Raw genomic sequence first — 57,671 nt, 5'->3', positions numbered from 1 at the left:
CCGCTACTTCGGGCTGTACGACGAGACCGACGGGGTCGTCGAGGCCGATGCGGCCGACGGGGAAGAGGAGGTCACCAAGTGAGCGGCAATGTCGAGTTGCTGAGTTCCACCCTCGCGCGGGCGAAGGCCGAGAACAGGGCGGCGCTCATCGCGTACCTCCCGGCGGGCTTCCCGACCGTCGACGGCGCGATCGCCGCGGTGAAGGAGGTCGTGGCGGGCGGCGCGGACATCGTCGAGGTGGGGTTGCCGCACAGCGACCCGGTCCTCGACGGCCCGGTCATCCAGACCGCCGACGACATCGCCCTGCGCGGCGGCGTCAGGATCGCGGACGTGATGCGCACGGTCCGCGAGGCGCACGAGGCGACCGGCGCCCCGATCCTCGTCATGACGTACTGGAACCCGATCGACCGGTACGGCGTCGAGCGCTTCACCGCCGAACTCGCCGAGGCGGGCGGCGCCGGGTGCATCCTGCCCGACCTGCCGGTCCAGGAGTCCGCGCTGTGGCGCGAGCATGCCGACAAGCGCGGTCTGGCGACCGTCTTCGTGGTTGCCCCCAGCAGCAAGGACGAGCGACTGGCCACCATCACGGCGGCCGGTTCCGGCTTCGTCTACGCGGCCTCGCTGATGGGCGTCACCGGCACCCGCGAGTCCGTCGGCGAGCAGGCCCAGGACCTGGTCGAGCGCACCCGCGCCACCACGTCCCTCCCGGTCTGCGTCGGCCTCGGAGTCTCGAACGCCCGGCAGGCCGCCGAGGTCGCGGGCTTCGCGGACGGGGTGATCGTCGGTTCCGCCTTCGTCAAGGGGATGCTCGACGCACCCGACGAGGAGGCCGGCCTGGCCGCGGTCCGCACTCTGGCGGGTGAACTCGCCGAGGGCGTCCGAAAGCGCTGAGACGATCCGGCCGCGAGATCTGAGGCCGGACAACCCACCCGGACGACCCGCATCGGGAGTCATCCGAACGGGTGGACCTGGACCGGGGAGGCTCGCGTGTGCCTCCCCGGTTCGTTGCTGCGAGTGTGAGCGAGAAGAACGAACAGGGAAAAAGGGCCGCGCGAGACCGGCTCGTCCAGCAGCGCGAGCGCGAGAAGGCCCGCGAGCGCCGCAGGCGGTCGATGATCGTCGGCGGCGCCGTGGCGGGGGTGCTGGGGCTGGCCGCCGTCGTCGGTGTGATCGCCGCGAACAGCGGCGGCAAGAAGGAGAAGGAGAAGGCGGCGGGTCCCCTCGTCGCACCGTCCGGCGCCACCGGCAAGGACGGCCTGGCCATCCGGTCCGGCCCGGACGACGCCCCGTCCACGCTCACCATCTGGGAGGACTTCCGCTGCCCGGTCTGCGCCCAGTTCGAGAACGCCTTCCGGGACACCTTCCACGAGCTGGAGCAGGCCGGCCGGATCAGGACCGAGTACCACCTGGCCACGATCATCGACGGCAACCTCGGCGGCTCGGGATCGCTGCGGTCGGCCAACGCGGCGGCCTGCGCGCAGGACGTCGGCAAGTTCTCCGCCTACCACGACATCCTCTACCGCAACCAGCCGCAGGAGTCCGTCGACGCCTTCGCCGACAACGACAAGCTGATCGATCTCGCGGGCAAGGTCCCGGGCCTCGACACCCCGGCCTTCCGCAGCTGTGTGAACGACGGGAAGCACGACAGCTGGGTCCAGAAGTCCAACGCGGCGTTCCAGAAAAGCGGATTCAACGGCACGCCGACCGTGCTGCTCGACGGCGAACCGATCTTCCCGAAGAAGGGGAACGAACCGATCACCGTGGCGAACCTGAAGAAGTGGGTCGCCGAGGCCGAGAAGGGCAGGAAGCCCGCCACGGGCACACCCACGCCCGCGTCCGGCGCCCCCGCCTCCGGCACGCCGGCCTCCGGCGCGTCCGAGTCCCGCACGTCCGCCCCCGCGTCCGTCGCACCGACGCCCGCCTCACCGACGCCCGCCGCGGGCGCGTCCGCCACGACCCGGCCGGCCGCGCCCCCGCCGGCCGTGGCACCGCCCGCTCCGTCGGGTTCCTGACCGCTGCGCGCCGACGGCCCGGGGAGCGCCTCGCCTTCCCGGGCCTGCGGAGAGCCGCCTCCCGGGCCGGGGAAACGGGTCGCGAGGACGTGAGCCGGGAGGGCGTGGGACGCGGGAAACGGGCGGGGGGAGGCGTGGGCCGCGAGGCGCGGGACGACGCGCCTGTTACGCAGACGTTGCCGATTGGCTTGCCCCGGGCCCCACCCGGCAAGGTAGCGTCGACCCTGCCATGGACCTTGCCTTCATTCCCAGCCCGTCGACCGGCGTGATCTATCTCGGCCCGATCCCGCTCCGCGGCTACGCGTTCTGCATCATCATCGGTGTCTTCCTCGCCGTCTGGCTCGGCAACAAGCGCTGGGTCGCCCGGGGCGGCAGACCCGGCACCGTTGCCGACATCGCCGTCTGGGCCGTGCCCTTCGGCCTCGTCGGCGGCCGGCTCTATCACGTCATCACCGACTACCAGCTGTACTTCGGCGAGGGCGAGAACTGGGTCGACGCCTTCAAGATCTGGGAGGGCGGCCTCGGCATCTGGGGCGCGATCGCGCTCGGTGCCGTCGGCGCCTGGATCGGCTGCCGCCGCCGCGGCATCCCGCTGCCGGCCCTGGCCGACGCGCTCGCTCCCGGCATCGTCCTGGCCCAGGCCTGCGGCCGCTGGGGCAACTGGTTCAACCAGGAGCTGTACGGCAAGCCGACCGATCTGCCGTGGGCGCTGGAGATCAGCGAGGGCCCCAACCGCGTCGCCGGCACGTACCACCCGACGTTCCTGTACGAGTCGTTGTGGTGCATCGGCGTCGCCCTGCTGGTGATCTGGGCGGACCGCCGGTTCCGGCTCGGACACGGCCGGGCGTTCGCGCTGTACGTCGCCGCGTACTGCGCGGGGCGCGCCTGGATCGAGTACATGCGGGTCGACGAGGCCCACCACATCCTGGGCCTGCGCCTGAACGTGTGGACCGCGCTGATCGTGTTCGTGCTGGCGGTGGTCTACATGGTGCTCTCGGCGAAGCTGCGACCGGGCCGCGAGGAGATCGTGGAGCCGGCGGTGGCCGAGGAGGCGGCGCAGGACGCCGACGCCGCGAAGGACGCGACGGACGGCAAGAACGTCAAGGACACCGAGGACGCCGAGGGCGTCGAGGACGGTGACGCCCCGGGCACGGCGGGCGGCTCGGACACCGTGGCCGCGTCCGACACGAAGCCGTCGGAGAAGAACGCCGCCGCGGAGGCGGCCGAGAAGGCCTGAGCCTTGTGCGCGGCAGCGGGGAGCGCGGGGCGGGGGTCGGGGGCCGCGCCGTGGCCGGGGAGGCCGGTGCCGCCGAGGCGGGTCGGCAGGGTGGGCAGTCGGCCGATGTCCTCCTTGCTCCACGGGGGCACGGCGAAGATCTCGGCGGCGACCTGTTCGGCTGCGGCGACCATCTCCGTCAGGCGCGCGCGGCCGGTGCCGGTCGGCGCGGCGTAGGCCACCCGGCCGTCCCGGGCGTCGGTCTCGCGCGTCACCAGCCCGATCCGCTCCAGCGGCGCCAGTCCCCGGGGCACCCCGGAGGTGGTCGGCCCCAGCGCCTCGGCCAGGTCCCCCCCGGCGCATCCGGTTGTTGGGGGACCTGGCCGAGGCGCAGCAGCATCGTGAAGTCGGCCAGGCTCACGCCGTGCAGCCCTCCCAGAGTCGCGTCGAACCGCTTCACCAGGGCCCTCCGGGCCCTCGCAAGACGCAGAGTCGCGTCCAGGGCATCACTCATCGACACCTCCTTGACTGCTCAAGCTCAGCGGGTTCTTGAGCAGTCAAGGATTTGTTTGGTCGATGGCCGCGGAGCCTTCGCATCATGAGCCCGGTACACCGGGGTCCCGGGAGCGGGGGCGTGGGCCTGGGCGCCGTCTGCCTGCTGCGATGCTCAGCGGGACGAGCGCCGGTGCCCCGGGGCGGCGTGGCCGGGAACGCTCGGCGCCGCGGTGGCGGGAGTGCGGCCGGAAGGGCCGGAATCAATCCGCCGACAAGGCAAGGAGCGCTTCAGTCGGCCCGACTGGCCGACTGAAGCGCTCATGGGAGGCGGCCGGGCGGGGCGGTCGCCGGAGGTGGCAGGTCAGCGGGTGGCGAGGAGTTCGAGCGTATCGATCACGCGGTTCGAGAAGCCCCATTCGTTGTCGTACCAGGCGACCACCTTGACGTGGCGTCCGTCTACCCGGGTGAGGGCTGAGTCGAAGATCGACGAAGCCGGGTTGCCCGTGATGTCGGACGACACGAGCGGGTCTTCCGAGTACTCCAGTACGCCGGCGAGAGGACCCTCGGCGGCGGCGCGGTACGCGGCCAGCACCTCGTCGCGCGTCACGTCGCGGGCGACGGTCGTGTTGAGTTCGACGATCGAGCCCACCGGGACCGGCACACGGATCGAGTCGCCCGACAGCTTGCCGTCGAGGCTCGGCAGCACGAGGCCGATCGCCTTGGCGGCGCCCGTGGTGGTCGGCACGATGTTGACCCCGGCGGCGCGGGCGCGGCGGGGGTCGCGGTGGGGGCCGTCCTGCAGGTTCTGCTCCTGCGTGTAGGCGTGCACCGTCGTCATGAAGCCGTGCTCGATGCCGGCGAGCTCGTCGAGCACCGCGGCCAGCGGCGCGAGCGCGTTGGTGGTGCAGGAGGCGTTCGAGACGATGGTGTGCACGTCAGGGTCGTACGCGTCGGTGTTGACGCCGTACGCGAGCGTCACGTCCGCACCGTCCGACGGGGCGCTGACCAGGACCTTCTTCGCACCCGCGTCGAGGTGGCCGCGGGCGGCCTTCGCCGAGGTGAAGCGGCCGGTGGCCTCCAGGACGATGTCCACGCCGAGCTCCGCCCACGGCAGCTGCGACGGCTCGCGCTCGGCCAGCACCTTGATGCGGCGGCCGTCCACGACGAGGACGTCCCCGTCGACGCTCACCGGGCGGCCGAGGCGGCCGGACGTCGAGTCGTAGGCCAGCAGCCGGGCGAGCGCGGTGGGCTCCGTGAGGTCGTTGACGGCGACGACCTCGAAGTCGCTGTCGCGCTCCAGCAGTGCGCGCAGCACGTTGCGTCCGATGCGGCCGAATCCGTTGATGGCGATGCGAGTCATGAATGGTGTCCCTTCGGTTCGCCATCAATGTCGCCTGCTTCGTCCGCCCGCGACAGCGGCATGATCGCCACGGTTCAAAAGCATCTCGCCAGGTGGCAGCGGGTTACTCCCCCTGTGTGAAGGTGCGCCGGTACTCGCTCGGCGTCGTGCCGAGGATCCGCTGGAAGTGCAACCGCAGGTTGGCACCGGTGCCGAGACCGACGTCGGTGGCGATCTGCTCGACGCTCCGCTCCGAACGTTCGAGCAGTTCGCGGGCCAGGTCGACGCGGGCCCGCATGACCCACTGCATCGGTGTGTATCCCGTGTCCTCGACGAAGCGCCGCGAGAACGTGCGCGGCGACACCGCCGCCTGCCGGGCGAGTGCTTCGAGGGTGAGGGGCTGGTCGAGCCGGTGCAGCGCCCACTCGCGGGTGGCGGCGAAGCGCTCGCCGAGTGGCTCGGGCACGCTGCGTGGCACGTACTGTGCCTGACCGCCGCTGCGGTAGGGGGCTGCGACGAGGCGTCGGGCCGCATGGTTCGACGCGGCCACTCCGAGGTCGCCGCGCAGGATGTGCAGGCACAGGTCGATGCCCGAGGCGGCGCCGGCCGACGTCAGGACGCTGCCCTCGTCGACGAACAGAACGTTCTCGTCGACCTGAACGAGCGGATGCCGTGTCACCAGTGCCCGCGTGTAGTGCCAGTGCGTCGTGGCGCGCCTGCCGTCGAGCAGGCCCGTGGCGGCGAGCGCGAAGGCGCCCGTCGAGATGGCGGCGAGCCGGGCGCCCCGGGCATGGGCGGCGACCAGTGCGTCGAGGACGGCCCGCGGGGGGGCGTCGCGGTCCGGGAACCGGTAGCCGGGGACGAAGACGATGTCGGCCCACGCAAGTGCGTCGAGGCCGTGGGCGACACCGTACGACAGGCCGTCGCCGCCGGTCACGGGACCGGGTGCCGCCCCGCACACCCGCACCTCGTACGGCATGCTCGCGCGGGTCGCGAAGACCTGCGCGGGAATTCCGACATCGAGCGGCTTCGCACCTTCGAGCACGAGGACGGCGACGCGATACAGGCGGGAGGCTGGCACGTAAGAGAGGTTACGTGGGGTGTGCACACCCACGGCGTGCACCAGGCTTGTCGGCACCGGTTCCGAAGCCCGGGCCCGCGGGGGAAGGCGGCTGCGATCACCGCCCCGGCCGGCTCGCCGGCGAGCCGGCCGGGGCGGTGATCGCAGCCGGCCTGCCCAGGGCATGGACGCGGCCCGTCAGCGCGCCCGGTGTGCCAGGGCGAGGGTGCGGCGGGCCGAGGCCACCACGGCCGCGTCGACGAACCGGCCGTCCGGCAGGGCGAGTGCGCCCTGCTCCGTCACCACCGCCGCCACGATCTCCTCCGCCGCCTCGACCTCCTGGGCCGTGGGCCGGAACGCCCGCTCGATGACGGGGAGCTGGCGGGGGTGGATCGCCGCCCGGCCCAGGAAGCCCAGGGACCGGCCGTGTGCGCAGGACGCGCGCAGCCCGTCCAGGTCGCGCACGTCGGGGAACACCGACTGGGTGGGGGGAGCGAGCCCGGCCGCGCGGGCGGCGACCACGACCCGGCTGCGCGACCAGTCGAGCCCGGAGTCGTCCCGTACCCCCAGATCGGCCCGGAGGTCGGCCTCGCCCAGGGCGACGGAGCGCACCTGGGGATGGGCGGTGGCGATCGTGTACGCGTGCTCGATGCCGAGGGCCGATTCCAGCAGCGGGCACAACGCCACCCCCGGGGCCACGGCCGCGAGGCGGTGGACGGTGGCCGCGTGCGTGATCTTGGGCAGCCGGAGCTCGGTGAGACCCGGCAGACCGGCCAGGGCGCGCACGTCCGCCTCGGCGTGGACCCGGACGTGGAGCGGCACGGCGGTGTCGTCGGACGCCTCGGACAGCAGTTCGGCGGTGGCCGACCGGGCGTACTCCTTGCGGTCGGGGGCGACCGCGTCCTCCAGGTCGACGATCACCACGTCCGCGCCCGCGCCGCGCGCCTTGCGCACCACCTCCGGCCGGTCGCCGGGGACGTAGAGCAGGGTGAGTGGGACCGCCGCCGTCACAGGACGTGCTCCGCCCGCAGCGCGGCGATCTCCGGGGCCGACAGGCCGAGCCCGGTGAGGATCTCGTCGGTGTCCGCGCCGTGCGGCCGTCCCGCCCAGCGGATCGCGCCGGGTGTCCCGGACAGGCGGAACAGGACGTTCTGCATCCGCAGCGGTCCCAGCTCCGGGTCGTCGACCTCGGCGATGGAGCCCAGTGCCCGGTACTGGGGGTCCTCCATCACGTCGCGGATGTCGTACACGGGCGCGATCGCCGCCTCCGCCTTCTCGAACGCGCGGAGCGCCTCGGCGCGGGTGTGCCGGGCGATCCAGTCGCCGACCGCCTCGTCGAGCTCGTCGGCGTGGTCGGCGCGGGTGGTGCCGGAGCCGAACCAGGGCTCGTCGATCAGCTCCGGCCGGCCGACCAGTCGCATGACCCGTTCCGCGACCGACTGCGCGGAGGTGGAGACCGCGACCCACTGGCCGTCCGTGGTGCGGTACGTGTTGCGCGGGGCGTTGTTGCGGGAGCGGTTGCCGGTGCGCGGCTGGACGTGGCCGAGCTGGTCGTACCAGAGGGGCTGCGGGCCGAGCACGGTCAGGATCGGCTCGATGATCGCCATGTCGACGACCTGCCCCTCGCCGGTCCGGTCGCGGCCGGCGAGCGCGGTCATCACGGCGTACGCGGTGGCGAGCGCCGCGATCGAGTCGGCGAGTCCGAACGGCGGCAGCGTGGGCGGGGAGTCCGGTTCCCCGGTGATCGCGGCGAACCCGCTCATCGCCTCCGCCAGGGTGCCGAAGCCGGGCCGGTGCGCGTACGGGCCGAACTGGCCGAAGCCGGTGACCCTGGTCAGTACCAGCCGGGGGTTGGCGGCGTGCAGCTCGGCCGGGCCCAGGCCCCAGCGCTCCAGCGTCCCGGGCCGGAAGTTCTCGATGATCACGTCGGTGCCTGCGGCCAGCCGGAGGAGGAGGTCGCGCCCGGCGGGGGCGGAGAGGTCGAGGGTCAGATTGCGCTTGTTGCGGCCGAGGATCTTCCACCACAGGCCGACACCGTTCTTCGAGAGGCCGTGCCCGCGCGAGGGGTCGGGCCTGCGCGGGTGCTCCACCTTGATCACCTCGGCGCCGAAGTCCCCGAGCATGGTGGCGGCGAGCGGACCCGCGAAGAGCGTGGCGAGGTCGACGACCCGCAGACCGGTCAGGGGTGCCTGCGCGGGCGCGTTCACGCGGCGTCGATCTCGCTGCGGTACGGCATGGAGGCCGACGCCCCCGGCCGCTGCACGCACAGCGCGGCGGCGGACGTCGCCCAGGCCAGTGCCTCGGACACGGGCCGTCGTTCGCCGAGCGCCACGGCCAGGGTGCCGACGAAGGTGTCCCCGGCACCCGTGGTGTCGACGACGGTGACCTCGGGGGCGGGGAGGAGGACGGGTTCGCCGTCCCGGGCCGCGTACAGACAGCCCTTCGCGCCCAGGGTGACGACGACCTCGGGGACCCGGCCGAGCAGGATCTGGGCCGCCGCGTGCGGGTCGGTGACGCCGGTCAGGGCGGACGCCTCGTGCTCGTTGGGGAGCAACAGGTCGACGCAGTCCAGGAGTTCGGAGGGGAGCGGCCTTACGGGGGAGGGGGTGAGCAGGGTGCGCACGCCGTGGGCGCGGGCGACCCGCGCCCCGTCCGTCACGACGGACAGCGGCAGCTCCAGCTGGATGAGCAGCAGCTCGGCGGCGGCGATCGCGGCTCTCTCACCGTGGCCGAGCTCGGTGATGGTGCCGTTGGCGCCGGGGATCACCACGATGGAGTTGCCGCCCAGGTCGTCGACGACGATGTGCGCGGTGCCGCTGGGTCCTTCGGCGGTGTGCAGCAGATCGGTGTCGACGCCCGCGTGCTCCAGTCCGCTGCGGAGCAGAGGGCCGTACGGGTCGTTGCCGACCGCGCCGATCATCGTCACGTCGCCGCCCGCGCGGGCGGCCGCGACGGCCTGGTTGGCGCCCTTGCCGCCGGGGATGGTGCGGAACTCCCGTCCCGTGACGGTCTCTCCACGCCGCGGGGCCCGTGCGACGTATGCGACAAGGTCCATGTTGGTGCTGCCGAGCACCGCGATGCCGGTCATGGGCGGTGTGCCTCCTCGGGGTCGGTCCGGTGGGCCGGTCCGGTGGCCGGCCCGGTGAGTGCGTCGTCGGAGGGCGTCCCGGTGCGGCGCTCAGCGGGAGCGGGTGCCGTGGCTCCCGCTCCGGACCCCGGTGCCGTCACGGCCTTCGTGGACGCCGGGAAGGTCATGGGCCTCGGGAACGCCGGGAACGTCATGTGCGAATTGTCCACCCGGGGGCCTCGGTTCCGTGTCTGCCAGCAGCCCGGCGAGTTCGACGAGATCGGTCCCCGCGAGCCGGGGCAGCGCGCATCCGGCGAGGGTGCGGCACGCCTCGCGCCATCCGTCCGGTACGGCGTCGATGCCGCCGAGCGCACCGGTCAGCGCACCGGCCAGGGCGGGCGCGGAGTCGGCCACCCGCGACAGGCACGCCGCCGCGGGGACGGCCTCGGCGATCCGGCCGCGCGCGGCGGTGGCCAGGGCGAGGGCGACCGGGACGGTCTCGGCGGCGGCGATCCCGTAGCTGTAGACGTGGTCGACGATCTGGTGCTCCAGCACCGGTACGAGGGAGAACACTCCCGCCTCCTCGCCGACGAAACCGCGCGCGATCCGGACGGCGTGGGCGGCGTTGCGGGCGATCTCCGTGCCGTCGGGGAGCTGCGCGAGCGCGGCGTCCACCGCCCCGTCCACGTCCGTGCCGCCCAGTGCCGAGGCGATCGCGGCGGCCATGGCGCGGGCACCGTGCACCCCGTCGCCGTCCTGGGTGTAGCGGGCGTCGAACTCGGCGAGGCCGGCCGCGGCGGCCGGGTCCCCCGGGTGGGCGGCGGCGAGGACGGCGGCCCGTACACAGGCCGCGTCGTCGAAGTAGTGCGGGTTGTCGTGGCCGGTGGCGGGCGGGCGCAGTCCGGCGGCGAGATTTCCGAGCCCGGCCCGCACCGAGATCCGGGCCCGCAGCGGGAGCACCGCCGACTCGACCTCGGGGGCGCGGGCGGCGGCCTCGGCGACCTCGGCGGCCAGCGCGTTCCAGGCGATGTCGACGGCGGCGCGCAGCCGTCGCCCCGGGGACAGCCCGTGCGGCGGGCCGGCCGCCGACGCGAGCACGGTCCCGGCGGCGAACGCCGCCCATTCGGCGTCGTCGGAGGGGCCGAGCCGCAGGGGTTCGGGCGGCTGATTGAGCGCGATGGGGACGGGCAGCGTGGTCGTGGCGTTCTGCTCGGCGAAGGTGTCGAGCTCACGGGTGAGGCGACGGGTCCACTCGGGCATCCGGGCCGCCCGGTGCCGCGCGGCCGGCCAGCCCGCGGCGTCCCCCGCGGCGAGCCCGAGCAGCAGCCCCTCGACCCGGGCGCGGTGCCCGGGAGCGCGCCCGGACCCGGTCCGGTACGGGGCGACCGGGGCGTCGTGCTCGGTCCGGGCGTCGTGCGGCGGCGGTGCCGGGGGCCGGGGCGGGGGTGGGGGCGTGTCCGGGCGGGTGGTGGCGAACGGGGCGGGTGCGGCGTCCGGCCGGTCCGTCCCGGGGGCCGCGCCCGCTTCCGCGTGGGTCGTGTCGGTGGTCGTGCGGGGCGTGTCTGCCGCCGTGCGGGGTGTGTCGGCTTCGGTGCGGGGTGTGTCGCCGGTCGCATGGGACCTCTCGGCGGTCGCGGGGGCCGTACCGACTCCGGTGCGGGTCGTGCCTGCCCTTGTGCGCGGCGTGCCGCCGGTCGCGGGGGGTGCGACCGGGCGGGGGGTGTGCGCCCCGTCCGGTGCGCGGGGCGCGTCCCGTCGGGCACCGCCCACTGCCTCGTTCTCCCGTACGGTGCCGGGCGGCTCCCCGGCGCCTTTCTCGTGCGCCGCGTCCGGCGGGGTGAGGAGTTCCGCGACCTCCAGGACGTGGTGGCCCCGCATCGACGGCAGACAGCTGCCCCGGACCGGGCCGATCGCCTCCGCCCAGGGCCGGGGGATCGCGGACGCCCCGTTCAGCGCACCGGCCAGGGCGCCCGCCACCGCGGCCGTGGTGTCCGCGTCCCGGCCCATGTTGACGGCGGTCAGCACCGCCGTACGGAAGTCGCCGCGCGCCGCCGCGAACGCGCCGAAGGCCAGGCCGACCGCCTCGGGCGCCAGGTCCGTCCACGGGTAGCCGCCGACGACCACCGCGGAACGCACCGCCCGCTCCATGGTCAGCCGGTCGGGGTACGCGTGCTGCGCGGCTGTCACCGCGCGCCGCAGCGAGCGCGCCGTCCACGAGTCCATGGGGACGACGGACAGCGCGGCGGCGATCACCGGGACGACCCCGGCGCCCGCCATCGCGGCTGCCACCCCCGCGGCCACCGCCTGGCCCCCATAAATGCCCTCCCCGTCATGGCTGACCTGCCCGTCCACCGCGACCAGCCGCGCCGCCTCGTCCGGCCGGCCCGCCGCGAAGACGCCGAAGGGCGCGGCCCGCATCGCCAGCCCGTCGCTCCAGGCGTGCCGGTGCTGGGCGGAGATCGGGGCGGCGAGGCCCCGGCGGAGGTTCTCCAGCGTGCCCCGTTCGCTGAACCCGGCGCCCTGGAACGGCCCCTCGTCGAGATCGGCGATCCACAGGTGCCAGGCCCGCTCCACATGGGTCACGGTCAGCGCCGAACCGTGCCGGGCGAGCAGCAGACCGGAGAAGATCGCGTACTCCGTGTCGTCCGTGCCCGCCGGGTCGTCCCGCACGAAGCCCTCGATACGGCCCCAGCGACGACGGATCTCGGACGGCCGGAGGTTCTCCGCGGGTGCGCCCAGAGCGTCACCGACCGCGAGACCGAGCAGACAGCCGCGGGCCCGGTCGGACCGGTCGACGCGGGGCCCCTCGCCGGGGATGCCCCGCGCCCGCGTCCGCGCCGGACCTCCTGAAGTCGAATCCATCGTGCGCCGACCCTTCGCTCGTACCGGACCGGTTCTGGTACTTGATCGATCTGTGCCACATCACGAACCGACAAAGGCTGACATCCAAGACAAAAGGTCCAGTCGGGTGAGGGGGTCCGGACAGCAAGGAAGGCCGTACTTACTCGGTCACTCAGGGTGGTAAGTACGGCCTTCCTTGCTGGCGGGAGCCATTTTTCGTGCGTATTTTCGATGGTGCTGGGCGGGGTGGAGCACATGAACCCCCTGCCGGAAGGGGAGAATCGTGGCCATCATCGAGACCGACGCCGTACTGCACGAGGCGCACCGCGACAACCACACCCACCGCGACGTGAACGGTGGCTGGCTGCGCCCGGCGGTCTTCGGCGCGATGGACGGCCTGGTCTCCAACCTCGCGCTGATGACCGGGGTCGCGGGGGGTGCCGTCTCCCAGCAGACGATCGTGATCACCGGTCTCGCGGGTCTCGCCGCGGGCGCGTTCTCCATGGCGGCCGGTGAGTACACCTCCGTCGCCTCGCAGCGCGAGCTGGTCGAGGCGGAGCTGGACGTCGAGCGGCGCGAGCTGCGCAAGCACCCCAAGGACGAGGAGCGGGAGCTCGCCGCGCTGTACGAGGCCCGGGGTGTCGAGCCGGGGCTCGCCCGCGAGGTGGCGCGGCAGTTGTCGCGCGACCCCGAGCAGGCCCTGGAGATCCACGCCCGCGAGGAGCTCGGCGTCGATCCCGGCGACCTGCCCTCACCGCTCGTCGCCGCCGTGTCGTCCTTCGGTTCGTTCGCGCTGGGCGCCCTGCTGCCGGTGCTGCCGTATCTGCTGGGGGCGAGCGCGCTGTGGCCGGCCGTGCTGCTGGCGCTGATCGGACTGTTCGCCTGTGGTGCGGTGGTGGCCAGGGTGACGGCGCGCAACTGGCTGTACAGCGGGCTGCGTCAGCTGGCGCTGGGCGGGGCCGCCGCGGCGGTCACCTACGGTCTGGGCACGCTGTTCGGGGTGGCCGTCGGCGGCTGACGGGTCCTCGGGCGTCAAGGAGACCGGGAACGGAAGGGGCGGGCGCTCATGCCCGCCCCTTCGGCGTGCGGCGTGCGGCGTGGGAACCGTTCGGCGTCGGGAGGTGCAGGCCCGGCGTCCGGCGTACGGGCCGTTCGTCGCCCGGTACGAGGCCGTCCGCCGCGGACCCGGTCGGCCGTCCTCCGTCCGTGCGACCGGCTTCGGCCGGTCGTGTGATGTACGTCCTGAGAGCCGACTCTGGGCGGGAAGGCTCCGCCCGGCGTAAAATCGTCCTCCACGACAGAGCTGCTCATCAGCAGCCGTTACCCGGCGGTTTCGTTTTCTCCGCCGCCGGGCAAGAGCCGTAGACACCGCGGGCAACGACGCCTCCTCTCTGCGGTCCCCCTTCCGGGTGCCGATCTCCGACTGCGACACAGCCCCCTCATCGCGTCATCCCATATCACCTGATGTCCGCATGTTGGAATGAGCTTTTCGCGTCTTGAGAAGCGCCCCATTATGTGACCTGCACGCACTTTCGCAGAGGGCCAACGTCGTCCCTCGGCACACCACATGCCACGACGACGACGGGAGAGCCCATGCGTACCGACGCCTGGTCGCCCATGGACGGTCGCCCCGCCCGGCAGGGGCTGTACGACCCCCGTGACGAACACGATGCCTGCGGTGTCGGGTTCGTGGCCACCCTCACCGGTGTGGCCGGCCATGAGCTGGTCGAACAGGCGCTGACCGTACTGCGCAACCTCGAACACCGCGGTGCCACCGGATCCGAGCCCGACTCCGGCGACGGCGCCGGGATCCTGCTCCAGGTGCCGGACACCTTCCTGCGCGAGGTGGTCGCCTTCGACCTCCCCGAGGCCGGTGCGTACGCCGTCGGCATCGCCTTCCTCCCGGCGGGGGAGTCCGCCGAGGCCCTCCGGAAGCTGGAGAAGATCGCCGCCGAGGAGGGCCTGACGGTCCTCGGCCAGCGCGAGGTCCCGGTCGCTCCCGGTATCCTCGGCAAGGGCGCCCGCGCGACCATGCCCGAGTTCTGCCAGTTCTTCGTCACGGACGGCGAGTCCACCGGCATCGCACTCGACCGCAAGGCGTTCGTGCTGCGCAAGCGCGCCGAGCGGGAGGCCGGGGTGTACTTCCCCTCTCTCTCCGCCCGGACCATCGTCTACAAGGGCATGCTCACCACCGGGCAGCTGGAGCCGTTCTTCCCCGACCTCTCCGACCGCCGCCTCGCCACCGCCGTCGCCCTGGTCCACTCGCGGTTCTCCACGAACACCTTCCCGAGCTGGCCGCTGGCCCACCCGTACCGCTTCGTCGCGCACAACGGCGAGATCAACACCGTCAAGGGCAACCGCAACTGGATGCGCGCCCGCGAGTCGCAGCTGGCCTCCGGCCTGTTCGGCTCTGCCGACCGTGGGCACAGTGGCTCCGCCGACCGTGGGCACAGTGGCTCCGCCGACCGTGGGCACGGTGACTCCGCGCGGCTCGACCGGATCTTCCCCGTCTGCACCCCCGACGCCTCCGACTCCGCCTCCTTCGACGAGGTCCTGGAACTGCTCCACCTCGGCGGCCGCTCGCTGCCGCACGCGGTGCTGATGATGGTCCCCGAGGCGTGGGAGAGCCCCGAGGCCACCCACACCATGGACGCCGGCCGCCGTGCCTTCTACCAGTACCACTCCACGATGATGGAGCCCTGGGACGGCCCGGCCTGTGTCACCTTCACCGACGGCACCCAGGTCGGCGCGGTCCTCGACCGCAACGGGCTGCGCCCCGGACGCTACTGGGTCACCGACGACGGACTCGTCGTGCTCTCCTCCGAGGTCGGCGTCCTGGACATCGACCCCGCGAAGGTGGTCCGCAAGGGCCGCCTCCAGCCGGGCCGGATGTTCCTCGTCGACACGGCCGAGGGCCGCATCATCGAGGACGACGAGATCAAGGCGTCGCTGGCCGCCGAGCACCCCTACCAGGAATGGCTGGAGGCCGGGGTCATCGAGCTCGGGGACCTTCCGGAGCGCGAGCACATCGTGCACACGCACGCCTCCGTCACCCGCCGCCAGCAGACCTTCGGCTACACCGAGGAGGAACTGCGCGTCATCCTCGCGCCGATGGCCCGCACCGGCGGCGAGCCGCTGGGCTCCATGGGCACGGACTCGCCGATCGCCGCCCTGTCCGAGCGCCCCCGGCTGCTCTTCGACTACTTCACCCAGCTGTTCGCCCAGGTCACCAACCCGCCGCTGGACGCCATCCGCGAGGAACTCGTCACCTCGCTGCGCTCCTCGCTCGGCCCCCAGGGCAACCTCCTGGAACCGACCGCCGCGTCCTGCCGCAGCGTCACGCTGCCGTTCCCGGTGATCGACAACGACGAGCTGGCCAAGCTGATACACATCAACGCCGACGGCGACATGCCGGGCATGAAGGCCGCCACGCTCTCCGGGCTCTACCGGGTCGCCGACGGCGCCGAGGCCCTGGCGGCACGGATCGAGCGGATCTGCGCCGAGGTCGACGCCGCCATCGTGGACGGTGCCCGCCTCGTCGTCCTGTCCGACCGGCACTCCGACGCCGAGCACGCGCCGATCCCGTCGCTGCTGCTCACCTCGGCCGTCCACCACCACCTCATCCGCACCAAGCAGCGCACCCAGGTGGGGCTGCTGGTCGAGGCGGGGGACGTCCGCGAGGTCCACCACGTCGCGCTGCTGATCGGGTACGGGGCCGCCGCCGTCAACCCGTACCTGGCGATGGAGTCCGTCGAGGACCTGGTCCGCGCCGGTACGTTCATCGAGGGCGTCGAGTCCGAGAAGGCCATCCGCAACCTGATCCACGCGCTCGGCAAGGGCGTCCTGAAGGTCATGTCCAAGATGGGCATCTCCACGGTCGCCTCCTACCGGGGCGCCCAGGTCTTCGAGGCCGTCGGCCTGGACGAGGACTTCGTCACGAAGTACTTCGACGGCACCGCCACCAAGATCGGCGGCGCGGGCCTCGACGTCGTCGCCCGCGAGGTCGCCGCCCGCCACGCCAAGGCGTACCCGGCCTCCGGCATCTCCCCCTCGCACCGCGCGCTGGAGATCGGCGGCGAGTACCAGTGGCGCCGCGAGGGCGAACCGCACCTGTTCGACCCGGAGACCGTCTTCCGCCTCCAGCACGCCACCCGCACCAAGCGCTACGACATCTTCAAGAAGTACACCGACCGCGTGAACGAGCAGTCCGAGCGCCTGATGACGCTCCGCGGCCTGTTCGCCTTCGCGCCGGACCGCGCGCCGATCCCCGTCGACGAGGTCGAGCCCGTCTCCGAGATCGTCAAGCGGTTCTCCACCGGCGCCATGTCGTACGGATCGATCTCCCGCGAGGCGCACGAGACCCTCGCCATCGCCATGAACCGGCTGGGTGGCAAGTCCAACACCGGCGAGGGCGGCGAGGACCCCGAGCGCCTCCACGACCCGGAGCGCCGCTCGGCCATCAAGCAGGTCGCCTCCGGCCGCTTCGGTGTGACCAGCGAGTACCTGGTCAACGCGGACGACATCCAGATCAAGATGGCCCAGGGCGCCAAGCCCGGCGAGGGCGGCCAGCTGCCCGGCCACAAGGTCTACCCGTGGGTCGCGAAGACCCGGCACTCGACCCCGGGCGTCGGGCTGATCTCGCCGCCGCCGCACCACGACATCTACTCCATCGAGGACCTGGCCCAGCTGATCCACGACCTCAAGAACGCCAACCCGGCGGCCCGCATCCACGTGAAGCTGGTCTCCGAGGTCGGGGTCGGCACGGTCGCCGCCGGTGTCTCCAAGGCGCACGCGGACGTCGTCCTGGTCTCCGGCCACGACGGGGGAACGGGCGCCTCCCCGCTCACCTCCCTGAAGCACGCGGGCGGCCCCTGGGAGCTCGGCCTGGCCGAGACCCAGCAGACCCTGCTTCTCAACGGCCTGCGCGACCGGATCGTCGTACAGACCGACGGCCAGCTGAAGACCGGCCGCGACGTCGTCATCGCCGCGCTGCTGGGCGCCGAGGAGTTCGGTTTCGCGACCGCGCCGCTCGTCGTCTCCGGCTGCGTCATGATGCGCGTCTGCCATCTGGACACCTGCCCGGTCGGCATCGCCACCCAGAACCCGGTGCTGCGTGACCGCTTCTCCGGCAAGGCCGAGTACGTCGTCAACTTCTTCGAGTTCATCGCCCAGGAGGTCCGCGAACTCCTTGCCGGGCTGGGCTTCCGCTCGATCGAGGAGGCCGTCGGCCACGCCGAACTCCTCGACACCGACCGCGCGGTCGGGCACTGGAAGGCACAGGGCCTCGACCTGGCCCCCCTCTTCCACGTCCCCGAACTGCCCGAGGGCGCCGTCCGCCACCGGCGCGTCGAGCAGGACCACGGCCTCGCCAAGGCCCTCGACAACGAGCTGATCCGGCTGGCCGCCGACGCCCTCGACGCGGACAGCGCCGAGAACGCCCAGCCGGTGCGGGCCCAGCTCCCGATCCGCAACATCAACCGCACCGTCGGCACCATGCTCGGCCACGAGGTGACGAAGAGGTTCGGCGGCGGTCTGCCCGAGAACACCATCGACCTCACCTTCACCGGCTCGGCCGGCCAGTCCTTCGGCGCGTTCCTGCCCCGTGGCGTGACCCTGCGGCTGGAGGGCGACGCCAACGACTACGTCGGCAAGGGCCTCTCCGGCGGACGGATCGTCGTCCGCCCCGACCGGAGCGCCGACCACCTCGCCGAGTACTCCACCATCGCGGGCAACACCCTCGCCTACGGCGCCACCGGCGGCGAGATGTTCCTGCGCGGCCGGACCGGTGAGCGGTTCTGCGTCCGCAACTCCGGTGCGACCGTCGTCTCCGAGGGCGTGGGCGACCACGGCTGCGAGTACATGACCGGCGGCCACGCCGTGGTCCTCGGCGAGACCGGACGCAACTTCGCCGCGGGCATGTCGGGCGGTGTCGCCTACGTCGTCGACCTCGACCGCGACCACGTCAACGCCGGCAACCACGGCGCGATCGAGGAGCTCCTCGACACCGACCGGCAGTGGCTGCACGACGTGGTGCGCCGCCACCACGAGGAGACCGGCTCCACGGTCGCCGAGAAGCTGCTCGCCGAGTGGGACAGCGCCGACGGCGGCGCCTCCCGCTTCAGCAAGATCATCCCGTCCGCCTACAAGGCCGTGCTCGCCGCCAAGGACGCCGCTGAGCTCGCCGGTCTCTCCGAACAGGAGACCACCGAGAAGATGATGGAGGCGGCGATTCATGGCTGACCCCAAGGGCTTCCTGACCACCGGGCGCGAGGTCGCCGAGCCCCGTCCCGTGGCCGAGCGCGTCAAGGACTGGAACGAGGTCCACGTCCCCGGCTCGCTGCTCCCGATCATCAGCAAGCAGGCCGGCCGCTGCATGGACTGCGGTATCCCGTTCTGCCACAACGGCTGCCCGCTCGGAAACCTCATCCCCGAGTGGAACGACTACGCCTACCGCGAGGACTGGACGGCCGCGTCCGAGCGCCTGCACGCCACGAACAACTTCCCGGAGTTCACCGGGCGGCTCTGCCCGGCGCCGTGCGAGTCGGCGTGCGTGCTCGGCATCAACCAGCCGGCCGTCACCATCAAGAACGTCGAGGTCTCCATCATCGACAAGGCGTGGGGCAACGGAGACGTCACCCCGCAGCCGCCCGAGCGGCTCTCCGGCAAGACCGTCGCCGTGATCGGTTCGGGCCCGGCGGGTCTCGCCGCCGCCCAGCAGCTGACCCGGGCCGGTCACACCGTCGCCGTCTTCGAGCGCGCGGACCGCTTGGGGGGGCTCCTCCGGTACGGCATCCCCGAGTTCAAGATGGAGAAGTCGCACATCAACCGCCGCATCGAGCAGATGCGCGCGGAGGGCACCAAGTTCCGTACGGAGGTGGAGATCGGCCGCGACATCGACGCCGCGGGGCTCCGCCGCCGCTACGACGCGGTCGTCATCGCCGCCGGTGCCACCGTCTCCCGCGACCTGCCCGTCCCGGGCCGTGAGCTGAACGGCGTGCACTTCGCGATGGAGTACCTGCCGCTCGCGAACAAGGTGCAGGAGGGCGACCTGACGGTCTCCCCGATCAGCGCCGAGGGCAAGCACGTCGTCGTCATCGGCGGCGGCGACACCGGTGCCGACTGTGTCGGCACCGCCCACCGCCAGGGCGCGCTGTCCGTCACCCAGCTGGAGATCATGCCGAGGCCGGGCGAGGAACGGAACACCGACCAGCCCTGGCCGACGTTCCCCATGCTCTACAAGGTCACCTCCGCGCACGAGGAGGGCGGCGAGAGGGTGTACTCCGTCTCCACCACCCACTTCGAGGGCTCCGCTCCCGAAGCGGGACAGACCGTCGGCAACGTCCAGGCCCTGCACCTGGTCGAGGTGGAGTTCAAGGACGGCAGGCCGGCGCCGAAGCCCGGCACCGAGCGGCGGATCCCCGCCCAGCTGGTCACCCTGGCCATGGGCTTCACCGGCACCGACCGCTCCAACGGCCTGGTCCAGCAGTTCGGCGTGGAGCTCGACGAGCGCGGCAACGTCGCGCGCGACGCGGACTTCGCCACCAACGTCGACGGGGTCTTCGTCGCCGGTGACGCGGGGCGCGGCCAGTCGCTCATCGTGTGGGCCATCGCCGAGGGCCGTTCCGCGGCGCGCGGTGTGGACCGCTACCTGACCGGTGCCAGCGCCCTGCCGGCCCCGATCCGCCCGACGGACCGCACCCTGGCGGTCTGATCACCCCGAGGGTGTCCCGTACAACGGCGTACGGAACCGAACGCGGCGTCCGCCTGTCCCCGACCCGGACCATCGGCGGGCGCCGCGGCGTGCCCGGGACGCCCGGCGCCGTACGCGGGTGTGTCCCGGTGCGGGGGGCGGTACGTCCCCGGGGCGGGCGGGCGGCGCGGTGCGTCGGAGGTGGCCGCCGTGCCTCGTGTGCCGCTGCCGCGAACGGGCCGCGGCCCGGCTCACTCCAGCAGCGCGGACGTCTTGAGCACCACCAGCAGCGCCAGCACGGCGAGCAGCACCACGCACGCGGCGGCCTGGACCGCCGTACGGCCCTTCGCCGGGGCGTACGCGTACGCGACCGTGACGACGCCACCGGTCAGCAGCCCGCCCAAGTGCCCCTGCCACGAGGTGAATCCGGCCGAGATCAGCATCCAGAGAAGGAACCCGGCCATGAACCGGTTGACCGCCCGCATGTCGCGGCCCAGGCGCCGGTTGATGACGTAGAACGCCGCCCCGAGACCGAAGACCGCGCCCGAGGCCCCCACCGTGCCGTCGAACGGCGCGATCAGATACACCAGCACCGAACCGCCCAGCGCCGACAGCAGATACAGCGCCAGATACCGGGCCCGGCCCAGCTGCTCCTCGACGACCCGGCCCAGGTTCCACAGCGCGTACATGTTGAAGACGATGTGCAGGATCCCGAAGGGCAGCGCGCCGAACGACGCCCCGGCCGGCGGGAGATGCAGGAACGCCCCGGTCAGCAGCCGGTACCACTCCCCGTCCACCACCCCGATCACGTCGAAGCCGGTGAAGTCGCCGTTCTCGTAGAGGTACTGGCTCCCGTCGGGGGCGGTCAGCCCGGCGCCCAGCATCGCGAACCGGTCGACGATCTCCGGACGGACCGACTCGCCCAGATACGCGAGGACGTTGAGGCCGATCAGCACATACGTCACGAGCGGCACGGCGGTCCTCGACACCACACCGCCGAACACCGTACGGGCCTGCCGGATCGACCGCTGCCCCTCCTTCACGCACTCCACGCACTGGTGGCCGACGGCCGCCTCCCGCATGCAGTCGGGGCAGATGAACCGTTCGCAGCGGACGCAGCTCACATACGTCTCGTAGGACGGATGACGGAAGCAGGTGGTGGCCGCGGCATCCACGGCGGGCTCCTCACGGTGGGCGGACATGAAGCGGCCGGTGGGGGCGGCGGCGATCAAAATAGCGAACGGCCGCCGACGGGGGTGCGCGAGGGTGTCCCAAGGTCGTCGCGCGCCCGGCCGGGGACGACGGCCCAGGCGGCCTGCCGGGCGAATACCCGGGGAATCCGGTCGAAGGCCCTGGGAAAACGGACAGAGGATGTCGGGTTTCCCGGATTTCCTGTCCCCATGACATCGACCTCACGGAATTCCTGGGCGGCGTTCGAGGCCGCCCACCCCGCCTTCGCCGACACTGTTCGGAGCCGCTTCGGGCTGTACCGGCACCATGTCCTGGCCACCCTCCGCAAGGACGGTGCGCCGCGCGTCACCGGACTGGAGGTGGACTTCCGCTTCGGCGAGCTGCTGCTCGGCATGATGCCCGACTCGCGCAAGGCGCTGGACCTGCTGCGCGATCCGCGCTTCGCCGTGCAGGCCAATCCGGGGCCGGACGCGGAGCTGGCGGACGGCGACGTCCGGGTCTCCGGCCGGGCGGTGGAGGCGACCGACCCCGCGTTCCTGGCCCGCTTCACCGAGGAGGCGAAACCGCCGGAGCCGTTCCAGCTCTTCCGCGCGGAACTGGGCGAGGTGGTCCTGACCAACCTGGACTCCGGCGAAATGGTGCTGCGGGTGTGGCGGCCCGGTGCGCCGGTGCGCACCATCCACCGGCCCGCCGACGGCACCCCGTACGAGACCTGACCGTCCGGGCCGCTCAGGCTTCTCCCATCGCTCCCCGCGGCGCGCGGGAGGAGTCCGCGAGCCCCGCCAGCACCCGCGCCCGGCAGGCCCCCGGCGTCCCCCAGGCGTCCCGCAACGGACGCGCCTTGCGCAGCCACAGCGACAGGTCGAGCTCCTGCGTGTAGCCCACCGCGCCGTGCAGTTGCAGCGCCGCGCGCGCCGCCGCGTACCCCGCCTCGCCCGCGCTCACCTTGGCCGCCGCCACCTGGGCGTCGGCGTCCGGCGCCCCCTCGGCGAGCGCGAGCGCGGCCCCGTACAGCAGCGGACGGGCGAACTCCAGCCCGGTCAGCACGTCCGCGAGCCGGTGCTTGACCGCCTGGAAGGACCCGATGGCCGTGCCGAACTGGGAACGCCGCTTCACGTGATCGACCGTGGCCCCGAGCAGAGCCTCGCCCGTACCCAGCGCCTGCGCCGCCGTCGCGAACGCCGCCCACCGCCCCGCCCGCGCCGCCGCCCGCACCACCCCGGGCCCGGACGCCAGGACGTCTCCGCCCGGCGGGGGGCTCAGCAGCCGCCGGGCCGGGTCCGACGACGGCGAGAGCGCCCCCGGACCCGGCGCCGACCACAACACGTCACCGGTCACCGTGAACACGGCGTCCACCGCGTCCGCGTCCAGCGCGTACGGTCCGTACCCGTCCATCCGCAACGTCGCCGACGCCGTGCCGGACGCCAGACGCGGCAGCCATTCCTTCGCCGCCGCGCCCCCCACGCCCGCCAGCAGCACCCCCGCCGCGACCGTCTCCGCCACCGGCCCCGGTGCCGCGTGCCGCCCCAGCTCGGTGAAGGCGACGGCCAGTTCGACCGGGAGCGGCCCCACGCCCCCGTACTCCTCCGGTATCGCCAGCGCGAACACCCCGGCCTCCGCCAGGCGCGCCCACAGCGCCCGCCCCGGCCCGAAGTCCCCCGCGGCCCAGGCCCGTACCACCGACGGGGTACCGGCCGCCGTCAGCATCGCGTCCAGCGAGCGGGCGAAGTCCCGTTGCTCGTCGTCGAGGAGGAAACGCATCAGCGCCGTCCCTTCGGCAGGCCCAGCAGACGCTCGGCGATGATGTCGCGCTGGATCTCGTTGGTGCCCGCGTAGATGGGGCCGGCGAGCGAGAAGACGTATCCCTCGGCCCACGCGGAGTCCGCCCGCTCCGCGTCCGGTCCCAGCAGATCGAGCGCCGTCTCGTGCAGCGCGATGTCGTACTCGGACCAGAACACCTTGTTGAGGCTCGATTCGGCGCCGACGGCCGTCCCCGCCGCGAACCGTGACGCGCCCGCGCAGGTGAACAGCTGGTACGCGCGCGCCCCGATCACCGCGTCCGCCACCCGGTCGCGCAGCGCGGAGTCCGACGGGTCGCCCCGGTCGAGCCACAGCGCGGCCAGCCGGTCCGCGGCGGCCAGGAAGCGGCCGGGGGAGCGGAGCGTCAGCCCCCGCTCGGCGCCCGTCGCCGCCATGGCGATGCGCCAGCCCTGCCCCGGCTCCCCGATGACGTCCTCGTCCGGCACGAACACCTCGTCCAGGAAGAGTTCGGCGAAGGCCGGTTTGCCGTCCAGCCGGCCGATCGGACGCACCGTCACCCCCGGTGCCGCCAGGTCGAACATCAGATACGTCAGCCCGTGGTGCGGCTTCGCGGCCCCCGGGTCCGTACGGAAGATGCCGAACGCCCGGTCCGCGAACGCCGCCCGCGAGGACCAGGTCTTCTGCCCCGACAGCAGCCAGCCGCCCTCCGTGCGCACCGCCCGCGACCGCAGCGACGCCAGGTCCGAGCCCGCCTCCGGCTCGGACCACGCCTGCGCCCAGATCACCTCGCCGCTCGCCATCGACGGCAGGATCCGGGCCCGCTGCTCCTCGGTGCCGTGGTCGAAGAGGGTCGGGGCCAGCAGATTGATGCCGTTCTGCGAGACCCGGCCGGGGGCGCCGGCCGCGTAGTACTCCTCCTCGAAGGCCAGCCAGTGGAAGAGGCCGAGGCCCCGCCCGCCGTACGCGCGCGGCCAGGAGACGACCGACCAGCGGTCCGCGTGCAGCCGAGCCTCCCACTCCCGGTGCGCGGCGAAGCCCTCGGCGGTCTCCAGCGACGGCAGCGGCTCGTCGGGCACGTGGGCCCGCAGCCATGCCCGGGACTCGGCCCGGAACGCCTCCTCGTCGGCGGTGTACGACAGGTCCATCAGCCCTCCGCCCGTCCCGCCGCGCCCGCCCGTCCCCTCGTCCCCGCCGGGTCCGGCGGTTCCGCGTTCCCCGCCCGCTTCATCGAGGCGACGTCCATGCCGCCGAGCGGGTCCGCCGCCGTCTCCGCGTTGTGCGCGTGCGCCAGGTGGTGCAGTCCGAAGACCGAGTCGAGGCCGGTGTGCAGCCCCTGGAGATCCTCGGCCTGGTTGACCGCGCGCTTGGTGAGCGCCAGCCCCAGACGCGGCATCCGCGCGATCCGGAGGGCCAGCTCCTCGGTGGCGGCGGCGAGTCCGTCGCGCGCCACCACCTTGTTCACCATGCCGATCTCGTAGGCGCGGCGGGCGCTCATCCGGTCGCCGGTGTACAGGAACTCCTTGGCGATCCGGGGCGGCATCACCCACGGGTGCGCGAAGTACTCGACACCGGGGATGCCCATCCGGACCACCGGATCGGCGAAGAAGGCGTCCTCGCTCGCCACGATCAGGTCACAGACCCAGGCGAGCATCAGCCCGCCCGCCACGCACGCCCCGTGGACGGCGGCGACGACCGGCTTCGGCAGTTCGCGCCAGCGCCTGCACATGCCGAGATACACCTCCGACTCGCGGGCGAAGCGGCTCTCCGCGCCCGCCTTGTCGGAGTGGTCCCACCACAGCCCCGCCCGGCGCCGGAACGGCAGGTGGGCGTCGCGCCCGGGGGAGCCGATGTCGTGGCCCGCCGAGAAGTGGTCCCCGGCACCGCCCAGCACGACGACCTTCACCTCGGAGTCCTCGGCGGCCCGGTAGAACGCGGCGTCCAGGGCGTAGGTCATCGCCGAGTTCTGCGCGTTGCGGTAGCGCGGGCGGTTCAGCGTCACGTACGCGACGGGGCCCCGTCGCTCGTACAGCACAACCTCGTCGGTGTCGGTGTCGGTGTCGGTGTCGGTGTCGGTGCCGGTCCGGCCGTCGGTGCCGGTGTGGGGACGACCGGCGGACGTGTCGTGGGCATCGGGCATCGGCTCATCCTTCCCTAACAAGTGTTTGGTAGGTTAACGTACGGGCTGGGCACCGTCGAGAACCCCGCGGACCGGGACCGAGGAGGCACGGGCGTGAGCGCACCGCAGTACGAACCTGGACACGGACTGCTGGCCGGCCGGAGCGCCGTCGTCACCGCCGCCGCGGGCACCGGAATCGGCGGTGCCACCGCCCGCAGATTCCTGGAGGAGGGTGCCCGCGTCGTCATCGGGGACGCGCACGCCCGCCGCCTCGGCGAGACGGAGCGCGCCCTCGCCGGGGAGTTCGGAGCCGACCGCGTCGCCGCACTGCCCTGCGACGTCACCGACGAGGCACAGGTCCGGGCCCTTCTCGCGCTCGCCGAACGCACCCACGGCGGACTCGACATCGTCGTCAACAACGCCGGCCTCGGCGGCACCGCGCCGCTCACCGAGATGACCGACGAGCAGTGGACCAAGGTCCTCGACGTCACCCTGAACGGCACCTTCCGCTGCACCCGGGCCGCCCTGCGCTCGCTGCGGGCGGCGGGGCGCGGCGGCGTCGTCGTCAACAACGCCTCCGTCGTCGGCTGGCGCGCCCAGAGCGGCCAGGCCCACTACGCGGCGGCCAAGGCGGGCGTCATGGCGCTCACCCGGTGCGCCGCGATCGAGGCCGCCGAGTACGGCGTACGCGTCAACGCTGTCGCCCCCAGCCTCGCCATGCACCCGCACCTGGTGAAGGTCACCTCCGCCGAGCTCCTCGACGAACTGACCGCGAAGGAGGCGTTCGGCCGGTACGCCGAACCGTGGGAGGTCGCCAACGTCATCGTCTTCCTCGCCAGCGGCTACTCCTCGTACATGACGGGCGAGGTCGTCGCGGTGAGCAGCCAGCGTGCCTGAGTGGACGGCCGCCGCCGTGCCCGCGATGTCCGGGGCAGGGGGCCGCGGGCGGACAATGGGCGGGTGCCTACGAAGAAGAAGCCCCAGGTGACCCCCTCGCCCGAGCGCCGCCGCGAACTGCTCGACACCGCCGCCGAGGTGTTCGCCGCGCAGGGATACAACGCCACCACCGTCCGCAGGATCGCGGACGCGGCGGGGATGCTCGCGGGCAGTCTCTACTACCACTTCGACTCCAAGGAGTCGATGATCGACGAGATCCTCTCGACCTTCCTCACCGAGCTCCGGGAGGGCTACGAGGCGGTGCTCGCCGCCGGACTCGGCCCCCGGGAGACCATCGAGGCCCTCGTCACCGAGTCCTTCCGGGAGATCGACCGGCACCGCGCCGCCGTCGCCATCTACCAGAAGGAGTCCAAGCATCTGGCGACCCAGTCGCGCTTCCAGTACCTCGTCGACTCCCAGCGCGAGTTCGAGCAGGCGTGGCTCGGCACGCTGGAACGCGGCGTCGCCGACCGGACCTTCCGCGCCGACCTCGACATCCGCCTCACCTACCGGTTCGTCCGCGACACCGTCTGGGTCGCGGCCTCCTGGTACCGACCCGGCGGACAGCACAGCCCCGACGAGATCGCCCGTCAGTACCTCTCGATGGTCCTGGACGGCATCGCCCTGGACACCTGACCCCTGGGCAGACCCGAACCCGTGAGCCCCGTGAAGGAGTGGCAGTCATGGCCGAGGCATACGTGATCGAAGCGGTACGCACCCCGGTCGGCAGGCGCGGGGGCGGCCTCGGCGGGATCCATCCCGCCGACCTCGGCGCCCATGTGCTCAAGGCCCTCGTCGAGCGGGCCGGGATCGACCCGGCGGCCGTCGACGACGTGGTTCTCGGCTGCCTCGACACCGTGGGGCCGCAGGCCGGCGACATCGCCCGCACCTGCTGGCTGGCGGCCGGACTGCCCGAGGAGGTCCCCGGCGTCACCGTCGACCGCCAGTGCGGCTCCTCCCAGCAGGCCGTGCACTTCGCCGCCCAGGGCGTGCTCTCCGGCACCCAGGACCTGGTCGTCGCGGGCGGCGTGCAGAACATGACGCAGATCCCGATCGCCTTCGCCTCCCGCCAGGCCGCCGCACCGCTCGGCCTGACGGAGGGGCCGTACGCGGGCAGCGAGGGCTGGCGTGCCCGGTACGGCGACGCGCCGGTCAACCAGTTCCACGGTGCCCAGCTCATCGCCGAGAAGTGGGGCATCAGCCGCCTCGACATGGAGGAGTTCGCGCTGCGCTCCCACCGGCGCGCGCTCCGCGCCATCGACGAGGGCCGCTTCGCGCGCGAGACCGTCGCCGTGGGCGACGTCACCACCGACGAGGGCCCGCGCCGTGACACCACCCTGGAGAAGATGGCCGCGCTGAAGCCGGTCATGGAGGGCGGCACGATCACCGCGGCCTGTTCCTCACAGGTATCCGACGGGGCGGCCGCCGTACTGCTGGCCTCCGAACGCGCCGTGGCCGAGCACGGCCTCACTCCGCGCGCCCGCGTCCACCACCTCTCCGTGCGCGGCGAGGATCCGATCCGCATGCTGTCCGCCCCGATCCCGGCCACCGCCCGCGCACTCGCGCGGACCGGCATGACCATCGATGACATGGACCTGATCGAGATCAACGAGGCTTTCGCCCCGGTCGTGCTGGCCTGGCTGAAGGAGACCGGCGCCGACCCCGACCGGGTGAACGTCAACGGCGGCGCGATCGCTCTGGGTCACCCGCTCGGCGCAACCGGTGCGAAATTGTTGACGACGTTGCTCCACGAATTGGAGCGCACCGGGGGCCGCTACGGGCTCCAGACCATGTGCGAGGGCGGCGGTCAGGCGAACGTGACGATCATCGAACGGCTCTGATTTCCTCCGGTTTCCTCCGGTCCGGCCCGGAATCCGCCGGTCTCGGCGTGGCGCGTCCCCGCCGCGACCGGCGGAACGTGCTAAGGTTGCCGCGTTGCAGTTTTGGTACCCATGAACATGATGTGCGCCTGACGGGAATGCTTCGTCGGGCGCATTATTGTTTTCCGGCTTTCTCCGGATGGGGCTCAATGCGGCGACGCGGAATTCGTGAAGTGCGGATTTCCGGCACTGCACCTCTTGAGGAGAATGACATGGCCACTGGAACCGTGAAGTGGTTCAACTCGGAAAAGGGCTTCGGCTTCATCGAGCAGGACGGCGGCGGCGCCGACGTCTTCGCCCACTACTCCAACATCAGCTCCACCGGCTTCCGTGAGCTTCACGAGGGCCAGAAGGTCACGTTCGACGTGACGCAGGGCCAGAAGGGCCCGCAGGCGGAGAACATCGTCCCGGCCTGACCGTCGGACGCGCAACCCGCAGCCGGGGCCCGCACCGTCGAGGTGCGGGTCCCGGCTTGTGCTGTCCCCGTGGCCCCGGGCCCGCTCACGCCGTCCGTCGTCCCATCACGCTGTGTTCCCAGCGGTCCCGGCAGTTCCCCCGGGTCCTGGGAAATTCCAGGAATCCCCAGGAGGGCAATTCCGTATGACCCGCTCCGAACGCCAGGACCGCCCCGCCCGCAACCGCCCGTCGAGGGGGCGCGGCACGGCCCCGGCGAAGGCGGCCGCCAAGGGCGCAGGCAAGGGCCCCGGCAAGGCGTCGTCCCGTCGCAGGGCCATGCCGCCGCAGGGAGAGTTCGCCCTGCCCGAGACCCTGACCCCCGCACTGCCCGCCGTCGAGGCGTTCGCCGAACTGGACATGCCGACGGCCCTGCTGAAGACCCTGGCGGCGCAGGGGGTCACCGATCCCTTCCCGATCCAGGGCGCCACGCTGCCGAACTCGCTGGCCGGCCGGGACATCCTCGGCCGCGGTCGCACCGGGTCCGGCAAGACCCTCGCCTTCGGCCTCGCGCTGCTGGCCCGTACCGCCGGGCGGCGTGCCGAGCCGCGGGCGCCTCTCGCGCTGGTCCTCGTCCCGACCCGCGAGCTCGCCCAGCAGGTCACCGACGCGCTGACGCCGTACGCCACCTCCGTGCATCTGCGCCTGGCCACCGTCGTCGGCGGAATGTCGATCAACCGGCAGTCCCTCGCGCTGCGACGGGGCGCCGAGGTGCTCGTCGCCACGCCGGGCCGGCTGAAGGACCTCATCGAGCGCGGGGACTGCCGCCTCGACCAGGTCGCCGTCACCGTTCTCGACGAGGCCGACCAGATGGCCGACATGGGCTTCATGCCGCAGGTCGTGGCACTGCTCAAGCAGGTCGAGCCGGGCGGCCAGCGGATGCTGTTCTCCGCGACGCTCGACGCGAACATCGACCGGCTGGTCAGGATGTTCCTCACCGATCCCGTCGTGCACTCGGTCGACCCGTCCGCGGGCGCGGTCACCACGATGGAACACCATGTGCTGCACGTGGTCGACGAGACGGACAAGAAGGCCGTCGCCATCCGGATCGCCGCCCGCGACGGCCGGGTGATCATGTTCGTGGACACCAAGCGGTCCGCCGACCGCTTCGCCAAGCGGCTGCTCGCCAACGGGGTACGGGCCGCGGCCCTGCACGGCGGGCGCTCGCAGCCGCAGCGCAACCGGACACTTGACCAGTTCAAGAACGGCCAGGTCACCGCGCTCGTCGCGACGAACGTGGCGGCACGCGGCATCCATGTCGACGAGCTCGACCTGGTCGTGAACGTGGACCCGCCGACCGACCACAAGGACTACCTCCACCGGGGCGGGCGCACGGCGCGGGCCGGTGAGTCCGGCAGCGTCGTCACCCTGGTGCTCCCCGAGGAGAAGCGGGAGATGAACCGGCTGATGGCCGACGCGGGCATCTCTCCGCGCACCACCCGGGTCCGTTCCGGCGACGAGGAACTCGTACGGATCACCGGGGCCCGGGAACCGTCCGGGGTCGCGGTCGTCATCGAGGTCCCGCAGCCGGTCACCCCGCCGAAGCAGCGCACCCGGTCCGGCGGTGCCGAGCCGGGCGGTCCCGGCACCTCTTCGGGCGGGCGCCGTCGCCGCCGCGGCGGCGACGGCCGGGGCGCCGACGGCACGGGCCGGGGCGCCGGGGGCCAGGGCCGGGTCTCCGGAGGCGGCGAGCGCCGGGGTGCCGGGGACGGAGAGCGCCGGGGCTCGGGCGGCTCCACCGGCGGCGGTTCCCCCCGCGCGGCCGGTACCGGGCGCTCCCGGACCCGGACCCGGGCCGGTGCCGGGAACGGTGGCGCCGAGCGGACGGGGCGTGGCCGCCGAGCCGCGTAGCCGTCGCCCCCGTACACGCGACGTGCGGAGACGCGCGAAGGCGCACGGGAGACGCGCGGAGGTAGTGCGGGAAACGTGCCGGGACGTCCGGGCGCACACGCGGACGAGGTGCGGCGGCCATGGCCGTGACCACGGCCGTGACCGGGGGTGCGCCCGGCCACGGTCGTGGTCACCGCACCGCCGCTCCGTCACCCGGCGGGAGCGAGGGCCGGGGCGGTGCCTCGGGGGTCGGGGCCAGGGTGCGTGTTGCCGCGGCCAGGGCCGCATGGGCCTCCGCCATCACCCGTTCCACCAGCTCCGCGCAGCTGGGCAGATCCTCGATCACCCCGGCCACCTGCCCCGACGCCATCACGCCGAGATCGGTGCGACCGTCGACCATGGACGCCTTCAGCAGCATGGGGGTGTTGGCGGCGAGCAGGACCTGGCTCCAGGACAGGTCCTTGCCGTGCCTCATCGCGAGACCGTCGCGCACCATCCGGGACCAGCCGAGGCCGGAGATCCGCCGGAAGCCCGCGGCCCGGCGCACCGCCTGGGCCAACGCCCGTACCCGGCCCGCGCGTTCCAGCGAGGCGACCATCTCCGTACGCAGCATCCGGTGCGGCAGCCCGTCCACCGCCGTGGTGACCGTGACGTCCTTGACGCCCGCCGCCAGATAGCGGGCCTTCACCGCGTCCGGCACCGTCGAGTCCGACGTCAGCAGGAACCGCGTGCCCATGGCGATACCCGCCGCCCCGTACGCCAGCGCCGCGACCAGGCCGCGGCCGTCGTGGAAGCCGCCCGCCGCGATCACCGGGATGTCCACCGCGTCGACCACCTGCGGCAGCAGCACCGTGGTCGCGACGTCGCCGGTGTGGCCGCCACCCTCGCCGCCCTGCACGACCACCGCGTCCGCGCCCCACGCCGCTACCTTCTCCGCGTGGCGCCGGGCACCGATCGACGGGATGACGACCACCCCCGCGTCCTTCAGCTCGGCGATCAGGTCCTTCGAGGGGGCCAGCGCGAAGGACGCCACCTTCACACCCTCGTCGACGATGATCCGTACCCGCTCGCGCGCGTCCCCGGCGTCGGCCCGCAGATTGACGCCGAACGGCTCGTCCGTACGGGACTTGACCTCGCGCACCGCCTCCCGCAGCCGCTCCGGTGTCATCGTCGCGGACGCCAGGATGCCGAGCGCTCCGGCGCGGGCGGTGGCGGAGACCAGCCGGGGGCCCGCGACCCAGCCCATGCCGGTCTGCACGACGGGGTGACGGATGCCGACGAGTTCGGTGAGCGCGGTCCGCATCAGACCCGCACCTCGCGGTTCCGGGCCCCCGCCGGGTCGATGACCTCGCGGATCAGGCGCAGCTCCGCGGCGGTGGGTTCCCGGGTGGACGGGACGCCGTCCCGCGCGACGACGAGCGCGAAACCGGTGGCCGCGCGGACCTGTTCGACGGTGACGCCCGGGTGCAGCGAGACCAGGCGCATCGAGTGGTCCGGGGTCGCGAAGTCGAGAACGGCGAGATCGGTGACGACACGCCGCAGGCCGTGGTGGCGCCGCGCCGACCGGCCGGCCGCCGCCGCGCTGTCGTACCCGACGCCGCAGATCATGTCGACACGCTCGACGAAGACCCGGCGGGAGTGCTTGGGAACCCAGTAACTCACCGGATTGTTCAGGGTGTTGACGGGTGCGCCACGCGCCCCGAGCAGCTGCCGGTCGGGTCGGTGCCAGTCGCCGATGCAGGAGATGTTCTGATTGCCGAACCGGTCGAGCTGGCTCGCCCCCATCATCACGTGACGCCTGCCGCCCGTGACCATGGTGAGGTGCTGACGGTAGGGCAGCCAGCCCTCCGGTGTGCCGTCCGGGCCGACGATCAGCGCCTCGCCGTCGGTGAGCAGCAGGTCGGGGGCGAAGGTGAGCCGGGCGAGCCGCGCGCCGATGGACGGGACGGCGCCCATCGGACTGGCCAGTACCTCGCCGTCGCCCCGCCAGGCGTCGGCGCAGGCGATCACGCAGTACTCGGCCCGGGTGGCGGGGGGCGCGCCGGTGCCGGCGGGGGTGAGGTCGGCCGCTTCGGCCGCCGTGTGGTCCGTGGTGCGATCCGTGGTCACTGCTGCTCCTCGTGCCAGGTCCGGACGGCCGCCTGATAGCTCTTCTCGTCGCCGTGCGCGGGCAGGAAGCGGTCGCCGAACTCCGCCCAGGCGACGGGGTCGGCGGCGGCGGTTGCGTACGCCCTCTGGAACGCCTCGTCGCGGGGGTGGTCGGGCGCGCACGAGGTGAAGTGCGCGCCGTTGGGCGTCTCGACCACCCCGGTGACGTAGTGCCGTTTCACGAGGAGGGTCTGCGGGGCGGCCCTCTCTGTCAACTCGGCGGTGTCCACGAGGCGTTCGCAGGAGACGTACGCGGTGTCGGCGGCCTCGCAGAACAGGTCGTCGAAGTACGGGTCGGGGCCCAGGTACTGGCCGTTGCCGAACCGGTCGGCGCGGTTCATGTGGACCAGCGCCGCGTCCATCCGCAGGGCGGGCATCGCGACGAACTCCTCGCCGTCCGCGTACGGTGAAGTGACTGTGCGCAGCGCGGGGTTGACCCGCATCACGTCCGAACCGATACCGGCGCGGACGGGGAGGAACGGCAGTCGGTTCGCGGCGGCGTGCAGCCCCCACATGAGCATGGCCTCGTCGAGCTCCATCAGTTCGAACGTGCCGCGCTGGCGGGCCGCCCTGAAGTGCGGTTCGAGCGGGATCGAGTCGAGCGTGACGAAGGCCGCGACCAGCTTGCGGATCCGGCCGGCGGCGGCGAGCAGGCCGACATCGGGGCCGCCGTAGGAGACCACGGTGAGATCGGTGACGTCGGAACGCAGCAACTCCCGTACCAGAGCCATCGGTTTGCGGCGCGAGCCCCAGCCTCCGATGCCGATCGTCATTCCGCTGGAGAGGCGGGAGACGACCTCGCGCGCGGTCATGCTCTTGTCGGTCCTCGCATCCGAACCGGCCCCGGTTCCGGCCCCGGCCCCGGTTCCGGTCCCGGCGTCGGGGTCGGGATCGGTTCCGGCTTCGGTCCTGGCTGTGGCCCTGGAGTCGGTTTCGGTCACGGTCGTGCCTCCCTGCCGAAGGTGTCGCGGACCCGGTCGGCGACACCGCTGAGACCGGCCTCGAAGGTGAAGCCCTGTTCGAAGCGGTAACTGCGGTGGACGTCGACCGGGTCGATGCCGTTGATGGCGGCCTTGGCCAGCCGGATCAGATATCCGTCCTTGCAGGCGATCTCGCCCGCCAACTCCATGGCGGCGTCCAGGAGTTCGTCGCGCGGTACGACCTTCCAGACCGATCCGTGGGCGTGCAGCTCGGCGGCGGTGGCGGTGCGCGAGGTGTAGTACAGCGCGCGCATCAGGTGCTGCGGCACGAGCCGGGCGAGATGGGTCGCCGCACCCAGTGCGCCCCGGTCCAGCTCGGGCAGGCCGAACGTGGCGTCCTCGCTCGCGACGATCGCGTCCGCGTTGCCGACGAGCCCGATGCCGCCGCCGAGACAGAAGCCGTGCACCGCGGCGACGACCGGCACCTCGCACTCGTACACCGCCGAGAACGCCTCGTAGCAGCCGCGGTTGGCGCCGATCAGGGCGTCGTGTCCGGTGTCGCGCTGCATCTCCTTGATGTCGACGCCCGCGTTGAATCCGCGCCCCGCGGCGGTCAGGACGACACAGCGGACCTCCGGGTCGCGCCCCGCCGCCCGCAGGGCGTCGGCGAGGTCGTACCAGCCCCGCACGGGCAGCGCGTTGACGGGCGGGTGGTCGACCGTGATCAGGCGGATGCCCTTGTCCGGGCTCGTGGTGGAGACACCCATGAGCGAATCAGCTACCTTTCCACCAAACATTTGTTAGGTGTGGAAGGTAGCAGTCTGCCCCCGCATCGCCAACAGGGGAGAGGTGTGATGGCCACGAGCAGGGACGGATACGGCGCGGCACGACCCGAGCGAACGGAGCAGGCGGGGCGGGCGGAGCGGGCGGAGCGGGCGGGGCGGGCGGAGCGGGCGGGGCGGGCGGAGAGGGGGCTGTGTGCCGGGCGGGTGGTGGTCGTGACCGGTGCCGGGCGCGGGCTCGGCCGGGCGCACGCGCTCGCGTTCGCCGCCGAAGGGGCGCGGGTCGTGGTCAACGATCTCGGTGTCGGTGCCGACGGAGTCGGGGGATCGGGCGGCCCGGCCCGGCAGGTGGCCGACGAGATCTCGGCGGCGGGCGGCGAGGCGGTCGCCCACACCGGCGACATCGCCACCGCGGAAGGGGCCGCGTCACTGGTCGCCACCGCGCTGGAAACCTTCGGGCGGCTGGACACCCTGGTCAACAACGCCGGATTCCTGCGCGACCGGATGCTGGTGAACCTGGACGAGGACGACTGGGACGCGGTGATGCGGGTCCACCTGAAGGGGCACTTCCTGCCGCTGCGTCAGGCCGCCGGGCACTGGCGGGCAGAGGCCAAGGCGGGTCGTCCACCGGTTGCCCGGGTCATCAACACCAGCTCCGGCGCGGGGCTGCTCGGGAGCGTCGGCCAGGGCAACTACTCCGCCGCGAAGGCCGGCATCGTGGGCCTGACCCTGGTCGCCGCCGCGGAGCTGGGGCGGTACGGGGTCCAGGTCAACGCGATCGCCCCGGCGGCCCGGACCCGGATGACCGAGCGGACCTTCGCCGAGACCATGGCGGCGCCGGGGGAGGGGGAGTTCGACGCGATGGCCCCCGAGAACGTGTCCCCGCTGGTGGTGTGGCTCGGCTCGGCCGCGAGTGACGGCGTGACCGGGCGCGTCTTCGAGGCGGAGGCCGGACGCATCACGGTCATGGAGGGCTGGCGCCCCGGACCCACCGAGGACCTCGGGGCCCGGTGGGCGCCGGCCGAGGCGGGGGAGGCGGCCCGGAAACTGCTCGCCCGCGCGGAGGCGTCGCGGCCGGTGTACGGGGCCGGGTAGGGCGGTGTGCCGCCGGCCGGTGCACCACCGCCGCACGCGCCTCACCCCGCCGTACCGACCGCACCCCGCCCGTACGGCCGTACTCTCAAGGGTCGGAGACCGGCACGGACCGCCGACCGCGACTTCCCGCCCCGCCGGACCCCTTCGCCCGCGCCCGCCCGCGCCCCCTCGGCCGGCGTCTCGACCATCGCGGCGACGCCTACGGGGGCAGCCTCGACAGCCGCGCCAAGCTCGCCCTCGGCATCGCCCGCGCCGTTCGCGACGAGGTGGGCGACACGATCGCGGTCACCGCCGAACTCAACACGGACGACGGGGTGCCCGGCGGCTTCCGGCTCGACGAGAGCCTCCAGGTCGCCCTTCGGCTCCAGGAGGACGGCACGGTCGACGCCATCGAACTGACCGCCGGGAGTTCCCTGTTCAACCCGATGTACCTGTTCCGGGGCGACGCGCCCGTCACCGAGTTCGCCGCCGTCTTCCCCGGCCGGTGCGCCGGTCCGGCCTCTTGCTCCCCAGGTCGTTACGGACGGGGGACGACCGGACACCGTCACCGCGGCCGTACGCTCAGGTGTCGCAGTCCAGGACCGTCCGGCACAGTCCGCACCGGGCCCGCATCCGGCCGCGCACCGGAACGCGCAGGCGCTGGTGGCAGGTGGGGCAGGGGAAGGAGACCCGGAGTCCCCGCGGGCCGTTCTCGAAGGCGTACGGGACGTCGGGGGCCGGACGCGCGGACGTGTCGCGAAGCTCCTGGGCGGCCCGCCGGTCGCGGGCGTAGCGGTGCCGGGACGCCCAGCCGGCGGAGGCGAGCGGGGGCTGCCGGGTGTCACGCAGGGCCTGCGCTCGCCCCTTCGTGTAAGCCGTGTACGCCTGCGGGCTGGTGAACCAGGGTGAGGGGTCCTCGCCGAAGGCGAACGCCCGCTTGGCGAGGACGTACCCGAACTCCTCCGGGGTGAGGTAGCCGAGCTTCTGGCTGGATACGGCGTCCTCGCGGAAGGCGTCCAGCAGCAGCCAGCCGGCGCCGAGGTAGACCGTCACGGTGTCGGTGAGGATCTCGTTGTCCCGCGTCCCCGGGAACTCCAGGCCGAGCCGGTGCAGCAGGACATGCGTGATCTCGTGCGAGAGAGCGGCGCCGACGTCCCTGCGGTGGGTGCGGAACCGGTCGTTGAGTTCGATGAAGTACTCCGGCCCCGCGGCGAGTTCGACCGTGGCAGCGTGCTCCGTGGTCCGGAAGGCGACGACCATCCGGGCGTCGGGCAGGCGCAGGTGCTGGACCACGGCCCGGGCCACCCGCTGGGCCCCGAGGTGCAGGTCGTCCTGGTCGGAGAGGGCGACGTCGGCCGCGGTGAGGCTCGTGGCGTAACCGCGGACCCCGTCGTACGACAGCCTCCGGTACAGCGCCGTGATCGCGGAACGGACCGTACCGAGATGAGGGAAGCCGTGGACGACCGGCCCGCCATCGACCCGGCTGCCGTCCCGACCGCTGTCCGCCACGTGCCCACCCCCGTCCGCGACGTCCGACCGGTCTCCACTGTAACCGCGAGGGCATTGGTGATCTTGGCTGAAAAGCGAACCTTGTGGAGGCCGTGATCGCTTCCCGATAATCCCAAGCACGCCTTTGTCGGGAGCATGACCATCCGGGTGATCCTGCCCGTGCGCCGGGCCCCGGGCGAGGGCGGACACACCCCGCGAGATCAGGGAGATCCCTTATGAGATCTCCTACGAGTACCCCCACAGCACCCCCCACGAAAGAAGGCAGTCCCTTGAAGCAGCTTCTGCGCGCCCTGAAAAGATGTTCCGTCATAGCCGCCGTGGCCCTCGCGGCCGTCAGTCTCCAGCCCGCCGGAGCCTCCGCGGCGCCCGCGCCCGTCGTCGGCGGGACCCGTGCGGCCCAGGGTGAATTCCCGTTCATGGTCCGGCTGTCGATGGGCTGCGGCGGAGCCCTCTACGCCAAGGACATCGTGCTCACCGCCGCGCACTGCGTGGACGGATCGGGCAACGACACCTCCATCACCGCCACCGCCGGCGTCGTCGACCTGCAGTCCTCCAGCGCCATCAAGGTCAAGTCCACCAAGGTTCTCCAGGCCCCCGGCTACAACGGCACGGGCAAGGACTGGGCACTGATCAAGCTGGCCAAGCCGATCGACCGGCCCACCCTCAAGATCGCCACCAGCACCGCGTACAACAACGGCACCTTCACCATCGCCGGCTGGGGCGCGGCCACCGAGGGCGGCTCGCAGCAGCGCTACCTGCTCAAGGCCACCGTGCCGTTCGTCTCCGACGCCGAGTGCCAGGCCGCGTACGGCGGCGACCTCGTCCCCGGCGAGGAGATCTGTGCCGGTCTGATCGACACCGGCGGCGTGGACACCTGCCAGGGCGACTCCGGCGGCCCCATGTTCCGCAAGGACAACTCCGGGTCCTGGATCCAGGTCGGCATCGTCAGCTGGGGCCAGGGCTGCGCCAGGCCCGGCTACCCGGGCGTCTACACCGAGGTCTCGACCTTCGCATCCCAGATCGCCTCGGCCGCGTCCACGCTCTGATCCGGGAACCTGCACGACCGCACGACCGCAAGGCCACAAGGCCGTGAGTCCGTCCGCAGGGCCGTGAGCCCGTGAGCCGGGGTTCCTGAACCCGGAGCCCGACCGGGCCCCGGACCCGCGAACGGGGGTTCCGGAACGGGCCCCGGGCCATCGGTCCGGCACCGGCCCCGGTCCCGGCGATCCGCCGGGGCCATGGGCCGGTGCCGGGTTCCGTGCTCCGGGCCCAGACATCACGTTCCGGCCCCGGTGCCGCGCTCCGGACCCCGGCTCACACCCGGATGTCCCCCGGGGCCTCCGCGGCCCGGACGGGTGCCCCCGGACCCAGTTCGGCGTACGGGGCGCCCGCGCCCTCCAGCTCCAGCACCCACACCTCGTTGGCGCCCTCCCGCAGTACCGGCCCCGGCACGTACAGCGTCCGCCGCGGACCGCTCGACCAGTACCGGCCCAGGCCGAAACCGTTCACCCACACGAACCCCCGCGTCCAGCCCGGCAGTTCCAGCCCCGCGTGCCCCGTGTCCGCCACGCCCGTGACCGCGAACGTGCCCCGGAACAACCCGGTACGCCGTGCCTCGCCGACGCCCCCGGCCCGCCCCGCTTCCCCGGCACATCGGATGTCCTCGAAGGCCACCCCGGCCAGCGCGTCCGGCTCCTCGAACGCCTCCAGCCGCAGCGCCCGCGCCCGTACACCGTGCAGATACTGCCGTTCGTGCACCACCCCGCCCGTGATCCCCTTGGGCTCACCGAGCCGCGGCCCGTAGTTCACCCGGCCCAGCGACTCCACCCACAGCTCGACCTCGGCGGGACCGGCCACCGGCTCGTCCAGGGTGCCGTTCTCCTCGCTCAGCACACCCGCGCGGACACCGTCCACGTACACCACGGCCCGGCCCCGCAGCCCCACCGTCCCCAGGGCGTACGGGATGCGCGGCCCCGGCACCGCGACTCGGTAGCGCACCAGCCCCCGGTCGACCCCGAGCTCCTCGAACGTCGGCGGAACCCCCGATGGCGCGGGCTCCTCGTCCCCAGCGCCTCCAGCACAGCGGAAGCGGGGCCCAGCCCGTCAACTCCGCGCGCACCGGGGAGGTCAGGGGCACGGGCTCCGGCGGAAGCTCCGGAAGCGGCCCGTCCGCGTACTCGGCCAGTACCTCGCGGAACCGCCAGAACTTCTCCGTGGGACGTCCGTACTCGTCGATCGGCGCGTCGTAGCCGTACGACGTCACCGTCGGCAGGAAGTCCTGGTCCTGCAACGGGCCCGAACGGTTGGCCCCGGCCCACCCGGCGAAGTTCGTCCCGCCGTGCGCCATGTAAATGTTCACCGACGCCCCGCACTCCAGGATCTCCCGCAGCGCCCGGGCAGACTCCTCCGGATCGCGCACGACCGGCTCGGCACCCCAGTGATCGAACCACCCGCACCAGAACTCCATGCACATCAGCGGCCCCTTCGGCTGATGGCGGCGCAGCACCTCGAAAGCCTCCCGCGCCCCCGAACCGAAGTTCGCCGTGGCCGGCAGCCCCGGCACGGAACCGCCCGTGAGCATGTGGTCCTCCGGCCCGTCGGACGTGAACAGCGCAACCGTCACCCCGAGCTCGCGCAGCATCCCCGCCACCCGCCGCAGGTAGACCTGGTCGGTGCCGTAGCTCCCGTACTCGTTCTCCGCCTGAACCGTGATCACCGGACCGCCCCGGCCGATCTGCCGCTGCACCACCTGCGGCAGCAGTGCCGTGAACCACCGCTCCACGGCGTCCAGGTACTCCTCGTCACGGGTCCGCAGCCGGCGCCCGAACCGCCCGGTCACCCAGACCGGCAGCCCCCCGTTCTCCCATTCCGCGCAGATGTACGGCCCCGGGCGGACGATCGCCCACAGCCCGGCCCGCTGCGCCGCGTCCAGGAAGCGTCCGGGCCGCCCGACGCGACAACCCCCTGCTGGAGGTCGAGACCGGAGCCGCCGTCCACGAACTCCTCGTCGCCCTGCGCCGGGCCCGCGCCGATGTCAGCCCCGACGGCGACCCCGTGCTCCAGGCCCTCGCCCGGGACGCCTTCCAGCCGCTGTCCGTCGCCGAGCACGCCGCCCGGCACGGCATGACACCCGCCGAACTGCGCACGGCGGTGCGGCGCGGGGCGGGCTGCAGCCCCAAGGACTACCTCCTCGGCATCCGCCTCGGCCGCGCCAAGGAACTCCTCGTCGCCACGGACCTGCCGGTCGCCGCGGTCGCCCGGCGCGTCGGCTACGACGACCCGGCGTACTTCTCCAGGCTCTTCGCCCGCCGCGTCGGCTCGGCACCGGTCCGGTTCCGTGAACAGCAGGGCCGCAACGTCCCGGGCGGCTGGAGCGGCCAGGTGCCGGACCCGGAGAACCCGCCGACCATCCCTCCTCCCGGCCCGGCGCCCTGAGCCGGACCCTGCCCCATGAACGGACCAACGGCCGAACCCCGCACAGGACACACCGTCCAACGACCTGGGGAGCAATAGGGAGTGGATCGGCGAGCGGCGTCGTGCGGCTTCGACTCCAGGGCGGAGGAGGGAGGCGGATGGGGTCTCCCCTGCTCGAAAGCAGGTGAGAGCTCGGGGAAGGAGCGTCGGTGACCGACGACGACACGGGAGGCGGAGTCGCAGGGCGTCGGGAGCCCGCTCCTAATTGCTCCCCAGGTCGTAAGCTCGCTGACCATGACCACGAAGGACATCGACGAGTCCGTGAGCACGGAACTGAACCGCCTGCGCGAGAGCATCGACAACATCGACGCGGCGGTCGTCCACATGCTCGCCGAGCGCTTCAAGTGCACCCAGCAGGTCGGCCACCTCAAGGCCGCCCACCACCTGCCCCCGGCCGACCCGGCCCGGGAGGCCCGGCAGATCACCCGGCTGAGGCAACTGGCGGAGAGCGCGCATCTCGACCCGGCCTTCGCGGAGAAGCTGCTGAACTTCATCGTCGCCGAGGTCATCCGGCACCACGAGTGGATCGCGGAGGAGTCGGCGGCCGACCAGGACGCCTGAGCCCTCGGGCGGGGCCCGCCTTCCTCCGCCCTCCTCGTCCTCGGCCACGAGGAAACGGGTGGCCCGGCCACGAGGACACGATCGCTCGGTCGCATGGCCACGGGTGGCTCGGTCAAGAGGTCGCGCGCATAGGCGGGGCGGAGGAAGGAGCAGGGCGAGGGGCAAGCCCGGCAAGGCGGAGGAGGGAGGTGACGCGAAGGGGGCCCCTCCCATGCCTTTCGGGCCATGGGGGAGTCGTCGACCGACGACAACGCCGCCGGGCGCCGCCCATCGCCCCGCGACGCCGCCCCACCTATGCGCGCGACCTCTAAGGGGGGTGCGGCTCGCTCGGTCACGGGGTGCGGGGGCGGGACCGCCCGCCGACGCCTCGACCACACCACCCAGGCACTCACCAGCAGCCCGAGCCCCGTGGCCAGGACCACGAGCCCGGCCCAGGCCGATTCGTCGCCGTGATCGCCGTTGCCCACCGGCGCGGGCGCCCCGGACGCCGCGATGTCCGCGAGGACCAGCAGCACCGCCCCCCACCGGGGCCGGTACGGCCCAGCCGACGTGTTCGGGACGCGAGAACCGGGCGGACACCAGCGCATCCGCCATCAGAAGCACCGCACAACCGAGCGCCGGCACCACCGTGTACATGAGCCACTCGGACAGCAACGGCCCCCAGTACCACTGCGAATCCGGCTCGGCCCGTCGAAGCAGTACAGCGCCCGGGGCTGCGGCGCGTCCAGGAAGTCCCGCACCGCTGTCACCACCCGGGGCGCACCGCGGTCACGACCTCGGCCACACCGCGGCCGTCCGGCCGACACGGCGAGGCATCCGGCGCGCGGCAACACCGACGTGCTCACGGCGAGCCGGACTCCACCTCGCTCAACGTGCCGTCCAGCGCGTCCAGCGCATCGACCGCGATCTCCCACGGATACCCGCCGGGGCGCCGTTCGCCCGGCTGGTTCGGCACGAAACCGCCGTTCCCGTACAGCACGTCCACCCCCGCGGACCGTAACGTCTCCACCGACCGCTCGAACTGCGGATGCCGTACGAAGGCGGCGTTCACGCACGGCATGGTCAGCGTCGGGATCCTCTTGCCGATCCCCTCGGCCACGACACCGACGACGAACGAGGACGTGAGACCGAGCGCCCACTGATTGATGGTGTTGAACGAGGCCGGCGCCAGCAGGATCGCGTCGGCCCGCGGCCAGACGTCCGGATCACCCGGCCGCTTGTACTCAGAACGTACGGGATGCCCGGTCAACTTCTCCAACTCCGGTAACTCCTCCCGCAGCCACCGCGCCGCAGTCGGCGTCAGACCGAGACACACATCCCAACCCCGGCCCCGCAACAGGCCGATGACCAGGGAAACATCGAGAACAGGGGGAGCGGCGGAACCGAACAGGTACAGCGTTCTGGCGGTCATGGGCGCCATCCCACACCGAGGACGACAGCACACGCAACCACCCCCGATACGGGTGGATTGGGGACGATGCCCAACCCCGGAACGATCTTCCGTGTGTACCTTCCTCATGCTCACGAGCGAGGAACGGAGGCCAGTGTGTGCAATCCGCATGACGATGCCGTAGGAGCCCGGATCAGGGAACAGCGCCGACTGGCCCGACTGACACAGAGACAGCTGGCCGAGCGGATCCCCTACTCCTACAGCCTGCTCAACCAGGTCGAGTGCGGCGCGAAGCCGGCGGGAGCCGACTTCGTCGCGGCCGTCGCGCACGCCCTGCGGATCGATGTCACGACCCTGACGGGGGAGCCGTACGCGACCGAACCGCAACAGGGCCGGCTCGCCGCACTCGTGCGCCCCATCCGCGAGGCACTCGACCTCTACGACCTCGGGGCCGACGAAACACTGCCCCACGTACCCACCCACGCACTCCACACGGCCGCGGACCGACTGTGCGCCGACGTCCGCGCGGCCAGGCTGCGCAGCGCCGCCCGACGCCTGCCCGGGACGATCGCGCAACTGACCACGGCGGTCTCACGGGACCCCTCCACCCGGCTGTGGCAGGCCCTCGCCTCCACCTACCGCACCGCCCACGACATCGCGGTCAAACTCGGCTACTACGATCTCAGTTCCGTGGCCCTCGATCGCATGGACTGGGCCGCCCAACGCGCCTCCGACCCCTGCCTGGCCGCCATCCGCCAGTACATGCGGGCACTGGCGTACTTCCGGGAGGGCGAATACGCCATCGGCCGACGGCTCGTCCGCGCCGGACACGGGCTGATCGCCTCCGTCCCACCGACGACGCAGACCATCACCGTCACGGGACAACTGCATCTGGGCGCCTCCGTGATCGCGGCCCGCGCCGGCCGGGCGTCGACCGTCGACGTCCACCTCGCGGAAGCCGAACGCTGCGCCGGGCTGGTGGGGGAGGTTCCGGAGGTCCACTGGCTCTCCTTCGGCCCGACGAACGTGGCCCTGCACCGCATGTCAGCCGCCGTCGAGATGCACCAGTACGACGAGGCACTCACCCAGGCGAGGCGCATCAGCCTGCCACCCGCCCTGGCCACGTCCCGACGCGCCCACTTCCTGATCGACAGGGCCCGCTCGGAGATGGAGACCGGCCGGACCGAGGCGGCCCTCGCGAGCATCGCCGCCGCCCGCCGTACGGCTCCTGAGCAGACGCGCTACCACCCCGGCGCGCGGGAGACCGTCAAGGGCCTGGTGCACACATCGCGCCGCACCCCCGAGACCCTGGGACACCTGGCCGCCTGGATCGGCCTGTGAAGACCCCGGCCACCCGGCCCGCCCCGACGACGCCAACGACACTCACGCATGTGTGAGCGTTGAGCCCGCCGCCGACCGGCACGCTGGTTCCCCACCACCCGATTCAACGGCGAACGAGGGCCATCATGACGGAGATCGTCCATGTGCCGGCACGGCTGGAACGCTGTTGCCACGACGGAAAGGTGACAAGGCTCCCGATCAAGGTCGACGAGGTGTACGCCGCGTCCGGCGTCGGCACCAAGGTGTACGCCTGCCCGGGGCACGCCCCTCTCTACGGGGGCCGCCCCACCAAACCCGCACACGGCGGGGGAACGACCGGATGAGCAAGGCGATCCGGGACACCGGCTGGTCGATCGGCCCGGACTGGAGCGAGGAGGCGCCGCCACCGGTGCGACAGGTGGAGTGCACGACATGCCGGGAACGGTCCGAGGAGTGCACTTCACAACTCGGCCCGGACGCCTGGGCGCTGCGCCACGCCGCCCTGAGCGGACACGACGGATACCGGGAGACCGTCACCGCTCTCCTCCGCGTCACACCCGCCCCCGGAGCTCCGGCGGACCGCAAGCGGACCGCGCCCTGAACGCCTCGCCCCGCGGCCTCCTCAGCCCGCGAGCTTCTCGGCCCGCGGCCTTCCCGGCCCGTGATCTCTTGGTCCCGTAGCCTTCCCGGCCTGCGATCTCCTGGTCCCGCGCCGCGACTCGTGACCCCCTGGTCCCGCGAACGCCGCGATTCCCGATCGCCCCGTACGACACCGGGGCGCACCAAGGGCGGCCGGCGGACCCGCCACGCAGCCTCCCGTACCCGGCCCGGCACATCCCCTCGCGCCCCGGTGTGACTCCGCGCCCCGGCGGTACCCCTCAGCCCTGCGAGAACCCGCCTGCGCGGCGCCCGGCCCGTACGGCAGCATGGACGCATGTCCGTACTGACGCGCGACGAAGCGCAGACCCGAGCCCAGTTCCTCGACGTACAGCGGTACACGATCGACCTCGATCTGACCGCGGGGGAGGAGACCTTCGACTCCCGCACCGTCATCCAGTTCACCGCAGCCGCGGCCGGAGACACGTTCGTCGAACTCAAGCCGGCCACCCTGCGCTCGATCAGCCTCGACGGACAGCCCCTCGACCCCGCCGACCTCGTCGAGAACCGCTTCCCGCTCACCGCCCTCACCGCGGGCGCACACGAACTACGCGTCGACGCCGCCATGCGCTACTCCCGCACCGGCGAAGGCATGCACCGCTTCACCGACCCCACCGACGGCGAGACATACGCCTACACCCAACTCTTCATGGAAGACGTCCAGCGCGTCTTCGCCGCGTTCGACCAGCCGGACCTCAAGTCCGTCTTCGAGCTCGCCGTCACCGCCCCCGAAGGCTGGACCGTCCTCGGCAACGGCATCGCCGAACACCGCGGCGACGGCCGCTGGACCCTGGCACCCACCCCCCTCATCTCCACCTACCTCGTCGCCGTCGCCGCCGGCCCCTGGCACTCCGTGACCACACAACACGCCGGACTGCCCTTCGGTATCCACTGCCGCCGCTCCCTGGCCCCCCACCTCGACGCGGACGCCGACGAGATCCTCGACATCACCCGGGCCTGCTTCGACCGCTTCCACGAGAAGTTCGACGAGCCCTACCCCTTCGACTCCTACGACCAGGCATTCGTCCCCGAATTCAACGCGGGCGCCATGGAGAACCCCGGACTCGTCACCTTCCGCGACGAATTCGTCTACCGCTCCGCCGTCACCGACACCGAACGTCAGACCCGCGGCATGGTCATCGCCCACGAAATGGCCCACATGTGGTTCGGCGACCTCGTCACCCTCGCCTGGTGGGACGACATCTGGCTCAACGAGTCCTTCGCCGAGTACATGGGCTACCAGACCCTCGCCGAAGCCACCCGTTTCACCGACACCTGGGTCGACTTCGGCGTCGCACGCAAGGGCTGGGGTTACGACGCCGACCAGCGCCCCTCCACCCACCCCGTCGCCCCCGACCCCGCCGCCGTCCCCGACACCGCCTCCGCGATGCTCAACTTCGACGGCATCTCCTACGCCAAGGGCGCCTCCGCCCTGCGTCAACTCGTCGCCTGGCTCGGCGAGAAGGACTTCCTGGCCGGCATCAACACCCACTTCGCCCGCCACAAGTTCGCCAACGCCACCCTCGCCGACTTCATCGAAAGCCTCGCATCGGCCACCGACCGCGACGTCCACGCCTGGGCCGACACATGGCTGCGCACCACCGGAGTCGACACCCTCACCCCCCGCGTCCGGGAGTCCGACGGCACCTGGTCCGTCACCGTCGACCACGGCGGCAGCCGCCCCCACCGCATCGCCGTCGGCGCCTACGACCACGCCCCCGACTTCTCCGGAACCCCCACCCACACCGGACCCGGCCGCCTGATCCTGCGCGACCGCTTCGAGACCGACGTCCCCGGCGACGGCCCGGCCGACCCGCTGCCCGGCCGCCGCCCCGCACTCGTCGTCCTCAACGACAGCGACCTCAGCTACGCCAAGGTCCGCCTCGACGCCACCTCCTGGGACACCGCCCTCCAGCACCTGTCCGGCATCCCCGACGCGCTGACCCGCGCCGTCGTCTGGAACGCCGCCCGCGACATGGTCCGCGACGGCGAACTCGCCCCCACCACCTACCTCGACACCGCCCGCACCCACCTTCCGCACGAGACCGACCTCGCCCTCGCCCAGGGCGTACTCGCCTTCGCGGGCACCCACATCGCCGGCCACTACCTCACCCCCGAGAACCGGCCCGCCGCCCTCGCCACCATCACCGCACTCTGCCGCGACCTCATCCGCCGCACCGAGGACGGCCACAACCCCGGCCTCCGCCTCATCGCCGTACGCCACCTCATCGACGCCGCCACCCAGCCCGACACCATCCAGGACTGGCTCACCAACGGCTCCGTCCCGGGCGGACCCGAACTCGATCCCGAACTGCGCTGGCGCATCCTCACCCGCCTCGCCGTCCTCGGCGCCATCGACGAGGCCCACATCGCCACCGAACTCGAACAGGACCCCAGCGCCACCGGACAGGAAGGCGCCGCCCGCTGCCGCGCCGCCCTCCCCACCCCCGAGGCCAAGGCCACCGCCTGGCACACCCTCTTCAACGACGACGCCCTCTCCAACTACCTGTTCACCGCCACCGCCCAAGGCTTCTGGCAGCCCGAACAGGCCGATCTCGTACGGGACTACGTGCCGCGCTACTACCCCGAGGCCACCCGCCTCGCCGCCCGCCGCGGCCCCGCCATCGCCGAAGCCGCAGGCCGCTATGCGTTCCCCGGATACGCCGTCGACACCGACAACCTGCACCTCGGCGAGCAGGCCCTGAACGACACCGGCCTCATCCCGGCCCTGCGCCGCAAGCTCATCGACCAGCTCGACGACCTCCGCCGCGCCCTCGCCGTACGCGAAGCCCACTGATCCGCACCAACCCACCACCGTCGCCCGCCGGCCGGCACCAACCCGTCACCACTGGTGCCGGCCGGCACCGATCCATCAGCGGTCGCCCACCGGCCGACACCAACCCGCCCACCACCGGCACCCACCGACCCGCGGGGCCCACCGGCCGCACCCGACCCACTCGCCCCCACCCGCACCACGCACAACACCCACATATCACCAACATCACCCGCATCACCCATCACCGCCCAACCACCCGTGCCCGGCGCACCCTCCACCCACGGAGGCGCCGGGCACACCCATGACCCGCGCCTCCCACGACCGTCACGCCCCCACTACCACCACCACCTGCCACATCGACCCCACACGCACCCCACATCCCCCTTTCGAGTTCAGATCACCGCGCTCCACGGCCGCGCCCTCCGAATCCCGGACAAGCTGGCATGTCCACCCATGCCCACGCACCACACCCGAAGGCCGCCGCCATGCCCACCCCGCCCCTCGCCGGCTCCACCACCGGCCCCGACGCGCTCCGCCCCCTCCTCGACACCGTCCTCACCGCACTCCAGGACGGCGCAGACCGACGCCACGGCCCCCTCCCCACCGGCGGACCCGACACCGTCACCCACCACACCCGCACCAGCACCCACCCCCTCATCCCCGACCACGGAACCGGCCCCCACGAAGCCCTTCGCACCCTCGTCACCACCCTCGCCGAAGGCGCCGCAGACCCCGCACACCCCCTCTGCACCGCACACCTCCACACCCCACCCCTCGCCCTCGCCGCCGCCGCCGACCTCGCCGCCTCCGCCCTCAACCCCTCCATGGACTCCTGGGACCAGGCACCCGCCGCCTCCACCCTCGAAGCCGACACCACCGCCGCCCTCGCCGCCGAGATCTACCCCCACCACCCCTCACCCGACGCGCTCCTCACCACCGGCGGCACCGAAGCCAACCAACTCGCCCTCCTCCTCGCCCGCGAACGCAACGGCCCCGTCCAGACCATCCACGCCACCAACGCCCACCACAGCATCACCCGGGCCGCCTGGCTCCTCGGCCTCCCCGAACCCGTCGTCATCCCCGCCCCCACCGGCGTCATGGACCTCGCCGCACTCCAAGAAACCCTCACCCGACATCACCACCGCCCCCTCCTCGTCACCGCCACCGCCGGCACCACCGACACCGGCCAGATCGACCCCCTCACCGACATCGCCGACCTCTGCGCCACCCACGGCGCCGAACTCCACATCGACGCCGCCTACGGCGGACCCCTCCTCCTCAGCCCCACCCACCGCAGCAAACTCCACGGCCTCGACCGCGCCCACAGCGTCACCCTCGACCTCCACAAACTCGGCTGGCAACCCGCACCCGCGGGCATCCTCGCCGTCCCCCACCACACCCACCTCCACCCCCTCCACCACCACGCCCCCTACCTCAACGCCGACGACGACACCGAAGCCGGCCTCCCCGACCTCCTCGGCCGCTCCCTGCGCACCACCCGCCGCCCCGACACCCTCAAGATCGCCGTCACCCTCAAAGCCCTCGGCCGTGACGGACTCGCCGACCTCATCGACCGCACCGTCACCACCGCCCACCACCTCGCCGACCTCATCACCAAAGCCCCCACCCTCGACCTCTACGACCGCCCCACCATCACCACCGTCCTCTTCCGCCCCACCGACGCCGACGACCACACCGTGGCCACCATCCGCCGCACCCTCCTCACCCGAGGCCACGCCGTCCTCGGCCGCGCCCACACCGGCGACCGCCTCTGGCTCAAAGCCACCCTCCTCAACCCCCACACCACCCCCGACGACCTCCACACCCTCCTCGACCTCGTCGACGACCTCACCCACGAACTCACGAAAGGCAACACCCCCCGATGACCGACCGACCCACCCCCCGAACCGACCAGCCACACGACCTCGTCGGCATCGGCATCGGCCCCTTCAACCTCTCCCTCGCCGCACTCGCCCACAGCATCCCCGCCACCACCCGCCCCCTCACCACCGCCTTCTACGAACAACGCCCCGCCTTCCACTGGCACCCCGGCCTCCTCATCGACGGAGCCAGCCTCCAAGTCCCCTTCCTCGCCGACCTCGTCACCCTCGCCGACCCCACCAGCCCCTGGAGCTTCCTCAACTACCTCCGCACCCGCGACCGCCTCTTCCCCTTCTACTTCGCCGAACGCTTCCACATCCAACGCGCCGAATACGACGCCTACTGCCGCTGGGTCACCCACCAACTACCCGGACTCCACTTCAACCACCAAGTCGACGCGATCCGCTGGAACGACCGGCACGACTGCTTCGAAGTCGACTACACCCAACTCGACGCCGACGGAGAAGCCGAAGCCCTGGGCCGCACCCACACCCGCAACATCGTCCTCGGCATCGGCACCGAACCCCACATCCCCGAACCCCTCAAACCCCTCGCCGAAGCACCCTCGGTCCCCGTCCTCCACTCCGGCGACTACCTCCACCACCGCCAGAGCATCCTCGACGCGGAACACATCACCATCATCGGCTCCGGACAATCCGGCGCCGAGATCTTCCTCGACCTCATCCGTGCCCGCCCCACCGGCCGAGAAAACCTCCACTGGCTCGCCCGCACCCCCGCCTTCGCCCCGATGGAATACTCCAAACTCGGCCTCGAACACTTCACCCCCGACTACAGCCACTACTTCCACACCCTCCCCGAGGCCGTACGCGACGAACTCGTCCCCCACCAATGGCAGCTCTACAAAGGCATCGACACCGACACCATCGCCGCCATCCACGACGAGCTCTACCGCCGCACCCTCCACGGCGGCTGGCCCCGCACCACCCTCACCCCCGGCGTCACCGTCCGCACCGCAGAACGCATCGCCGACACCCGCATCGAACTCCACCTGGAACACACCCAACAAAACACCCGCACCACCCTCACCACCAACGCCGTCATCCTCGCCACCGGCTACCACGAACGCCCCCTCGACCGCATCCTCGGCGGAATCGAACCCCACCTCCACCGCGACGACTCCGCCCGCCCCCGCATCGACCACCACCTCCGCCTCACCCTCGACCCCACCATCACCGGAAACATCTACGTACAGAACGCCGGACGCCACACCCACGGCGTCGGCACCCCCGACCTCGGACTCGCCGCCTGGCGCAGCGCCACCATCCTCAACCACCTCACCGGCACCACCCCCTACCCACTTCCGCAACGCACCGCCTTCACCACCTTCGGCCTCACCCCCACCACCCCACCCGTCCCCACCCAGAACCCCGACCGCATCCCCCTCACCCACAACCACTGACCCCGCACCACACCACACCGCACAAGGCGGCCGCCCCTCACCACGAGAAGACGGCCGCCCCGCACCGACCCACCGGAGAACACCCCCACCGCATCACTCGCCCCGCCAGATGTTGTCGAAGGCGGCCTGCTCGACGGAACGCCGCAACCGCACGGCCTCCAACTGCGTCAACGCGTCATGGACGGCGGCGAGCACGGTGTCCACGGCATCGTCGTCCACACCGGGGGAGTCGGCAGCGCCCACGCCCTCCTCACCCTCCCCACCGTCCTCACCACGGATCCCGAGAGCCCCCGCCAGACCGACCAGGACGGGCTCCCTCGACCCCCAGCGACTCGCCGCACCACTGCGGTCCGGCGAATCCGCCGGCACGATCCGACCCGCCCCGAAAGGCACCCCGTGACGGTGCCGCCGAGCGAGCTTCCCCTCCGCCTCGAGAACGGCCAGATACGCCGCCGACAAACCCCGCCCCCTGCGCCACAGCCAGTCACCCACCGACTCGTACGGCGCGTCACGAACAAGCGACGAAGCGGCCCGATCCAGCAACGGATCGGTCAAGGACGGGACATGACCCGGCACGATGCGATCACCATCCAGAGCGACGGCCTCGACACCGAGCAGATCGATCACCTCGGCCCCCGCCAGAGCGAGCGACAAGCCACCCTGCTCCACAGCACCACCGGACACCTGGTCCAGGCTGACGAACAACAGGTCGCGCGACGTGGTCATGACAGGCAGCCGCATCATCGAACCGCGAGCACCGCACGGAAACGGGCAGCATGCCCGGGCGCCAGCGGAAACCGCACGCCGGGCACCCCGGCATCCACGAAGAGCACGTCGCCGTGACAGACCCCGCAGGCGTCCACGGCGATCCGCACATCACCGGGCCCCGGCTGCGGCACCTCACGCCCGACGAGCTCGAAAGGCCCGCCCGCCATGGCGACCCGGGCGACTCGGTACGAAATCATCCAGACCACTCCCGAAAGCGCGACGCCCCCTCCTCCCCAGCAGACCAGCTCCGGCCCGATCCCGCGCGCCGAACAGGCCGGAGCTGATCCGACCGCCCGAGCCGGACAGATCCGGGCCCCAGGAACCGGACACCCCCGGGACGCCCCACCCGGCCCGCGCGGAAGCCCGGCCACCCACCCCGATGGGACACTGGCAGCAGGGCCGCACCACCCGGCCACCCGCACCCGCCCACGCCCCGGAGCACACGATGCCGACGAGGATCCTGCTGGAAGGACGCCCCGGCAGCGGAAAGACCACCACCATCCGCCGACTGGCGGAGCTGCTGCACGCCCGGCGCGCCACCGGCTTCACCACCCAGGAGATCCGCGAAGGCGGTACACGGGTGGGCTTCACCCTGGAAACACTGGCCGGCCGACGGGCCGTACTCGCCCACGTCGACCTTCCGGGGCCACCACGGGTCGGACGCTACGGCGTCGACCTCGAAGTCATGGAACGACTGGCCCTGCCGTCCCTGTCGTGGCCACCTCCGTCCCCCACAGCCGCGCCGCCCCCCGGACGTCTCGTCCTCATCGACGAGCTCGGAAAGATGGAACTGGCCCACCGCCCGTTCCAGGACGCCGTCCGGGCACTGTTCGCAGCCGACATCGATGTCGTCGCCACCGTCCAGGCACAGCACGGCCCGCTCACCGACGCCCTCAAGCACCGCACCGACATCGAACTCCTCCAGGTGACCCCGGCGAACCGCGACACCCTCCCGGAGTGGCTGGCAGCACGCCTGGAGAGGCAGCAGGGCGTATTTCGAACGTCCCGTCCGGCCCGCGACGCCTGGCACGACACCTCGCCGCAGCAGCGAGGCCGACGGCCCGGAACACCCCCGTGACAGCGACACACCGACGACAGGACGCCGCCCCTCGCCACCCCTCCCGAACCGTCCGACCAGCCCCCGGACCACTGCCGCAGCCGCTCACGCCACGGGCCGTACCCGCCGACCGGCGGATACGGCCCGAAGAACTCCCACCCCACGCCCGCAGGCGGCGTTCCCCCCCACGCGGGACGCGCCACCAGGGACCACGGAACAGCCCTCAGAACACCGGCGAGCCGTCCCGCGTCAGACGCCAGTCCACCGAAGCGAACCGCGCGGCATCCACCGAACCCTTCGCCCGCACCCAGGAGATGATCGTGTTACGGATCTCCTCCGAATTCGCCCACACCTGCTTGGCACCCGCCACATGCGGGAAATTGCCCCCACCACTCGCCCGGTAGTTGTTCACCGCCAGCACGAACTCCGCCGCAGGATCGACCGGCTTCCCCTCGAACGACAGATTCACGATCCGCGAACCATTCGGCTTCGCGACATCGATCTCATACGTCAGACCCGACACCGCGTCATAGTTGTAATCCGGAATGTTCTCCGCGTTCGTCAGCTTCGACGTGTCCACCGGAGCGCCCGCAGCCGTCCGCACGTAATAGCGCGCCGAGAACTCCAGATACTCGCGAATCTGCGCACCCGTCAACACCCGCGCCTCCAGCGTGTTCTCGAACGGATACAACCCCGCCGCATCCCTGATCGTCACGTCCCCTTCCGGAATCCGCGCCGTACGCGAGAAACACGACGCCTGCGAAAGCACCGGAAGCGACGCATACGCCCCGCCCGCCAGCGCCGCCTTCACCGTCTCCGTCTGGACCACATTGATCAGATCGATGATCGGCTCGTCCTTCCACGCCGCCTCGGCCGTCGACATCGCCGCCGACGACGTACCGATGACCTGATTGACGTACGCCACCACCTTCCGGTGCTCGTCCGCCAACAACCTCGTGATCTTCGGGTCCTCGCCCACGGCATTCGAGTTCAGCACCCGCGAACCCGCCCGCTCCACCACCCAACGACCCCGCTCCCACACCAGATCGAAGTCGAACAGCGTCAGCCGCTGCCCCCACTTCAACGGCTCGGACAGCACCACCTTCTTGCCCGTCCGCTCGTTCTCCACGAAATACTCAGGAATCTCCAGATGCGCATGCCCCACCAGAATCGCATCGATACCCGGAACCTGCTCGGCCACCAGAGCCGCCGCGTTCTCGACATGCGGAACCTGATCACCGTACGACGACGTACCACTCGTCCCCGAATGAGCCGACACGATCACCACGTCCGCACCCATGGAACGCAGCCTCGGCACGAACTTCGCCGCCTGCTCCTCAAGACCGGGAAACACCATCTTCCCGCCCACATTCGCCTTGTCCCAGATGGCGACACCCGGATTGGTCAACCCCAGAACCGCCACCCGCACATCCCGTCCGAACGGCGTACGCATCCGCTTGATCACATACGGGGCGAACGCCGGCCGCAACGACTTCGCGTCCAACGCGTTCGCGCCCAGCAACGGAAAATCACACTGCTCCTCGAACTTCCGCAGCACCGGGATCCCGTAATTGAACTCGTGGTTGCCCAGAGCCGCCGCGTCATAGCCGATCGCGTTCATCGCCTGCGCCATCGGATGCACCGGACCACGCCTCGCCGTGATCGGATCGACCTTCGCGTAGTAGTACGACAGCTGGGTGCCCTGGATCGTGTCACCCGCATCGATCAACAGGGTGTTGCCACGTCCCTTCTCACGACGCACCTGCTCCACCAACGTGGAGATCTTCGCCAGACCCACATCGTTGTGGTCCTTGTCGTCGAACTCCTTGTCCGTGAAGTAGTCCCAGTTGAAGACGTTCCCGTGCAGATCGGTGGTGCCCATCACGGTGAACGAGTACCGCTTCGGCGGACGCCCGTGACCATGGCCGTGCCCATGACCATGGGCCGCGGCGGGGACAGCGGAACCACCCGCCATCGCCGCCCCGGCACCCACGGCCGCCGACGTGCCCAGGAACGTCCTACGGTTCAGCGGCATTTCGTCTCCCACATCTCGCATCTCGTACAGCTCGGTTCTCGTGCAGCTCAGATCTCGTACAGCGCGGTCCCGTCCAGCGCGGTGCCCGTGAAGCACCGTCACCGTGCGGCCCGGCACGCCCGGCGCCGCACCCCTCACGGCACACGGCCGACACGGCCCGGAGGACGACCGGCACACCGCACCGCCCCCACACCGCACCCCGCCCAGCGCACATACAGCGCACAACGCGCGTAGATAATGGCGCAGGAGCCATACCGAGCAACACCCCCCACAGGGTTGCGATCCGGTGACCAGCCGCTGTCATACCCGCATGCCACAGTGGAACCATGACCGACACCACGGCCCCCTACGGCACCCCCGAGCACCCCCGCGTCGCGGTCCGGGGCGAAGCCCGCCTCGAAGTCGACCCCGAAATCGCACACTTGGGCATCACCGTCACCGCACGCGGCAAAGACCGCCGCACCGCCCTCGAAGACCTCACCCGCCGCAACGAAGCCGTCCTCGAACTCATCCGCTCCTACGGACCGGCGGTCGAGAAGCTCGAAACCGGCGCCCTCTCCATCAACCCCGAACTCGCCGAGAAAGGCCGCGACGAAAAGATTCGCGCCTACCACGGCCGCGTCCACATCACCGCAGTCCTCAACGACTTCACCGCCCTCGGCGAACTGGTCACCCGTGTGGCAGCCCTCGACATGACCTGCGTCAACGGCCCCTGGTGGGCCCTGCGCCCCGACTCACCCGCCCACGCGAACGCCCGCCGCCAAGCCGTACGCGAAGCCGTCCAGCGAGCCCGCGAATACGCCGACGCCCTCGGCTCCCACCTCACGGCCCTCGTCGAACTCGCCGACCTCGGAGCCGAGAATGCCGTCTCCGCCCTCCCCGCTCCGCCCGCGGGACTCCGGGGAAGCGCCGGCTACGGCGCCGCGGCCGCACCGGCCCCCACCCCCGCCCTCGACCTCGAACCCCGACGCCAGACCGTCTGTGCTCAGGTGAACGCCCGCTTCATCATGTCGCCGCCCGAACTGTGAGGCACAACCCTCGAAAAAGGAATACCGGAAGGAAGGAACGCTCATCCGAGCGCATCGGCGCCCAATTCAACACTTGTCAACAACCCTTCAGTCAAAGGTCGTTGGGTAGTCACGCACGGCCAATTAACTACCCGTAGGTAAGGTCTAGGGTCGAACCATGCGCCGAGCCAAAATCGTCTGCACCCTGGGCCCCGCCACCACCTCGTACGAACAGATCGAGGCACTCGTCGAGGCGGGAATGGACATCGCCCGCCTCAACCTCAGTCACGGCACCTACAACGACCACGAAGAGCGGTACCGCCACGTACGCAAGGCATCCGACGAGTCCGGCCGCAGCGTCGGCATCCTCGCGGACCTTCAAGGCCCGAAGATCCGACTCGGACGCTTCCGCGAAGGACCCGTACTGCTTGAACGCGGCGACACCTTCACCATCACCGTCGAGCCCATGGAAGGCGACCGCCACACCTGCGGCACCACCTACGACGGCCTCGCCACCGACGTCACCCCCGGCGAACGCATCCTCGTCGACGACGGCCGCGTCACCCTCGAAGTCACCGAAGTCGACGGCCCCCGCGTCCACACCACCGTCCTCGAAGGCGGCATGGTCTCCGACCACAAGGGCCTCAACCTCCCCGGCGTCGCCGTCTCCGTCCCCGCCCTCTCCGACAAGGACATCGAGGACCTCCGCTGGGCCCTGCGCACCGGCGCCGATGTCATCGCGCTCTCCTTCGTGCGCAGCGGACGCGACATCGAGGACGTCCACCGCATCATGGACGAGGAAGGCCGCCGCCTCCCCGTCATCGCCAAGATCGAGAAGCCCCAGGCCGTCGAGAACATCGACAGCATCGTCGCCGCCTTCGACGGGATCATGGTCGCCCGCGGCGACCTCGGCGTCGAAATGCCCCTGGAACAGGTGCCGATCGTGCAGAAGCGCGCCATCAACCTCGCCAAGCGCAATGCCAAGCCGGTCATCGTCGCGACTCAGATGCTCGACTCGATGATCGAGAACTCCCGCCCCACCCGCGCCGAGGCATCCGACGTCGCCAACGCCGTCATCGACGGCACCGACGCGGTGATGCTGTCCGGAGAGACCAGCGTCGGACGGTACGCCGTCGAGACGGTCCGCACGATGGCCCGCATCGTCGAAGCCGCCGAGGAGGACGTCCTCGCCAAGGGCCTCAAGCCCCTCACCGACCGCAACAAGCCCCGCACCCAGGGCGGCGCGGTGGCCCGCGCGGCGGCCGAGATGGGCGACTTCCTGGGCGCCAAGTTCCTCGTCGCCTTCACTCAGAGCGGCGACACCGTCAGGCGCCTCTCCCGCTACCGCTCGCCCATCCCGCTCCTGGCCTTCACCCCGGACCCGGCGACCCGCTCCCAGCTCAACCTGACCTGGGGCGTCGAGACCTTCCTCGGCCCGCACGTCGACTCGACGGACGCGATGGTGGCCCAGGTCGACGAGGAGCTGCTGAAGATCGGCCGCTGCAAGGAGGGCGACGTCGTCGTGATCACCGCAGGCTCCCCGCCGGGGGTCCCGGGCTCGACGAACCTGGTACGGGTGCACCGCATCGGCGAGGACGACGGAGGCAAGTAGGCAGGTCGTTCAGTGCTTCGGCCCGACATGGGCGTCCATGAGGGCGACGGACGCCCGTCGGGCGACGGAGATGTTGTACGCCTTGCCCGCGCGGGTGCAGTGCGTCCACTCGACGCCAAGCCCGTCGAGGGTGTCGGTGTAGAGGCGTCGGATGTCGTCCGAGACGTTGGTGAAGAAGTAGCGGGGGTACTCGTAGCGCTTTCGCTCTCCGGCGATGGTGCGGGTCGTCCAGTTGATGACGCGGCATCCGTCGGAGTGGACCAGGCCACGGACGAAATCCCATGGGTGTGTGTTCACGATCTCCTGCTGCCAGGAGACGAGGGCGATCCGGCGCTCGTGCTTCCTGCCGCTCCCGTGCTGCGGAAAGAGGCAGGGCCAGTGCTTCGTAAAGGACTTGACCTCGACGCATCCGCCTCTGTGGCGGCGAGTCACACGGGGAGTGGGCATCACCCCTCGCATAGCCGACTCCGCTTCGTCGATCAGTCCTGGCCACGTGTTGTCGCAGAAGATCGACAAGTGGTGTTGCTTCGGCTTCGAGATGATGTGGCCGTCGCCCAGGTAGAGACCCAGGAGGTATACGTAAGCGAGCTGATCGAACTCCCTACCCGTACACATCGGGCAGTCGGTGGGCTGCTCATATCGCACTCCGCGCTGCTTGCGGTCCTGATGCAGCCACCAGCCGACGGTTCCGCGAGGAACGTTGAGGAGTTCTGCAACTGCGCGATTGCTGGAGCCGCTTCGAAGGAGGGCGAGCGCTTCGTCCCGTAACGAAGGACTGTGTTGTTCCATACGGGGGAGTCTTGGGCGATCTCCGTCAGTATGTGCTGGATTCGAAGGAGCGTTCACCAGCAGGAGTGAAGATCACCAAGGTCCAATTTGACCTTGGAATCGAAGGGGAAGTGCCCTGGGTGGGATTCGAACCCACGCTGTCGGTGGTTTGAGCACCGTGTCTCTTCCGCTGGACTACCAGGGCTGGCCTTAACATCAAAGGTTAGCGCAGGACCGCTGTGCCTCAAACATACAGGAGCTAGGTAGGCTCGGGTAGCAGCACCTGTCTTGAAAAAGAGGAGCCACGTGACCACCCCCGAGTCGCCCCAGCCCACCGACGACGACAAGTCGCACGTTCCGCCGCTGACGACCCGTGTCGTCATTGCCGAGGACGAGGCGCTGATCCGTCTCGACCTCAAAGAGATGCTGGAGGAAGAGGGCTACGCGGTCGTCGGCGAGGCCGGGGACGGGCAGCGGGCGGTCGAGCTGGCCCGGGAGCACCGCCCCGATCTGGTGATCCTCGATGTGAAGATGCCGGTTCTGGACGGGATCTCCGCCGCGGAGAAGATCGCGGAGGAGTCCATCGCTCCTGTCCTGATGCTGACCGCGTTCTCGCAGCGTGATC

At 71.8% G+C, this 57,671-nt stretch carries 47 protein-coding genes, 1 tRNA gene and 3 pseudogenes (2 of these 51 cut by a window edge); 27 read left to right on the top strand and 24 right to left on the bottom strand.

The genetic code is table 11. The annotated features are described in order from the left end of the window. The 4 genes from trpB to lgt all read left to right on the top strand — a co-directional run. A protein-coding gene (gene trpB, locus ACFYXM_RS00720; RefSeq protein ID WP_389285539.1) for a tryptophan synthase subunit beta crosses the window boundary here: on the top strand, positions 1–82 show its end. 1,199 nt of this gene lie to the left of the window's left edge; the window shows 82 of its 1,281 coding nt (coding positions 1,200–1,281); its start codon lies beyond the left edge, outside the window; it ends in the stop codon at positions 80–82. After that, the gene (trpA, locus tag ACFYXM_RS00715) at positions 79–891 is read left to right on the top strand and encodes a tryptophan synthase subunit alpha (RefSeq protein WP_073788758.1); all 813 of its coding nucleotides are present in this window, start codon (positions 79–81) and stop codon (positions 889–891) included. Before trpB ends, trpA begins: the two co-directional genes overlap by 4 nt. Positions 892–1,016: 125 nt before the next feature. Then, entirely contained in the window at positions 1,017–2,012 is a 996-nt protein-coding gene (locus ACFYXM_RS00710; RefSeq protein WP_389285537.1) for a thioredoxin domain-containing protein, read from the top strand. A 229-nt stretch (positions 2,013–2,241) separates the two neighbouring features. Beyond that, positions 2,242–3,249, top strand: a complete 1,008-nt coding sequence (gene lgt / locus ACFYXM_RS00705; protein WP_389285536.1) for a prolipoprotein diacylglyceryl transferase — start codon at positions 2,242–2,244, stop codon at positions 3,247–3,249. A gap of 250 nt (positions 3,250–3,499) precedes the next feature. Here the strand turns inward: lgt and ACFYXM_RS00700 are convergent, their stop codons facing one another. The 8 genes and pseudogenes from ACFYXM_RS00700 to ACFYXM_RS00665 all read right to left on the bottom strand — a co-directional run. Further along, complete coding sequence (locus tag ACFYXM_RS00700) at positions 3,500–3,742, bottom strand: hypothetical protein (protein ID WP_389285535.1); 243 nt, start codon at positions 3,740–3,742, stop codon at positions 3,500–3,502. Positions 3,743–4,084: 342 nt separating this feature from the next. Continuing rightward, the gene (gene gap, locus ACFYXM_RS00695) at positions 4,085–5,083 is read right to left on the bottom strand and encodes a type I glyceraldehyde-3-phosphate dehydrogenase (RefSeq protein ID WP_073788756.1); all 999 of its coding nucleotides are present in this window, start codon (positions 5,081–5,083) and stop codon (positions 4,085–4,087) included. 103 nt (positions 5,084–5,186) lie between these two features. Continuing rightward, entirely contained in the window at positions 5,187–6,143 is a 957-nt protein-coding gene (locus ACFYXM_RS00690) for a GlxA family transcriptional regulator (RefSeq protein WP_389285533.1), read from the bottom strand. A 177-nt stretch (positions 6,144–6,320) separates the two neighbouring features. Continuing rightward, a complete protein-coding gene (locus ACFYXM_RS00685) occupies positions 6,321–7,133 on the bottom strand; it encodes an HpcH/HpaI aldolase/citrate lyase family protein (RefSeq protein ID WP_389285532.1) in 813 nt (270 codons plus the stop codon). Next, complete coding sequence (locus ACFYXM_RS00680) at positions 7,130–8,329, bottom strand: CaiB/BaiF CoA transferase family protein (protein ID WP_389285530.1); 1,200 nt, start codon at positions 8,327–8,329, stop codon at positions 7,130–7,132. Before ACFYXM_RS00680 ends, ACFYXM_RS00685 begins: the two co-directional genes overlap by 4 nt. Further along, entirely contained in the window at positions 8,326–9,210 is an 885-nt protein-coding gene (gene rbsK / locus ACFYXM_RS00675) for a ribokinase (RefSeq protein WP_389285528.1), read from the bottom strand. Before rbsK ends, ACFYXM_RS00680 begins: the two co-directional genes overlap by 4 nt. A 90-nt stretch (positions 9,211–9,300) precedes the next feature. After that, positions 9,301–10,515, bottom strand: coding sequence for an ADP-ribosylglycohydrolase family protein (locus ACFYXM_RS00670; RefSeq protein ID WP_389285919.1), 1,215 nt, complete (start codon positions 10,513–10,515; stop codon positions 9,301–9,303). A 456-nt stretch (positions 10,516–10,971) separates the two neighbouring features. Next, positions 10,972–12,051 (bottom strand): annotated as a pseudogene (locus ACFYXM_RS00665) (ADP-ribosylglycohydrolase family protein); the annotation flags it as partial. Positions 12,052–12,313: 262 nt separating this feature from the next. Here ACFYXM_RS00665 and ACFYXM_RS00660 point away from each other — a divergent pair. From ACFYXM_RS00660 to ACFYXM_RS00650, 3 genes are all read left to right on the top strand, one after another. Beyond that, entirely contained in the window at positions 12,314–13,048 is a 735-nt protein-coding gene (locus ACFYXM_RS00660; RefSeq protein ID WP_389285526.1) for a VIT1/CCC1 transporter family protein, read from the top strand. Between the two features lie 575 nt (positions 13,049–13,623). After that, a complete protein-coding gene (gene gltB, locus ACFYXM_RS00655; RefSeq protein ID WP_389285524.1) occupies positions 13,624–18,270 on the top strand; it encodes a glutamate synthase large subunit in 4,647 nt (1,548 codons plus the stop codon). Further along, entirely contained in the window at positions 18,263–19,741 is a 1,479-nt protein-coding gene (locus tag ACFYXM_RS00650; RefSeq protein ID WP_389285522.1) for a glutamate synthase subunit beta, read from the top strand. Before gltB ends, ACFYXM_RS00650 begins: the two co-directional genes overlap by 8 nt. Positions 19,742–19,971: 230 nt before the next feature. Here ACFYXM_RS00650 and ACFYXM_RS00645 read toward each other — a convergent pair whose 3' ends face one another. Next, entirely contained in the window at positions 19,972–20,895 is a 924-nt protein-coding gene (locus ACFYXM_RS00645; protein WP_389285917.1) for a rhomboid family intramembrane serine protease, read from the bottom strand. A gap of 225 nt (positions 20,896–21,120) precedes the next feature. Here ACFYXM_RS00645 and ACFYXM_RS00640 point away from each other — a divergent pair, with 225 nt between their 5' ends. Continuing rightward, positions 21,121–21,627 (top strand): pyridoxamine 5'-phosphate oxidase family protein, encoded by a 507-nt coding sequence (locus ACFYXM_RS00640; RefSeq protein ID WP_389285520.1) that lies wholly within the window; start codon positions 21,121–21,123, stop codon positions 21,625–21,627. A gap of 13 nt (positions 21,628–21,640) precedes the next feature. On the opposite strand, the gene ACFYXM_RS00635 is transcribed toward ACFYXM_RS00640, so the two are convergent. From ACFYXM_RS00635 to ACFYXM_RS00625, 3 genes are read right to left on the bottom strand one after another with little or no spacing between them, the layout of a single operon-like run. Then, positions 21,641–22,672, bottom strand: coding sequence for an acyl-CoA dehydrogenase family protein (locus ACFYXM_RS00635; RefSeq protein WP_389285518.1), 1,032 nt, complete (start codon positions 22,670–22,672; stop codon positions 21,641–21,643). Next, positions 22,672–23,817 carry an acyl-CoA dehydrogenase family protein gene (locus ACFYXM_RS00630; protein ID WP_389285516.1) on the bottom strand — a complete coding sequence of 382 codons (1,146 nt, stop codon included), beginning with the start codon at positions 23,815–23,817 and terminating at the stop codon, positions 22,672–22,674. Before ACFYXM_RS00630 ends, ACFYXM_RS00635 begins: the two co-directional genes overlap by 1 nt. After that, a complete protein-coding gene (locus tag ACFYXM_RS00625) occupies positions 23,817–24,809 on the bottom strand; it encodes an enoyl-CoA hydratase (RefSeq protein ID WP_389285514.1) in 993 nt (330 codons plus the stop codon). The genes ACFYXM_RS00630 and ACFYXM_RS00625 overlap by 1 nt, the downstream gene beginning before the upstream one ends. Before the next feature lie 93 nt (positions 24,810–24,902). Here ACFYXM_RS00625 and ACFYXM_RS00620 point away from each other — a divergent pair, with 93 nt between their 5' ends. The 5 genes from ACFYXM_RS00620 to ACFYXM_RS00600 all read left to right on the top strand — a co-directional run bounded on the left by ACFYXM_RS00620 (position 24,903) and on the right by ACFYXM_RS00600 (position 29,908). Continuing rightward, positions 24,903–25,685, top strand: a complete 783-nt coding sequence (locus ACFYXM_RS00620) for an SDR family oxidoreductase (RefSeq protein WP_389285512.1) — start codon at positions 24,903–24,905, stop codon at positions 25,683–25,685. A gap of 63 nt (positions 25,686–25,748) precedes the next feature. Next, positions 25,749–26,360, top strand: coding sequence for a TetR/AcrR family transcriptional regulator (locus ACFYXM_RS00615; RefSeq protein WP_389285511.1), 612 nt, complete (start codon positions 25,749–25,751; stop codon positions 26,358–26,360). Positions 26,361–26,407: 47 nt separating this feature from the next. Next, positions 26,408–27,565: an acetyl-CoA C-acetyltransferase gene (locus ACFYXM_RS00610; protein WP_389285509.1), complete on the top strand. Its 1,158-nt coding sequence runs from the start codon at positions 26,408–26,410 to the stop codon at positions 27,563–27,565. Positions 27,566–27,816: 251 nt separating this feature from the next. Further along, a complete protein-coding gene (locus ACFYXM_RS00605; RefSeq protein WP_073788737.1) occupies positions 27,817–28,020 on the top strand; it encodes a cold-shock protein in 204 nt (67 codons plus the stop codon). A gap of 184 nt (positions 28,021–28,204) precedes the next feature. Further along, the gene (locus ACFYXM_RS00600) at positions 28,205–29,908 is read left to right on the top strand and encodes a DEAD/DEAH box helicase (protein ID WP_389285507.1); all 1,704 of its coding nucleotides are present in this window, start codon (positions 28,205–28,207) and stop codon (positions 29,906–29,908) included. Positions 29,909–30,077: 169 nt separating this feature from the next. On the opposite strand, the gene ACFYXM_RS00595 is transcribed toward ACFYXM_RS00600, so the two are convergent. The 4 genes from ACFYXM_RS00595 to ACFYXM_RS00580 form a co-directional block, all read right to left on the bottom strand. Further along, positions 30,078–31,190, bottom strand: a complete 1,113-nt coding sequence (locus tag ACFYXM_RS00595) for an NAD(P)H-dependent flavin oxidoreductase (RefSeq protein ID WP_389285505.1) — start codon at positions 31,188–31,190, stop codon at positions 30,078–30,080. Beyond that, complete coding sequence (locus tag ACFYXM_RS00590; RefSeq protein ID WP_389285915.1) at positions 31,190–31,897, bottom strand: CoA-transferase subunit beta; 708 nt, start codon at positions 31,895–31,897, stop codon at positions 31,190–31,192. The genes ACFYXM_RS00595 and ACFYXM_RS00590 overlap by 1 nt, the downstream gene beginning before the upstream one ends. A 95-nt stretch (positions 31,898–31,992) precedes the next feature. Further along, on the bottom strand, positions 31,993–32,847 hold the full coding sequence (locus tag ACFYXM_RS00585; protein WP_389285913.1) for a CoA transferase subunit A: 855 nt from the start codon (positions 32,845–32,847) through the stop codon (positions 31,993–31,995). Positions 32,848–32,972: 125 nt separating this feature from the next. Then, the gene (locus tag ACFYXM_RS00580; protein WP_389285504.1) at positions 32,973–33,722 is read right to left on the bottom strand and encodes an enoyl-CoA hydratase family protein; all 750 of its coding nucleotides are present in this window, start codon (positions 33,720–33,722) and stop codon (positions 32,973–32,975) included. An 87-nt stretch (positions 33,723–33,809) separates the two neighbouring features. Between ACFYXM_RS00580 and ACFYXM_RS00575 the strand changes: the two genes are divergently transcribed. Then, positions 33,810–34,832 carry an SDR family oxidoreductase gene (locus ACFYXM_RS00575; protein WP_389285502.1) on the top strand — a complete coding sequence of 341 codons (1,023 nt, stop codon included), beginning with the start codon at positions 33,810–33,812 and terminating at the stop codon, positions 34,830–34,832. A gap of 561 nt (positions 34,833–35,393) precedes the next feature. On the opposite strand, the gene ACFYXM_RS00570 is transcribed toward ACFYXM_RS00575, so the two are convergent. Then, the gene (locus ACFYXM_RS00570; RefSeq protein WP_389285500.1) at positions 35,394–36,320 is read right to left on the bottom strand and encodes a hypothetical protein; all 927 of its coding nucleotides are present in this window, start codon (positions 36,318–36,320) and stop codon (positions 35,394–35,396) included. A gap of 269 nt (positions 36,321–36,589) precedes the next feature. Here ACFYXM_RS00570 and ACFYXM_RS00565 point away from each other — a divergent pair, with 269 nt between their 5' ends. After that, the gene (locus tag ACFYXM_RS00565; protein ID WP_389285498.1) at positions 36,590–37,366 is read left to right on the top strand and encodes a S1 family peptidase; all 777 of its coding nucleotides are present in this window, start codon (positions 36,590–36,592) and stop codon (positions 37,364–37,366) included. 268 nt (positions 37,367–37,634) lie between these two features. Here ACFYXM_RS00565 and ACFYXM_RS00560 read toward each other — a convergent pair. After that, positions 37,635–39,273: pseudogene (locus tag ACFYXM_RS00560) on the bottom strand (beta-galactosidase); the annotation flags it as partial. Here ACFYXM_RS00560 and ACFYXM_RS00555 point away from each other — a divergent pair. Together ACFYXM_RS00555 and ACFYXM_RS00550 are read left to right on the top strand one after the other, a co-directional pair. Next, positions 39,219–39,755, top strand: a pseudogene (locus tag ACFYXM_RS00555) (helix-turn-helix domain-containing protein); the annotation flags it as partial. The pseudogenes ACFYXM_RS00560 and ACFYXM_RS00555 overlap by 55 nt on opposite strands. Before the next feature lie 273 nt (positions 39,756–40,028). Beyond that, positions 40,029–40,355 carry a chorismate mutase gene (locus ACFYXM_RS00550; RefSeq protein ID WP_389285497.1) on the top strand — a complete coding sequence of 109 codons (327 nt, stop codon included), beginning with the start codon at positions 40,029–40,031 and terminating at the stop codon, positions 40,353–40,355. 841 nt (positions 40,356–41,196) lie between these two features. Here ACFYXM_RS00550 and ACFYXM_RS00545 read toward each other — a convergent pair. Further along, entirely contained in the window at positions 41,197–41,766 is a 570-nt protein-coding gene (locus tag ACFYXM_RS00545; RefSeq protein WP_389285495.1) for a flavoprotein, read from the bottom strand. Between the two features lie 135 nt (positions 41,767–41,901). Between ACFYXM_RS00545 and ACFYXM_RS00540 the strand changes: the two genes are divergently transcribed. The 6 genes from ACFYXM_RS00540 (at position 41,902) to ACFYXM_RS00515 (ending at position 49,799) form a co-directional block, all read left to right on the top strand. Further along, entirely contained in the window at positions 41,902–43,086 is a 1,185-nt protein-coding gene (locus ACFYXM_RS00540) for a helix-turn-helix domain-containing protein (RefSeq protein WP_389285494.1), read from the top strand. 125 nt (positions 43,087–43,211) lie between these two features. Then, entirely contained in the window at positions 43,212–43,409 is a 198-nt protein-coding gene (locus tag ACFYXM_RS00535; RefSeq protein WP_389285492.1) for a hypothetical protein, read from the top strand. Further along, positions 43,406–43,666: a hypothetical protein gene (locus ACFYXM_RS00530; protein ID WP_389285491.1), complete on the top strand. Its 261-nt coding sequence runs from the start codon at positions 43,406–43,408 to the stop codon at positions 43,664–43,666. Before ACFYXM_RS00535 ends, ACFYXM_RS00530 begins: the two co-directional genes overlap by 4 nt. A gap of 333 nt (positions 43,667–43,999) precedes the next feature. After that, positions 44,000–46,519: an aminopeptidase N gene (gene pepN, locus ACFYXM_RS00525; protein ID WP_389285489.1), complete on the top strand. Its 2,520-nt coding sequence runs from the start codon at positions 44,000–44,002 to the stop codon at positions 46,517–46,519. A 464-nt stretch (positions 46,520–46,983) separates the two neighbouring features. Further along, positions 46,984–48,384, top strand: a complete 1,401-nt coding sequence (locus tag ACFYXM_RS00520; RefSeq protein WP_389285911.1) for a pyridoxal phosphate-dependent decarboxylase family protein — start codon at positions 46,984–46,986, stop codon at positions 48,382–48,384. Continuing rightward, complete coding sequence (locus ACFYXM_RS00515; RefSeq protein WP_389285488.1) at positions 48,381–49,799, top strand: lysine N(6)-hydroxylase/L-ornithine N(5)-oxygenase family protein; 1,419 nt, start codon at positions 48,381–48,383, stop codon at positions 49,797–49,799. Before ACFYXM_RS00520 ends, ACFYXM_RS00515 begins: the two co-directional genes overlap by 4 nt. A 93-nt stretch (positions 49,800–49,892) precedes the next feature. Here ACFYXM_RS00515 and ACFYXM_RS00510 read toward each other — a convergent pair whose 3' ends face one another. Together ACFYXM_RS00510 and ACFYXM_RS00505 are read right to left on the bottom strand one after the other, a co-directional pair. Further along, positions 49,893–50,525: a GPP34 family phosphoprotein gene (locus tag ACFYXM_RS00510; protein WP_389285486.1), complete on the bottom strand. Its 633-nt coding sequence runs from the start codon at positions 50,523–50,525 to the stop codon at positions 49,893–49,895. 14 nt (positions 50,526–50,539) lie between these two features. Then, on the bottom strand, positions 50,540–50,764 hold the full coding sequence (locus tag ACFYXM_RS00505) for an alcohol dehydrogenase catalytic domain-containing protein (RefSeq protein WP_389285484.1): 225 nt from the start codon (positions 50,762–50,764) through the stop codon (positions 50,540–50,542). Positions 50,765–51,012: 248 nt separating this feature from the next. Here ACFYXM_RS00505 and ACFYXM_RS00500 point away from each other — a divergent pair, with 248 nt between their 5' ends. Next, positions 51,013–51,645 carry a nucleoside-triphosphatase gene (locus ACFYXM_RS00500; RefSeq protein WP_389285482.1) on the top strand — a complete coding sequence of 211 codons (633 nt, stop codon included), beginning with the start codon at positions 51,013–51,015 and terminating at the stop codon, positions 51,643–51,645. A gap of 202 nt (positions 51,646–51,847) precedes the next feature. Here the strand turns inward: ACFYXM_RS00500 and ACFYXM_RS00495 are convergent, their stop codons facing one another. Then, positions 51,848–53,659: a bifunctional metallophosphatase/5'-nucleotidase gene (locus ACFYXM_RS00495; RefSeq protein ID WP_389285480.1), complete on the bottom strand. Its 1,812-nt coding sequence runs from the start codon at positions 53,657–53,659 to the stop codon at positions 51,848–51,850. A gap of 326 nt (positions 53,660–53,985) precedes the next feature. Between ACFYXM_RS00495 and ACFYXM_RS00490 the strand changes: the two genes are divergently transcribed. Continuing rightward, positions 53,986–54,687, top strand: coding sequence for an SIMPL domain-containing protein (locus tag ACFYXM_RS00490; protein WP_389285479.1), 702 nt, complete (start codon positions 53,986–53,988; stop codon positions 54,685–54,687). Between the two features lie 157 nt (positions 54,688–54,844). Then, on the top strand, positions 54,845–56,278 hold the full coding sequence (gene pyk, locus ACFYXM_RS00485; RefSeq protein WP_389285477.1) for a pyruvate kinase: 1,434 nt from the start codon (positions 54,845–54,847) through the stop codon (positions 56,276–56,278). A gap of 9 nt (positions 56,279–56,287) precedes the next feature. On the opposite strand, the gene ACFYXM_RS00480 is transcribed toward pyk, so the two are convergent. After that, positions 56,288–57,067, bottom strand: coding sequence for a helix-turn-helix domain-containing protein (locus ACFYXM_RS00480; protein WP_389285475.1), 780 nt, complete (start codon positions 57,065–57,067; stop codon positions 56,288–56,290). 111 nt (positions 57,068–57,178) lie between these two features. Further along, positions 57,179–57,251, bottom strand: a tRNA-Leu gene (locus tag ACFYXM_RS00475). A gap of 101 nt (positions 57,252–57,352) precedes the next feature. Here ACFYXM_RS00475 and ACFYXM_RS00470 point away from each other — a divergent pair. Further along, positions 57,353–57,671: the 5' portion of an ANTAR domain-containing response regulator gene (locus tag ACFYXM_RS00470; protein ID WP_389285473.1), read on the top strand. Its footprint extends 359 nt past the window's final position; the window shows 319 of its 678 coding nt (coding positions 1–319); it begins with the start codon at positions 57,353–57,355; its stop codon lies beyond the right edge, outside the window.

This window comes from Streptomyces sp. NPDC002476 (assembly GCF_042889785.1).
Taxonomy (GTDB): Bacteria; Actinomycetota; Actinomycetes; order Streptomycetales; family Streptomycetaceae; genus Streptomyces.
The sequence above is the reverse complement of the archived record's forward strand: the minus strand, read 5'-3'. Positions and strand labels throughout refer to the sequence as shown.

What these genes read in the sequence shown, in the direction of transcription:
- gltB (WP_389285524.1), top strand. Translation starts at nt 13,624, where the DNA reads ATGCGTACCGACGCCTGGTCGCCCATGGACGGTCGCCCCGCCCGGCAG.
- ACFYXM_RS00630 (WP_389285516.1), bottom strand. Translation starts at nt 23,817, where the DNA reads ATGGACCTGTCGTACACCGCCGACGAGGAGGCGTTCCGGGCCGAGTCC.
- ACFYXM_RS00530 (WP_389285491.1), top strand. Translation starts at nt 43,406, where the DNA reads ATGAGCAAGGCGATCCGGGACACCGGCTGGTCGATCGGCCCGGACTGG.
- pepN (WP_389285489.1), top strand. Translation starts at nt 44,000, where the DNA reads ATGTCCGTACTGACGCGCGACGAAGCGCAGACCCGAGCCCAGTTCCTC.
- ACFYXM_RS00625 (WP_389285514.1), bottom strand. Translation starts at nt 24,809, where the DNA reads ATGCCCGATGCCCACGACACGTCCGCCGGTCGTCCCCACACCGGCACC.
- ACFYXM_RS00635 (WP_389285518.1), bottom strand. Translation starts at nt 22,672, where the DNA reads ATGCGTTTCCTCCTCGACGACGAGCAACGGGACTTCGCCCGCTCGCTG.
- ACFYXM_RS00605 (WP_073788737.1), top strand. Translation starts at nt 27,817, where the DNA reads ATGGCCACTGGAACCGTGAAGTGGTTCAACTCGGAAAAGGGCTTCGGC.
- ACFYXM_RS00700 (WP_389285535.1), bottom strand. Translation starts at nt 3,742, where the DNA reads ATGAGTGATGCCCTGGACGCGACTCTGCGTCTTGCGAGGGCCCGGAGG.
- ACFYXM_RS00480 (WP_389285475.1), bottom strand. Translation starts at nt 57,067, where the DNA reads ATGGAACAACACAGTCCTTCGTTACGGGACGAAGCGCTCGCCCTCCTT.
- ACFYXM_RS00575 (WP_389285502.1), top strand. Translation starts at nt 33,810, where the DNA reads ATGGCCACGAGCAGGGACGGATACGGCGCGGCACGACCCGAGCGAACG.
- pyk (WP_389285477.1), top strand. Translation starts at nt 54,845, where the DNA reads ATGCGCCGAGCCAAAATCGTCTGCACCCTGGGCCCCGCCACCACCTCG.
- ACFYXM_RS00515 (WP_389285488.1), top strand. Translation starts at nt 48,381, where the DNA reads ATGACCGACCGACCCACCCCCCGAACCGACCAGCCACACGACCTCGTC.
- ACFYXM_RS00640 (WP_389285520.1), top strand. Translation starts at nt 21,121, where the DNA reads ATGACATCGACCTCACGGAATTCCTGGGCGGCGTTCGAGGCCGCCCAC.
- ACFYXM_RS00585 (WP_389285913.1), bottom strand. Translation starts at nt 32,847, where the DNA reads ATGACCGCGCGCGAGGTCGTCTCCCGCCTCTCCAGCGGAATGACGATC.
- ACFYXM_RS00550 (WP_389285497.1), top strand. Translation starts at nt 40,029, where the DNA reads ATGACCACGAAGGACATCGACGAGTCCGTGAGCACGGAACTGAACCGC.
- ACFYXM_RS00545 (WP_389285495.1), bottom strand. Translation starts at nt 41,766, where the DNA reads ATGACCGCCAGAACGCTGTACCTGTTCGGTTCCGCCGCTCCCCCTGTT.
- lgt (WP_389285536.1), top strand. Translation starts at nt 2,242, where the DNA reads ATGGACCTTGCCTTCATTCCCAGCCCGTCGACCGGCGTGATCTATCTC.
- ACFYXM_RS00595 (WP_389285505.1), bottom strand. Translation starts at nt 31,190, where the DNA reads ATGCGGACCGCGCTCACCGAACTCGTCGGCATCCGTCACCCCGTCGTG.
- ACFYXM_RS00535 (WP_389285492.1), top strand. Translation starts at nt 43,212, where the DNA reads ATGACGGAGATCGTCCATGTGCCGGCACGGCTGGAACGCTGTTGCCAC.
- gap (WP_073788756.1), bottom strand. Translation starts at nt 5,083, where the DNA reads ATGACTCGCATCGCCATCAACGGATTCGGCCGCATCGGACGCAACGTG.
- ACFYXM_RS00520 (WP_389285911.1), top strand. Translation starts at nt 46,984, where the DNA reads ATGCCCACCCCGCCCCTCGCCGGCTCCACCACCGGCCCCGACGCGCTC.
- ACFYXM_RS00505 (WP_389285484.1), bottom strand. Translation starts at nt 50,764, where the DNA reads ATGATTTCGTACCGAGTCGCCCGGGTCGCCATGGCGGGCGGGCCTTTC.
- ACFYXM_RS00490 (WP_389285479.1), top strand. Translation starts at nt 53,986, where the DNA reads ATGACCGACACCACGGCCCCCTACGGCACCCCCGAGCACCCCCGCGTC.
- ACFYXM_RS00610 (WP_389285509.1), top strand. Translation starts at nt 26,408, where the DNA reads ATGGCCGAGGCATACGTGATCGAAGCGGTACGCACCCCGGTCGGCAGG.
- ACFYXM_RS00650 (WP_389285522.1), top strand. Translation starts at nt 18,263, where the DNA reads ATGGCTGACCCCAAGGGCTTCCTGACCACCGGGCGCGAGGTCGCCGAG.
- ACFYXM_RS00510 (WP_389285486.1), bottom strand. Translation starts at nt 50,525, where the DNA reads ATGACCACGTCGCGCGACCTGTTGTTCGTCAGCCTGGACCAGGTGTCC.
- rbsK (WP_389285528.1), bottom strand. Translation starts at nt 9,210, where the DNA reads ATGACCGGCATCGCGGTGCTCGGCAGCACCAACATGGACCTTGTCGCA.
- ACFYXM_RS00600 (WP_389285507.1), top strand. Translation starts at nt 28,205, where the DNA reads ATGACCCGCTCCGAACGCCAGGACCGCCCCGCCCGCAACCGCCCGTCG.
- ACFYXM_RS00580 (WP_389285504.1), bottom strand. Translation starts at nt 33,722, where the DNA reads ATGGGTGTCTCCACCACGAGCCCGGACAAGGGCATCCGCCTGATCACG.
- ACFYXM_RS00500 (WP_389285482.1), top strand. Translation starts at nt 51,013, where the DNA reads ATGCCGACGAGGATCCTGCTGGAAGGACGCCCCGGCAGCGGAAAGACC.
- ACFYXM_RS00495 (WP_389285480.1), bottom strand. Translation starts at nt 53,659, where the DNA reads ATGCCGCTGAACCGTAGGACGTTCCTGGGCACGTCGGCGGCCGTGGGT.